At 34.9% G+C, this 57,671-nt stretch carries 41 protein-coding genes (1 of these 41 running past the window's edge); 37 read left to right on the forward strand and 4 right to left on the reverse strand.

Going from position 1 to position 57,671, the window contains the following annotated elements; translation table 11 throughout:
* The coding region (locus BM088_RS14995) for a contractile injection system protein, VgrG/Pvc8 family (protein ID WP_281247166.1) at nucleotides 1–2,084 on the reverse strand (2,084 nt) is incomplete at its 3' end.
* A 260-nt stretch (nucleotides 2,085–2,344) separates the two neighbouring features.
* Between BM088_RS14995 and BM088_RS15000 the strand changes: the two genes are divergently transcribed.
* The 24 genes from BM088_RS15000 (at nucleotide 2,345) to BM088_RS15115 (ending at nucleotide 32,998) form a co-directional block, all read left to right on the forward strand.
* Complete coding sequence (locus BM088_RS15000) at nucleotides 2,345–2,737, forward strand: hypothetical protein (protein WP_143085087.1); 393 nt, start codon at nucleotides 2,345–2,347, stop codon at nucleotides 2,735–2,737.
* Nucleotides 2,738–2,747: 10 nt separating this feature from the next.
* A complete protein-coding gene (gene tssJ / locus BM088_RS15005) occupies nucleotides 2,748–3,215 on the forward strand; it encodes a type VI secretion system lipoprotein TssJ (RefSeq protein WP_091985833.1) in 468 nt (155 codons plus the stop codon).
* Complete coding sequence (tssK, locus tag BM088_RS15010; RefSeq protein WP_091985837.1) at nucleotides 3,215–4,555, forward strand: type VI secretion system baseplate subunit TssK; 1,341 nt, start codon at nucleotides 3,215–3,217, stop codon at nucleotides 4,553–4,555. Before tssJ ends, tssK begins: the two co-directional genes overlap by 1 nt.
* 24 nt (nucleotides 4,556–4,579) lie before the next feature.
* The gene (gene icmH, locus BM088_RS15015; RefSeq protein ID WP_091985842.1) at nucleotides 4,580–5,305 is read left to right on the forward strand and encodes a type IVB secretion system protein IcmH/DotU; all 726 of its coding nucleotides are present in this window, start codon (nucleotides 4,580–4,582) and stop codon (nucleotides 5,303–5,305) included.
* A 16-nt stretch (nucleotides 5,306–5,321) separates the two neighbouring features.
* Complete coding sequence (gene tssM, locus BM088_RS15020; protein ID WP_091985845.1) at nucleotides 5,322–9,014, forward strand: type VI secretion system membrane subunit TssM; 3,693 nt, start codon at nucleotides 5,322–5,324, stop codon at nucleotides 9,012–9,014.
* Nucleotides 9,015–9,025: 11 nt separating this feature from the next.
* Nucleotides 9,026–10,024 (forward strand): type VI secretion system-associated protein TagF, encoded by a 999-nt coding sequence (gene tagF, locus BM088_RS15025; protein ID WP_091985849.1) that lies wholly within the window; start codon nucleotides 9,026–9,028, stop codon nucleotides 10,022–10,024.
* Nucleotides 10,021–11,565, forward strand: coding sequence for a TssA family type VI secretion system protein (locus BM088_RS15030; RefSeq protein ID WP_091985854.1), 1,545 nt, complete (start codon nucleotides 10,021–10,023; stop codon nucleotides 11,563–11,565). The genes tagF and BM088_RS15030 overlap by 4 nt, the downstream gene beginning before the upstream one ends.
* Nucleotides 11,566–11,653: 88 nt before the next feature.
* A complete protein-coding gene (tssB, locus tag BM088_RS15035; protein ID WP_091985858.1) occupies nucleotides 11,654–12,175 on the forward strand; it encodes a type VI secretion system contractile sheath small subunit in 522 nt (173 codons plus the stop codon).
* Nucleotides 12,176–12,186: 11 nt separating this feature from the next.
* Nucleotides 12,187–13,707, forward strand: a complete 1,521-nt coding sequence (gene tssC / locus BM088_RS15040) for a type VI secretion system contractile sheath large subunit (RefSeq protein ID WP_091985861.1) — start codon at nucleotides 12,187–12,189, stop codon at nucleotides 13,705–13,707.
* Between the two features lie 158 nt (nucleotides 13,708–13,865).
* On the forward strand, nucleotides 13,866–14,351 hold the full coding sequence (locus BM088_RS15045) for an Hcp family type VI secretion system effector (RefSeq protein WP_091985864.1): 486 nt from the start codon (nucleotides 13,866–13,868) through the stop codon (nucleotides 14,349–14,351).
* A 111-nt stretch (nucleotides 14,352–14,462) separates the two neighbouring features.
* The gene (gene tssE / locus BM088_RS15050) at nucleotides 14,463–14,861 is read left to right on the forward strand and encodes a type VI secretion system baseplate subunit TssE (protein WP_091985974.1); all 399 of its coding nucleotides are present in this window, start codon (nucleotides 14,463–14,465) and stop codon (nucleotides 14,859–14,861) included.
* A gap of 29 nt (nucleotides 14,862–14,890) precedes the next feature.
* Nucleotides 14,891–16,594, forward strand: coding sequence for a type VI secretion system baseplate subunit TssF (gene tssF / locus BM088_RS15055; protein WP_091985869.1), 1,704 nt, complete (start codon nucleotides 14,891–14,893; stop codon nucleotides 16,592–16,594).
* Nucleotides 16,594–17,568: a type VI secretion system baseplate subunit TssG gene (locus BM088_RS15060; RefSeq protein WP_091985872.1), complete on the forward strand. Its 975-nt coding sequence runs from the start codon at nucleotides 16,594–16,596 to the stop codon at nucleotides 17,566–17,568. The genes tssF and BM088_RS15060 overlap by 1 nt, the downstream gene beginning before the upstream one ends.
* Nucleotides 17,569–17,621: 53 nt before the next feature.
* Complete coding sequence (gene tssH / locus BM088_RS15065) at nucleotides 17,622–20,324, forward strand: type VI secretion system ATPase TssH (protein WP_091985876.1); 2,703 nt, start codon at nucleotides 17,622–17,624, stop codon at nucleotides 20,322–20,324.
* Nucleotides 20,325–20,335: 11 nt separating this feature from the next.
* Nucleotides 20,336–22,366, forward strand: coding sequence for a type VI secretion system Vgr family protein (locus BM088_RS15070; RefSeq protein WP_091985879.1), 2,031 nt, complete (start codon nucleotides 20,336–20,338; stop codon nucleotides 22,364–22,366).
* Between the two features lie 14 nt (nucleotides 22,367–22,380).
* Complete coding sequence (locus BM088_RS15075) at nucleotides 22,381–22,806, forward strand: hypothetical protein (protein WP_143085088.1); 426 nt, start codon at nucleotides 22,381–22,383, stop codon at nucleotides 22,804–22,806.
* 9 nt (nucleotides 22,807–22,815) lie between these two features.
* A complete protein-coding gene (locus BM088_RS15080) occupies nucleotides 22,816–23,976 on the forward strand; it encodes a hypothetical protein (RefSeq protein WP_091985885.1) in 1,161 nt (386 codons plus the stop codon).
* Complete coding sequence (locus BM088_RS15085) at nucleotides 23,966–25,039, forward strand: DUF2169 family type VI secretion system accessory protein (RefSeq protein ID WP_091985888.1); 1,074 nt, start codon at nucleotides 23,966–23,968, stop codon at nucleotides 25,037–25,039. The genes BM088_RS15080 and BM088_RS15085 overlap by 11 nt, the downstream gene beginning before the upstream one ends.
* Nucleotides 25,039–26,097, forward strand: a complete 1,059-nt coding sequence (locus BM088_RS15090; protein WP_091985890.1) for a hypothetical protein — start codon at nucleotides 25,039–25,041, stop codon at nucleotides 26,095–26,097. Before BM088_RS15085 ends, BM088_RS15090 begins: the two co-directional genes overlap by 1 nt.
* Nucleotides 26,090–27,211 carry a DUF4150 domain-containing protein gene (locus tag BM088_RS15095; RefSeq protein ID WP_091985893.1) on the forward strand — a complete coding sequence of 374 codons (1,122 nt, stop codon included), beginning with the start codon at nucleotides 26,090–26,092 and terminating at the stop codon, nucleotides 27,209–27,211. Before BM088_RS15090 ends, BM088_RS15095 begins: the two co-directional genes overlap by 8 nt.
* A 1-nt stretch (nucleotide 27,212) precedes the next feature.
* Nucleotides 27,213–30,290 (forward strand): hypothetical protein, encoded by a 3,078-nt coding sequence (locus BM088_RS15100; RefSeq protein ID WP_091985896.1) that lies wholly within the window; start codon nucleotides 27,213–27,215, stop codon nucleotides 30,288–30,290.
* The gene (locus BM088_RS15105) at nucleotides 30,283–31,344 is read left to right on the forward strand and encodes a hypothetical protein (protein WP_091985899.1); all 1,062 of its coding nucleotides are present in this window, start codon (nucleotides 30,283–30,285) and stop codon (nucleotides 31,342–31,344) included. Before BM088_RS15100 ends, BM088_RS15105 begins: the two co-directional genes overlap by 8 nt.
* Before the next feature lie 224 nt (nucleotides 31,345–31,568).
* Nucleotides 31,569–31,832, forward strand: coding sequence for a hypothetical protein (locus BM088_RS15110; protein ID WP_091985901.1), 264 nt, complete (start codon nucleotides 31,569–31,571; stop codon nucleotides 31,830–31,832).
* A gap of 92 nt (nucleotides 31,833–31,924) precedes the next feature.
* Nucleotides 31,925–32,998, forward strand: coding sequence for a hypothetical protein (locus BM088_RS15115; protein WP_091985904.1), 1,074 nt, complete (start codon nucleotides 31,925–31,927; stop codon nucleotides 32,996–32,998).
* Between the two features lie 170 nt (nucleotides 32,999–33,168).
* On the opposite strand, the gene BM088_RS15120 is transcribed toward BM088_RS15115, so the two are convergent.
* Nucleotides 33,169–33,570, reverse strand: a complete 402-nt coding sequence (locus BM088_RS15120; protein ID WP_091985907.1) for a hypothetical protein — start codon at nucleotides 33,568–33,570, stop codon at nucleotides 33,169–33,171.
* Nucleotides 33,571–34,072: 502 nt separating this feature from the next.
* On the opposite strand from BM088_RS15120, the gene BM088_RS15125 reads away from it, so the two are divergent.
* The 5 genes from BM088_RS15125 to BM088_RS15145 all read left to right on the forward strand — a co-directional run bounded on the left by BM088_RS15125 (nucleotide 34,073) and on the right by BM088_RS15145 (nucleotide 43,982).
* Nucleotides 34,073–36,625 carry a TonB-dependent receptor plug domain-containing protein gene (locus tag BM088_RS15125; protein WP_091985910.1) on the forward strand — a complete coding sequence of 851 codons (2,553 nt, stop codon included), beginning with the start codon at nucleotides 34,073–34,075 and terminating at the stop codon, nucleotides 36,623–36,625.
* A 231-nt stretch (nucleotides 36,626–36,856) separates the two neighbouring features.
* The gene (locus BM088_RS15130; RefSeq protein ID WP_091985915.1) at nucleotides 36,857–38,446 is read left to right on the forward strand and encodes an FAD-binding oxidoreductase; all 1,590 of its coding nucleotides are present in this window, start codon (nucleotides 36,857–36,859) and stop codon (nucleotides 38,444–38,446) included.
* On the forward strand, nucleotides 38,439–40,049 hold the full coding sequence (locus BM088_RS15135) for a glycerol-3-phosphate dehydrogenase/oxidase (protein WP_091985920.1): 1,611 nt from the start codon (nucleotides 38,439–38,441) through the stop codon (nucleotides 40,047–40,049). Before BM088_RS15130 ends, BM088_RS15135 begins: the two co-directional genes overlap by 8 nt.
* On the forward strand, nucleotides 40,036–41,607 hold the full coding sequence (locus tag BM088_RS15140; RefSeq protein ID WP_091985922.1) for an FGGY-family carbohydrate kinase: 1,572 nt from the start codon (nucleotides 40,036–40,038) through the stop codon (nucleotides 41,605–41,607). Before BM088_RS15135 ends, BM088_RS15140 begins: the two co-directional genes overlap by 14 nt.
* Before the next feature lie 23 nt (nucleotides 41,608–41,630).
* Complete coding sequence (locus BM088_RS15145) at nucleotides 41,631–43,982, forward strand: alkaline phosphatase D family protein (RefSeq protein ID WP_091985924.1); 2,352 nt, start codon at nucleotides 41,631–41,633, stop codon at nucleotides 43,980–43,982.
* A gap of 26 nt (nucleotides 43,983–44,008) precedes the next feature.
* On the opposite strand, the gene BM088_RS15150 is transcribed toward BM088_RS15145, so the two are convergent.
* Nucleotides 44,009–45,619, reverse strand: coding sequence for a sensor domain-containing diguanylate cyclase (locus BM088_RS15150; protein WP_091985927.1), 1,611 nt, complete (start codon nucleotides 45,617–45,619; stop codon nucleotides 44,009–44,011).
* Nucleotides 45,620–45,868: 249 nt separating this feature from the next.
* Between BM088_RS15150 and rlmKL the strand changes: the two genes are divergently transcribed.
* From rlmKL to BM088_RS15170, 4 genes are read left to right on the forward strand one after another with little or no spacing between them, the layout of a single operon-like run.
* The gene (rlmKL, locus tag BM088_RS15155) at nucleotides 45,869–47,983 is read left to right on the forward strand and encodes a bifunctional 23S rRNA (guanine(2069)-N(7))-methyltransferase RlmK/23S rRNA (guanine(2445)-N(2))-methyltransferase RlmL (RefSeq protein ID WP_091985929.1); all 2,115 of its coding nucleotides are present in this window, start codon (nucleotides 45,869–45,871) and stop codon (nucleotides 47,981–47,983) included.
* Nucleotides 47,976–48,200 carry a glutaredoxin family protein gene (locus BM088_RS15160; protein WP_091985931.1) on the forward strand — a complete coding sequence of 75 codons (225 nt, stop codon included), beginning with the start codon at nucleotides 47,976–47,978 and terminating at the stop codon, nucleotides 48,198–48,200. Before rlmKL ends, BM088_RS15160 begins: the two co-directional genes overlap by 8 nt.
* Nucleotides 48,200–50,125 carry an ATP-binding cassette ATPase Uup gene (gene uup / locus BM088_RS15165; RefSeq protein ID WP_091985933.1) on the forward strand — a complete coding sequence of 642 codons (1,926 nt, stop codon included), beginning with the start codon at nucleotides 48,200–48,202 and terminating at the stop codon, nucleotides 50,123–50,125. Before BM088_RS15160 ends, uup begins: the two co-directional genes overlap by 1 nt.
* Before the next feature lie 12 nt (nucleotides 50,126–50,137).
* Nucleotides 50,138–51,886, forward strand: a complete 1,749-nt coding sequence (locus BM088_RS15170) for a DUF3466 family protein (RefSeq protein WP_091985935.1) — start codon at nucleotides 50,138–50,140, stop codon at nucleotides 51,884–51,886.
* 100 nt (nucleotides 51,887–51,986) lie between these two features.
* On the opposite strand, the gene BM088_RS15175 is transcribed toward BM088_RS15170, so the two are convergent.
* Nucleotides 51,987–52,493 (reverse strand): DUF2062 domain-containing protein, encoded by a 507-nt coding sequence (locus BM088_RS15175; RefSeq protein ID WP_091985978.1) that lies wholly within the window; start codon nucleotides 52,491–52,493, stop codon nucleotides 51,987–51,989.
* Here BM088_RS15175 and BM088_RS15180 point away from each other — a divergent pair.
* The 4 genes from BM088_RS15180 to BM088_RS15195 all read left to right on the forward strand — a co-directional run.
* Nucleotides 52,473–54,764: a DNA internalization-related competence protein ComEC/Rec2 gene (locus BM088_RS15180; RefSeq protein ID WP_091985937.1), complete on the forward strand. Its 2,292-nt coding sequence runs from the start codon at nucleotides 52,473–52,475 to the stop codon at nucleotides 54,762–54,764. The two genes, BM088_RS15175 and BM088_RS15180, sit on opposite strands and share 21 nt — an antisense overlap.
* Before the next feature lie 96 nt (nucleotides 54,765–54,860).
* Nucleotides 54,861–56,618 (forward strand): lipid A export permease/ATP-binding protein MsbA, encoded by a 1,758-nt coding sequence (gene msbA / locus BM088_RS15185; RefSeq protein WP_091985983.1) that lies wholly within the window; start codon nucleotides 54,861–54,863, stop codon nucleotides 56,616–56,618.
* The gene (gene lpxK, locus BM088_RS15190; RefSeq protein ID WP_091985939.1) at nucleotides 56,615–57,586 is read left to right on the forward strand and encodes a tetraacyldisaccharide 4'-kinase; all 972 of its coding nucleotides are present in this window, start codon (nucleotides 56,615–56,617) and stop codon (nucleotides 57,584–57,586) included. The genes msbA and lpxK overlap by 4 nt, the downstream gene beginning before the upstream one ends.
* A gap of 14 nt (nucleotides 57,587–57,600) precedes the next feature.
* Nucleotides 57,601–57,671 carry the 5' portion of a Trm112 family protein gene (locus BM088_RS15195; RefSeq protein WP_091985941.1) on the forward strand. Its footprint extends 127 nt past the window's final position, so the window shows 71 of its 198 coding nt (coding positions 1–71); its start codon is at nucleotides 57,601–57,603; its stop codon lies off the right edge, out of view.

Genomic DNA, 57,671 nt, shown 5'->3' on the forward strand with positions numbered 1-57,671 from the left:
TGGCTTGAAACATCAAGGTTAGGACTGCGGGCAATAGTGGTTTGATTAAGTACACTTGGTTCACTGGCAGATTCTGGGCTTGTTATGTCATAACTCACAGGCCCATCAAAAGTGGTCATAGCGCCATTAAGGGTTAATACATCGGTTGCGATAATATCAACATCGCCACTGGCACTAAGTTTTATCTGTGCGCCTTTATTGTGAATGATAATATCCCCGCTACCATCACCTTTAATATTTATATTATTATCGGCTTGTATAAAGGTTGAACCTGCGGGCACATTGATATTTATATTGGCGTTATCGCTATTAATTTTTATTTCACTTTGTGCTGTGGCTTTAAGCGTTCTACCAGATAATAATGATGCCTCTTGTTCTGAATTGAGTTGAATAGTATTGCCTTTAGCATCAATACTGCCCGCGCTTTGATATTGAATTGATTGATTATTAGTGGTGACATTATATTTTTTATTAATGTCTATGAACATGTTATTTTTTAAAATGAAACTAATATCCATCGGCTCTGTATTACCGATACTAAGGTTTTTACCCGAATAGAAATTAATCGCACCATAATTTGAAATCCATTTTACAAACTGATCACCTTGCGACGCATTTAGCTCTATATAATGGGCTTGCCCTAAAGTATGTAAAACGACTTTGGCTTTTCTAGGGCTGTCATCCAGTAATAATTCATTGCCCGCTAAAGTTAACAAACGATTGTGGTATGGGTTATTTTCATCAACTACTGAGGTTTGGTTGTCATTTAGGGCAAATCCTAAAATAAAGGCATTGCTCGGGTCGTTATTAATACAGCCTATGAGCACTTTAGCGTCTTTTATTAAAGGGAAGTGCCAACCCGTAGCCTGATTTTGATTAGCACAAGCATATAATGCGAGCTTTTTAAGTGGTGAACTTGCACTTGTTTGTGGCCGCGCTGTGGTATCAAAGGCTAATCTGACATTATATTCACCTTGATCATTTAGCTGAGCTGAACCGGATAAAGATTCTACTGTTGCTGGAAATACCATAGGTTTGTCAAATTGTTCTGGCGCAACCACTTTAAAAGGTGTGCCTCTGGGGATAAATGTAGCAATACAGTGATATTCATTATTACCGTTATGCGTACTTTCATCATTTACCTGAATTAAATGGTGTTTTACTGCAATGCATAAGTAATCCCCGCTACCACTTGCATGGGTTGTATCATCAAGTGAAATAGAACAACCAGCAAATACATCAGGAATATTGCCTGTGAGTATAATCACTTTTTCATTTTGTAAATTTGCTTGAGATTGTATTTGCGAAAAGTTATTTTGTTGCGCTGTATTATTAGCACATGGTTCAAAAAACTGTTGCTCACATTTTTGTTTATTTGCATGAGGAGGATGTGAATGAACATGAGAGTCTGCAGAGCCAAATACAACATTATGAGTCACATTAATGGCGTTAAACCCTACAAATTGGTTAACATACTCTCGGTTCATACCATCGGCATTGATAACTTCTACTAAGCCACGTTCTAAATAAGGACTGTGTAAATTATTATCAGTAAAGACAACTATTTCAGTATTATTTTTAGGTTCACTCCAATAAAACAATCCAAATTGGTGTAATAAACGCTGTAACAATTGAAAATTATTTTCTTGTGCTTGTATAAATTGAGGAATATTGTCAAAAGATTGCGATACTCGCCACTCAATTTGGTCTTTGTTATAGCCTGCCTCAACCATCAAGTTGTTAATAATTTGTTTTACATTGGTATCAATCAAAATTCTAGAATGTTGTTGTTGATTTAAGATTTCTATACGTGGTTTTAAGGTTAAAATATAGCGATATCTGTCACTAAAGCACCCTAAGTTTTGAATGGAAAATAAACAGCTGGTGTGTTCGCGCGTATGACCATCAACAGAAATAAATTGTATTTTTACAGTTTGTGCTAGGCCACTTTTTATCAGATTTTCAGACTCTGTTTCAATTGTGACATTAAATTCAAAATGATTACTGAGATATTCATTGCCGACTAACTTAATAACTTTAAATGTTAAATTATTGTAAGTGATATTGATGATGTTTTTAGACATATCCCTGTGTCAAGTTGCGCAAATAATGTTCGGCATTGTACCCTAATGTCATTCATAAACAAGTAGCATTTACATTTAAAAAAATAATTTTAAAACGATTAATATTTTGAAACATTTATCTTGACGTTAATAAAAATAAATGGCTAGAATAATATAGGAATGAGGTACTTAGCAAAATTAATACTTTAGTATCAGGAACTTAAAACCACCGGATTTTTTACATGGAATGTTACAAAATACAAAAACAAACAGCATATTCTGTGAGTATTGAAGACGAATTATTGCAGTTTGCTTCAGAACAAAGCCTTATTATCAAAAATTTACTTGATCAAATCGGTTTGGCTTACCATCGCGTTTTTAGCCACAATAGTGTTGAGGTTTTTCATCTTTTTTTACAAAAAGATTATATGAATTTACAAGACAATTCTTCATTTTTGGTAGTGGAACTCAGTGCATATTTGAATGAGTTGTCACAATTAAATCACAAACTTATCTATTTGATGGATGAACTTGTATTAGAAACATTAAAAGAAAAACCAGCTCAAAATATATTCAATCGTATTTTGAATAGACCGAATGAATTGACACATAATGCAAACAAAAGATTTAACCAAATAATTACCCCTGTTATTGAAAATGTTTTTTTAAAATGAGACCTGAAAAATGCTAAATTTGAGTAAAAAAATAGTCTTAATTGGCTTTGGATTTTTGTTGTTTGGTTGTATGACGACCAAAGTGAATTTAAAAGTAGAGGCAACCGACAACCTGAACCTAAATCAATTTGAAGAAGCTTTACCCGTGGTATTAAAAATTTACCAGTTATCAGATATCCAGGCATTTAAAAATGCAAGTTTTGAACAATTATGGAAATCAGATAAATCAGTTCTGGCAAATTCACTATTGACGGTAGAGGAGCGTACCGTAAACCCATCTGAAAAACTAAATATTGAATTTGAACAAGATGAAAATGCCCGTTTTGTCGCTTTGGTTGCCCTTTTCAGAGACCGTTCTGATAATAAATGGCGCACCTTTCATGACTTAAATTCAGGTTCGGTAAAATTATCAACTTCCCTAGAAGTGCTTATTTCAAGTAATTCTGTTCAGTTACCTGGTGTGGAAGTTACACAATAATGAAAACGTTGGAAACTAAAAAACCAGTTTGGGCTGAAGGCGTATTATTAGGCCAGCAGCACTTCCAAGCATTTGATAAATACAATGAATCATTGCATGTGAAACGTGCTGATTTAACCCAAGCTTATAATTTTGGTTTTCAAAATATAGAGATAGACCCTATTGCGCTTGCATCGGGTATTTTAAATATTAATCGTTTAACAGCTATATTAGAGAATGGTCGATTTATTGAATTTAATCGCTCTCATAATAATGAATTAAAGTTAGAGTTACCAATAGATCAAAATGAAACATCAATATATTTAGCGATTGCTTCAAATGATAGTGTTGAAAATATTGAAGGTTATCAAGTTACTGGGCAACTGAGTGCTTTTAGATCTGATTATGAAAACGTTCCTGATCAGCATGATCAATCTCGGATCAGAGAGGTGATGTTTGCACAACCGAACCTCTTTTTATTAAAAGATTCTGACATTAAAACGCATTTTGATGTTATCAATATGGTATCACTCACACGTGGAGTGAATGGATATTTTGAAATCAATAAAGCTTATATACCTCCTTTGTTAAATATTAAAGCCAACGCGTTTTTAGTTGAATTGTTAAGTCGTACAGCAACACTCATGACTGCTAAAGTAAATGTATTACTCAGCAGAAGGCAAAGCGCGGGCGCTATGGTTGAACTGGGGCCAAATGAAATGAACACATTTTTATTATTGAATTCATTACTACCTGTTGCAAAAAAATTAGAACATATTAATAAAATGCCTCTAATTCACCCTGAGCGTTTGTATTGCGAACTTCTTGATTTAGTAAGTAAAGCATCATTATTCGAACATAGTGATTTGATTGATAAATTACCCGTTTATGATCACATCAATTTATTTAGTGTTTTTCAACAATTTGAATCCTTGATAAAAGAATTACTTGAAGGTGTTGTGCCTAAGCAATCTGCAGGTCTTAAATTAGTTAAAAACTCACCTGCAATTTATGAAGTTTCAACAATAGAGCCCTGTATTCTTGAAAGTTCTGACCTATATATTGCAGTTGACTTCAATGCTGATAATACCAAATGGATTGAAACTTTTTCTGAGCAAGTAAAAGTAGGTTCAACCCAGCATATTGAAATGATAGTTGGCTCTGCACTTGATGGTGTTCAAGTCATCCATAATCAAAGACCGCCTAACAAGCTTGTTATAAAAAGTGGATATGAATATTTTAAAGTAGTACCAAGTGGTTACTTCTGGAAGCAAGTATTAGAAGAACTCAGTTTAAGTATCTTTTTGCCCTTTAGTTTACAAGCCGCAAATTTAGAAATTGTTTCAGTAGAACGTTACTAATTTATTGATATAAAGAAATTAATTATGACAACTAAAAATGATAATACGTCTCATAGGTCTTTGCTTTCAAGTATATCTCCTGTGATCAGTGAACTAGTAGCACTGAAATTAGGTAAAAATAAAGACATTACGTGTGAAGCATTTCGTTCTGAAATCATTTCATGCTTTGATAGTTATGAAAGAGATTGTTATGAAAATCAAATAACGACCTCATATATGCAAGAAGCTAAATTTGCGCTTGCAGCCTTAGTGGACGAAATGGTCATGAGCTCTGGTCATGCAATTAGAATGCAGTGGATGTCTCGGCCATTACAATTAGAGTTTTTTGGTAATAATCGGGCCGGGGAAGAATTTTTTGAACGCCTAGACAACTTACAAAAAGCCGGAGAATCAAAAGCTTCAGTGCTTGAGGTATATTATTTATGTTTGCAGCTGGGTTTTGAGGGGGCCTATAAAGTCAAAGGGCTAGAGCAGCTTAAAGCGCTTATTATTGACATTAGATCTCAACTTGAAGACGCCAATGGTGCACCAGATATTCGTCTTTCATCTAACGGTATACCCACTGAAGATTTTGTTATGAAAGTTGGTAGAAATATTCCTTATTGGGTCATTTTTAGCGTTATTTTAAGCATGATTGTGATGCAGTTTGTCGGTTTTCATTTTTTGATCAGTGATCAAGCAAACAGCAGTAAACAGCATATCGATAAACAAATTGAAGTCGTGTCTCAGTTAGACAAAGCAAATTTATAAGTGTGGATTTAAGATTATGCAATCTCGTGTAAATACCAGTGGAATGGTTCATTTTTTATTTGGCTTAATGTCATCTCGTGCAACAGGGCAAGTGATTGGTTTATTAGCTGTTTTAACAATCGTTTGGTTTGCAGGTCAATTAATTGGACTTGATTCGTCACAAAAGAAATTCATCGCTATGGGTGTTGTTTTTTCAGGTTTTTTATTATTTATCTTTATTCGTTGGTTATGGACAAAACGTTCGGGCGATAAGTTAGTCTCAGAACTTGCAAGCCATAACGGTGGTTCTGCGTCAGAAGTCGCTGAAATACAAGAAAAAATGCAAGAAGCACTTAGTTCGTTAAAAGCGTCTCATCTAGGTGCTGGTTATCGTGGAAATACAGCGTTATATGCGCTTCCTTGGTATATGATAATCGGGCCATCTGCAACGGGTAAAAGTACTATATTTGCAAATTCTGGACTGCATTTTCCCTATGCCAATGCCAACGATATGCATATACAAGGCTTTGGAGGCACACGCAATTGTGATTGGTGGTTTTCAGATCAGGCTGTATTGATTGATACCGCTGGGCGTTACACTACTGAAGCGTCTGAAAACGAAGAGTGGTTAAGTTTTTTATCTTTACTTAAAAAATACAGACCTAAACTCCCTATTAATGGCGTAATGGTAGCTATTAGCATTTCTGATATTTTAACATCCGACAGTGAAGCGATCTGCCAGCATGTTAAGTTGATCCGAGAGCGTATCGAAGAGCTTATTGCAAAATTAGGAGTGATATTTCCGGTATATATTACATTTACTAAAACTGATTTGATCAGTGGTTTTGAACCTTTTTTCAACGATTTAAGTGATGAAGAACGTCAACAAGTCTGGGGTGCATATCTATTAGATGAAAGTGAAGATCAATCTATAGACTCTGCTCAGTTATTTGAACAACGTATGCAAGAGTTATATCAGCGTTTATCTGATCAAAGGTTGAGTAAAATTGCCCGAGAAAGAAATCTACATCGCAAGCAGTTGATTTTTGATTTTCCAAACCAGTTTAAAGCTGCGTCTCATAAATTAACAGAATTTATTAATTTACTGTTTAAACAAAACCCATATCAGGAAGTACCTTGGTTTGCTGGGGTATATTTTACTTCAGGAACACAAGAGGGTACACCGATAGAAAGGATCATGGCAGGGGTGCGTGAAGAATTTAACAGCGTTTCTATCGAACAAAAACAAGAAACAATCACAAAAAGTTATTTTATTAAATCTTTGTTTAATGATGTTTTATTCAAACTGCAAGATTTAACACGCGGTAATCGTAAACAACGTTTGGTGCAACGTTGGTTTAAAGGGATCAGTATTTCAGCTGGCTTAGCATCAATCGCTGGAATATTCGCTTTATTAATGACCTCGTATACAAGTAACCAAATTTTATTTTCTCAAGGAGATAACTTAGTTAATAAACTTGTAGAAAACCAGGTTGCTGGTGTGAGCTATGAACAAAAAGTAAGTGATTTAGTCCAACTTCATGAACACTTTGAAAAATTAACTGCGTATGAAGAATCTTTACCTTGGTATTTCATTTTTGGCATTTATGAGGGCGATGAAACACTTAATGTAATAGAGTCTATGTTAATTACCTCTTTGCGTAGTGTATTTACCAAGCCATTTGAAGCTCAAGTATCTGAAAAATTACAGACTTTATCTGTTAAATGGCAAGCAACAAATGAGATTGAGAGCAAAAATAAACTTCGCCAAGAATATTATATGCTTTTAAAATTACATTTAATGTTAGCCAAAAATCCAGAGCAAATAGAAGGTGAATTTGTTAATTCAATACTGTTGAATTTCTGGACTCAAAAACTGCAAGTAGATGTGAAAGATCCAGAATTAAGTCAATATATTACATCTTTAAAGTCTATTGTTTCATTTTATACTTCGCGATTTGGTGAACAGTTAAATATTCCAGGGAAAATTGATTTTTGGCAGCAAAACCCTGAGTTAATTGAAATTGCCCGTAATGACTTAGCCACACAACCTGAGCCTGAACCTTTATATCAACAAATAATGACCAGTAAAGCGGCTAAGAAAAAATCTTTAAAACTGAAAAGTTTATTAACAGCAAAAAATAGAAAAATAATGAAAGCGTCTGAAACAGTGCCTTATGTTTATACAAAGCAAGGGTGGCGTGAATTTGTATTTCCAGAAATTCAACGTATATCTGCACTTGCAAGTTCTGGCGACTGGGTAATGGGCAGTGAGAATGATAAAGGTGAAAGCAAGGTAGATCAAAATAAAGCCATCGCATTGGCAAGATCGATACGCTCACTGTATTTTAAAGAGTATGCTGAACATTGGTTTAATTTTATATTATCAATAGAAGTTGCTGATTTTAATCATTTAAATGAAGCAAGCTTATCTCTAGCTAAATTGTCGTCTGTACAAGGGCCATTTGCACAGTTAATGAAGGGAATAAACGTTAATTTACAGTTAGCAGATAAACCTCAATATAGTAATGCAAATGTGTCTGATAGCGTCAGTAAATTAGTTGCTGATAATACGCAAGGTCTAGCACTCTCAACATTAAATATCAAAAAAGTGCCTGAATTAGAGTCTCGATTTGCTGATTTACGCCGATTTACTCAAGTACCGGTGCAGGGTGATAGTGAGATCTCTGACTTTTTAAAACAATATTTAAGTTCATTAAGTGCGTTTCATTCAGATCTCAAGTCAATAGCAGGTAACAGTGATGCAAATAGTAAAGCCATGGACTTTGCACAAAGTTTACTCGTAGGCGATGACTCAAACTCTGCATTACAAGCATCATGGATAGTTGTTGAAAGTCAAATTCGTGCACTAGAACCTGAAACTAAAAAAGCACTTGAAGGACTACTCAAAAGCCCGCTGAAGGCGGGTGTTAAAAGCATTATGACAGTGGCAAAAGAGCAATTAAATGAAGACTGGAGTAATCAGGTATATGCATTTTATAACACAGGTATAAGAGGGAAATATCCTTTTAGTATGTCGGGGCCTGATGCTGCGGTGTCTGATGTATCTGAGTTTTTAAATAATCAGTCAGGTTTATTGTGGGTCTTTGTTGATGAGCAATTGAAACCTTTCATGAAACTTAAAAAATCTAAATGGATTGAAAGGCAATGGAATGGCATTGGCATAGGTTTTAAACCTGACGTACTTAAAGGAATAAATCGTGCTTATCGAGTATCAAAATCTTTATTCAGCCGTGGCTCTGATACCGCAGGATTTGAATTTCAAATGATGCCAGTGCCACAAAGAGGGATCCGAGAAACATATTTAGGGTTTAGCGATCAAGGATATCGTTATAGAAATGAACCTGAAGAGTGGCGTAAGTTTTCTTGGCCGGGTCAAAGCAATACTGAAAAAGCTAATTTATATGCTGTAAATAGTTCTGGAGAGCGATTATCTCAAGAAAAAAATGGACCATGGGCATTACTCAAAATATTAAATACAGCAAAGTTCAACTGGGTTAAAGGTACACAATATAGTGCTACTTGGGATCTGGCTGCACAAAATAAAGATGGGTCAAGTAAAAAACCCGTTGGTGTTAAATTCAAGCTTAAATCGAGTAGAAACAATGGCATTTTTAATCGTTATACATTAACTAGTTTTTCTTTACCTGAGCATTTATTTGATACTGGGCAAGTTTCTGTATCCACTTTAACAAAAGAAAAGCTTTAATAGAGGCCGCTATGTTTGGATTATTTAAACGCAAAGAAGAAAACCAAATTAAACAGCATAAATTCGATTTTGGTTTTTTAGGCAAAACTAAATTAAGGCCTGACTTTATTAAACTTAATGTTAATTTTAGAGAGGCGGTGGCTTTAGACCATTGGGTACAGGAAGGGTTTGCACATGTTTCTCGCGATCAACTTAGTCTAAATAAATCACAAATTAATTTATCTGCCAGTTTATTTTTTATGTCAGGTAATGAAGACGATAGTGCACTACTTGGGGTTATTCAGCCAAGTGAAGACAGTAGCGGCCGAAAATATCCATTTAGTAGTTTTGTTACTTGTGGTCAAACAGTTTACAAAGCACACCCAGCTTGCCTATTTTTAAGTGCAAGTCAGGCGATTGAACATTTTTTAGCAACAACATATCAGGTTTTTTCTGGCGTAAATGTAAAAGAAATGGAGCAAAACGCAACAGCTTTAAATCAAGTTGCGACAGCACTTAAAGTACCAGTTGAACCGCATTTTCTGATTGAAAGTTTTAGAAAAATTCCCATGTCTGAGTTTTGGCAAGCAATTGGTTTATCGGATATTCAAGCACGTGCCAGTTTAATTGAAGAGTCATCTTTATTATTGAAATCTATGGCAAATAGGGGCTGTTTAAGAACGCAGTTTGGTTTAAAACTGCCAATGCCATTTTTTAGTCATGAAGGGGTCGTTATTGGCGCGTTTTGGTTGCATTTAATCACTATGATAGTTGCTGATCATAATTGGCAACCTTGGTTTTTTTATAATTTAGGTGACGAACAATCAGCACCATCAATAACAATATTCACTCGTCCTGTGCCAGCGTCATATTTTTCATCCATCTGGTTATCTAATAGTAAGATCAGTGGTGTAATTGATTTGCAAAATTTAATCGCAACAAAAACAGCTTCTGAGCAATCAGTGGCCCTAGCTGAACTTGATAATATGAGTATGTTTGATGCATTACGCAAATGGTGTAAGCCAATATGAACCAAACACACCATACACATAAAGATTGGAATGAATGGCTAATACAGTTAACAAGTCCTTTAACAGGTTCAGCTTGTGGTGAAGATCAGCTTTATGAAGAGTCATTTAAATATTTAAAAGCTTCGTCATCAGGTGTTGCAGATGTTGATTATAAATATATGTTTGAAGTTGCGACTGAACTTTTAGCTGAAAAATCGAAAGACTTAAGAGTTGCCAGCTATTTGTGTTTAGCCAGTGCACATGAATATGGTGCGACTGGGTTACAGCATGCACTTTTAGTTTTTAATAAATTATTAGCCGATTTTAGTGATGTTTACCCTGTAAAAAATAGGGCGAAAAAGTCTGTTCACAAATGGTTTATACAGCAACAAGATAAACTTAAAGCCTTGGTAGAATTAAGCCAAGATGCGTCTCCTGAACAATGGCTCAGCTTAAATGAAGAAGTAATTTCTTATAATCAAATTAGTGCTATAAAGCTCGATTGTGACGCGGGCCCCTTATCAAAAATAAATGACTGGCTTGATTTAACAATAAAGCAAAACCCAGTGGTGGCAGTGCCTGTTGAAAAAACACTTGAAAAAGTTGTTCAGAAAATCGCTGAGCCACTTAAGCCTGAAGTGCCAGCAGCATCAGCAATTCAAACTCAGGTTACAAGCCAATCGCCATCTATAAATACGGCAGTAGATTCTGATGCGGGTTTTATGGAAAGTGCACGTGCTTTGATTTCTTTTGATAAAGAAAAAGAAAATTATGCACGCATGATAACACTTGCAAGAGCAATACGCTGGGGTAGTGTTTTGATTCCACCTAATGAAGCAGGTAAAACTCGATTGCCAGAACCGAGAGATGCAGCATTTGCTCCAATTAAAAATGCTTTAGCAAATGAACACTATATTGAGGCATTTTTAAAATCAGAAGCCTTATTTATGGAAGGTGCGATGCATTTTAATTTAGATTTACAGTTTCTATCATTAAAAGCACTTAAAGGTATGGGGCAAAATAAATTAGTTAATAACTTAACATTGCAGATATGTTTGCATGTTGAAGCTAATCCGCAATTAATTAATTTGAAATATGACTCAGGTAAACCTTTTTGCAGCCAGGGTAATAAAGAAACGCTAGAGAAATTTAAAAATACGAATGTAAGCTCAGATGAACACAGTGCAGCTGATCCATGGCAAGAGATTGAATCTGAAATTTTTGATTTGTGTGAAGCAGATAAATTGACTCAAGCAATGGAAATGATCAATACCTTGCCTGCTAATCACGCATTAGATCGCGCTAAAACACAATTATTACAAGCAAGAACATTATTAAAATGTGAGCAAGCAGAATTTGCAAAGGCATTATTAATTCAGCTCTTACAAACAGTTGAAACACAAAGGTTAGCAGTTTGGCAACCTGAGCTCGCATTACAAGTTTGGCGTTATGCCGTGCAATGTTTTAGCAGTTTAGGTGATGAGAGTCATCTCGATGAAATATATACATTAAAGCAAAAAATGTTAGTACTTGATCCAGCTAAAGCAATAGCTTGGTGTTAGTGAATTTACCCCAAGCAAGAGTTAGGGGTTTTAATCTGAACTATTGCATGTGTTAAGTCAGTGCAATTATTAAATTTAAGGGACAAATATGGCAGATACATTTCAAAAAGAGATCCCACGCTCTCGAATAAATATTGCACTTGAACTTGAAACAAATGGTGCATCACAAAAAAGTGAATTACCGCTAAAAATGTTGGTTGTGGGCGATTATTCTAACGGCCAAAATGATGAAGATTTGGCTGAAAGAGAACGTATTTTGATCAGTAAAAATAATATTGATCAAGTCTTAAAAAATATGACGCCAAAAGCACAGTTTCAAATAGATAATCAAATTGACAATAAAGGTCATATTGACGTTAGTCTTGAATTTGATTCGTTTAAGGCTTTTAACCCTGAAAATGTAGCAGCGCAAGTACCTGAATTGAATAAATTAATGTCGATGCGCAATTTATTAAAAGATTTGAAATCAAATTTACTGGATAACTCAACATTAAGAAAAGAGCTTGAGCGTGTGCTACAAAATCAGCCTGAACTTGATGAATTAAAAAGTAGGTTAGACGAACTGGCACCTTTAATGTCTGAACAAAACGAAGCTGCGATACAAGAGTAAGGAAACAGAATATGTCAATGCAAGAACAACTGAATGTTGCAGCAAAAACAGAGCAACTGGCTTCACTATCGACTTATGAGAGCTTATGTCAATTAGTTGATATTCAACCAGTAGATGAAAAAATAAGTTTAGATAATTTTAAAGATGCTAATAATTTAGCTGATACAAGCTCAGAAGAACGTTTAACTGCAGCGATTAATGTCTTTTTAGATATGGCGAAAGACAGAGACGTTAAACGAATTGATAAAAACTTGCTTGATAGTTACATAGGTCAAATAGATCAAGTAATATCATCACAGCTTGACAGTATTTTACACCATGAAGAATTCCAAAAAATTGAATCAGCTTGGACATCATTACGTTACTTAATTAATCGTACGCCTAATAATGCCAATATTAAAATTGAGTTATTAGATGTAGATAAAGAAACTTTACGTGAAGACTTTGAAGAAGCACCGGATACAACACAATCAGCCTTATATAAACATATTTATACGGCTGAATATGATACTCCAGGTGGAGAGCCAATTTCTAATGTTGTGTCTAATTTTGAATTTGATTGTACCGCACCGGATATTTCACTTTTACAAGAAATATCACGCGTATCTGCAGCGGCACATTGTCCATTTTTAGGCAGTGTTGGACCTAAGTTTTTCTTGAAGGAGTCTTTGGAAGAAGTGGCTCAAATTCAAGATATGGGTTCATATATGGAACGAGCTGAATTTTTACGTTGGAAAAATTTCCGAGAGTCTGAAGACTCCCGCTATATAGGCTTAGCTTTCCCTAGATTTTTATTACGCTTACCATATGGTGAGAATAATCCTTTAAGAAACTTTAATTACCAAGAAGATATTAGCGATCAGAATCATGATAAATATCTTTGGGGTAATGCCACATTTGCTTTTGCTGCCAACATTATGAAAAGCTTTAATGAAAATGGTTGGGCGGTAAACATTCGTGGCCCACAATCGGGCGGTAAAGTTGAAAATTTACCTTTGCATACTTTTGAAGCGGGTAAAGGCTTTGAAACTAAAATTCCTACAGAAGTTTTAATATCTGAAACTAAAGAGCTTGCTTTTGCAAATCAAGGGTTTATACCTTTAAGTTATTATAAAAATTCTGATTTTGCATGTTTCTTCTCAGCAAATAGTACGCAAAAACCACAAGTATTAGAAACACATGAAGCAACGGCGAATGCACGTATTAATTCACGTTTACCTTATATCTTTTTAGTATCGCGCATTGCGCATTATATGAAGGTATTACAGCGTGAAAACATTGGTTCGAGTAAACCGCGTCATGAACTAGAGCAACAGTTGAATGACTGGTTAGGATCATTAGTTACTAAAATGAATAATCCTGATGAAAAACTTATAGCAACACATCCGTTAAAAGATGCACTTGTTGATGTTTCTGAAATACCAGGAAATCCAGGTTATTACCGTGTTAGCACATTTATTGTGCCACATTTCCAGGTGGAAGGAATAGATGTGAGATTAGCACTCGTTGGTCAAATGCCTGGCGAAAAATAGCAGTAACAAAAGAAAGAATTGCCCCAGGCTGGTTACAGCCAACCTGGGACATGTTTCCCCAGCGGCATAAAGCGGACGGCTTTTTGGGGTACCTGATCTCTCAGGTATATGCCACTTTTAAAGAAACATTATATTCATAATATAAGGAGAATGAATAAATGGCAATTCCAGCGTACATGTGGTTAAAAGATGATCAAGGTAGTGATATCAAAGGATCAGTAACAGTAGCAGATCGTGAAGGTTCAATCGAAATTTTACATTTTGATCATGAACTACGCATTCCGACAGATAACGACACTGGCGAACTAACAGGTACTCGTAAACATGAACCATTTGTGATCACAAAATCTGTTGATGCTTCAACCCCTTATCTTTATAAAGCGTGTTCTAATGGTCAAACACTTAAGCAATTAGAGCTTAAATGGTATCGCATTGATGATACAGGTACTGAAAAAGAGTACTTTAGCCATAAATTAGAAGGTGTAAAAATTGTTTCAATTTCACCGACTATGCATAACGTAAAAGATTTGGATAAAGAGCGTTACCCGCATCTTGAAACTGTTTGTATGCGTTATCAACGCATTACTTGGACTTATCTAGACGGTAATATCGAATTTTCTGACTCTTGGACAGAAGGTAGATAATTCCTAATTAGGTATTGTTAATCGAGATGGGAGAATTCTCTCCCATCTTTTACGCATTTACTTTTTAGTTGTTAACGTTTTATTCGTTAAAAAGGATGAATGGTTTATCAGATGGCGCTTTTTGATTTATTAGCAACCGAGTTTTCAAATAAAATTGATAATGACGCTTTGAAAAAAGAAGTACATAGTGTGTGTCGCCATTTAAATCAGTTATTGAATTCAAGACGCGGTGTTTTACAACACCTAAATGATTACGGTTTACCTGATGTAGAAGATATGTACGAAGCATTACCTTATTCGCAACATAAATTAGCGAAAGAAGTTGAAAAAACAATAGAAAAATATGAGCCAAGAGTACGAGATGTACGCGTTCAACCTGTAGACATTAACCAAGATAATTGCGTGATTAAATTGAATGTGCGTGCTTATTTAGCCAGTGGCTATTGCATTGATTTTGACACTCGTTTTTCTTCATTTGGCAAAGCCAAAATTGAACAAAAAACAAGATAAACGAATAGTAACTAGGAAGTATTTTCAATATGCACCAGTATTTTGACGCACAAATGCGACTTTTAACACAAGCGGGAAAGCAGTTTGCAAAAAGCTATCCTGAGCATGCAGGCATGTTGAATTTAGACTCTTTAAAAGACAGAGACCCCCATATAGAAAGATTACTTGAAGGTGTTGCTTATCTCACTGCGCATGTACAACAAAGGTTAGATAACGCGATCCCTGAAGTGGCTCAGCAGATCTTGCGTCAACTGTGTCCCCTATTATTGAACTATTATCCTTCAACATCCGTATTACAGTTCACACCAAAAGTAGCCATGCAATCAAGCCAAGAAATCTCCAAAGGCATGCAAGTGAGTAATGAAAAGTTGCACGGTAAAAATATGTGTCATTTTCAAACAACTCAAAATATAAAAGTAAACCCCTTTAGTGTTAGTCATGTTACCTATAAAGATACTCAGCAAGGTGCGCAAGTGAGAGTGGGGTTAAAATGGGTATGTAGCGGTGAGAAACATGCTTATGATTTATCAAATTTAAGCTTTTATCTATGTGGTGATACGCCATTAACAAGTACATTATTTCATTTATTAACAAATACGAATCAAGCAATTGAATTAGAGTTTAAAGCACCACAAACAGAATTAATCAAAGTGCTTCCTGTTAACAGTTGCCAGGGATTATATCATGATGAAAATGGTGCAATTTTACCAAATGCAAAACAAAGTCATCCAAGTTATGCCATGCTGCTGGATTATTTTAATGCTAAAGACCGATTTTGTTTTGTTAATGTAACAGGTATGCAAAATATCACATTTGATGAAAACTGTGATGGTTTTGAATTAGTTTTCAAATCAAATATTAAATTACCTTTAGGAAATCAACTAAGCGCACAAAATATGTTGATTAACTGCGTTCCAGCGGTGAATCTATTTTCACATAGTGCAGAGCCCATCAACTTAGATAACAAACAATCTGAGTATTTGGTTATCGCAGATAACGACCATCAAGAGAGTATTTATACCTACAGTGTAGAGTCTGTACAGGGTCGAGATACAAGCACAAACGATATGATTGAATTTACTTCTCGTTATACGAGTGTTTTTGATGATGAAAAGTATCAATATACTTTATCGATGAAAGATATAGGCACTGCTGTACCTGTGCATTATTTACAAGTATCACAAGATATAATAAAACAAACACTCTCTGTAGATATTAATGCATTTAATGCGGGTTTACCTAGGCATTTAATTCAAGAGCATGAGTTGGTTAAAGCTGGCAGAGATATGCCTAAAGTTGTGTCTGTAAGTAATGTGACACGGCCATCAAACTTTTATAAAAATCCTGAACAATCAAAACAATGGCAACTAATAAGTTTATTAAACTTAAAATTTTCGCAGCTTACACAGACTAATGAGCTCAAGCGAATACTTAATTTATTTGATTGGTCAGAACGCTCTGAAAACAGGCATAGAATTGAAAGCATTCAATCGATAACAACTAAGCCAATTAGTTTGATAAAACGCGGTATTTTTATTAAAGGCATTGAGCTGACTCTTAATATTGACGAAAAAAAGTTTGTATGTAGCTCAGATGTTTATCATTTTTGTAACATGCTACATCATTTCTTTTTAATGTACGCACCTATCAATGAAAGTGTGCAAACAAAAGTTGTATGTGTACCAAGTTATAACGAATTAATTTGGCAAGTAGCTGCAGGAACGACCCGTTAATGAGTGATCATTTGCAAGCGCAGCCTATCTGGTCAAAGTTACCAGAGCCAATAGAAGCATTGATCGCTAAACCTTGGTGTTTTAGTTTATTTAATGCCATGTATGCAATAGAAAAAAACTGGGCTATGCCACTTGAAATGTGCTCAGGATTAAGCGAACGCATTATGGTTTCACCAAATCATGCTTTAAATTTTAATGCATCTGAAGTGAAATCATGTGATTTACATAATACAGACAGAGGCGTGTTATCACTTAAAAGTAACTTTTTAGGTTTATATGGTGCAGATTCACCCATGCCACATTATGTTCTAGAACAATGTGACCAAAATACGCCAGCTGGAAAACGTACCCGTGCTTTTTTAGATATTTTTAATCATATCTTTTATTGCCAAATGTATCAGGCGTGGAAAAAAAACCAATTATGTATTCAAGGCATAGGCGCAAAACAATACGATGAAGTACTAAATGCTATTTTATCAGGTAATGATGAACGTATTTACAATACGGGAGTGGCCAGTGTTAAACAAACCAGTGCGTCTGGTTTGGCGCAAATGCTACGAATTGAAATGCATGAACCCAGTATTAAAGTTGAAGATTTAGGCACAAGTTGGATGGCACTTGATGAAATTTCTATATTAGGAAATGATGAATCAAATATTTTGGGTCTAACAGCTATTTTAGGCGAGCAAGTCCTAGTGAGTGGCGCTGATATTCAATTACATATAGGCCCGATCACACAGACTGAATCAAAACATTTTTCACCTTTTGAAGTGAAAAGTAAAAAACTTGCTACCTTAATGAAAAGCCATTTACCACAAGGAATTGCTTGGCAGTGTTTAGTGAAAATAAAACAACCAGAACACAGTGAGAAACGAATTGGTCAAGATGAAATCCGCTTAGGCTACAACAGTAATTTAGGCTTTAGCCAATCGCGTATTGAAAAATTGAGCTTTGATCACGCGCAGTACAAATAATACAAAATACTTTAAATAATTTATATAAACGACAGTATAACCAAGGATTAAAAATGGATTTACAAGGTATAAAACAACTGATTGATAAACTTAATACCCATACAGCAGTCGCCCTTGAAGCCGCAGCTGGTTTTGCTGCAAGCAGAAGCCATTTTGAAGTATTACCTGAGCATTTATTAATTAAATTGATGGAAGAAGGTGAAAATGGTGATATTGAACAAATTTTCCATTTTTTTCAGATTGATCAAGATGCAGTATGGCATCAAGTACTTGACTATTTGAATAAACAACCTTCAGGAAGTCAAAGTAAACCTGTGTTTTCAAGACGTTTATATGAATGGTTAGAAAAATCTTGGCTTTGTGCCAATATGCATCACCAAGGAGATTGGATCACAGGTGCTGCACTTGTTGATTCATTGCAAGAGTTATTGCCTTTTAGTCAGGCTCTTGGGCTCGCAGGATTATTTGATAAATTAGATGTCAATTTTTTAAGACAAAACCTAAACAAAATTTGTGCTAAATCTTGCGAACGTCACAGTGTTAAACAGACACAAGTAAACGCAAATACAACATCTGAAACGACTCAGACAAGTCAAGCCCTGAGAGATTATTGTGAAGACTTAACAAACAAAGCGCAGCAAGGGGAAATAGATCCTGTTTTAGGCCGAAATGACGAAATTAGAATGATGATAGATGTTTTGTGTCGCCGCAGAAAGAATAACCCTATTTTAGTCGGCGATCCGGGGGTGGGTAAAACTGCAGTTGTCGAAGGTTTGGCACAACGTATTATTGATGCTCAGGTACCTGATGAGCTAAAAGGCGTAAAATTACTGACTTTAGATATGGGCCTATTACAAGCTGGAGCAGGGGTTAAAGGTGAGTTTGAACGTCGGTTAAAGCAAGTCATTGATGAAATTAAGTCATCTGCTACGCCAATCATCATGTTTATTGATGAAGCACATACATTAATTGGTGCTGGCGGTGATGCGGGCATGAGTGATGCCGCTAATTTATTAAAGCCTGCATTAGCCCGAGGGGAATTAAGAACGGTTGCGGCGACGACTTGGAGTGAATATAAAAAATATTTTGAAAGAGATGCCGCACTAGAGCGTCGCTTTCAATTAATTAAAATAGATGAACCAAGTGAGCAAGCTGCAAAGTTAATGTTAACTGGGCTTAAAGCTAAATATCAGCAACATCATAATATTCAAATCACAGATGCGGCAATAGAAGCTGCTGTGACATTATCGTCTCGTTATATCACTGGAAGACAACTCCCCGATAAAGCAATTGATGTACTCGATACTGCCGCGGCGAGAGTAAGAATGTCAAGTGCGACTATTCCTGCCGCTATTGAAAGTGAAATAGAACATATCGCCTATTTAACAAAAAGATTAGAAAACTTAAGTCAAGAAAAAAGCGAAGGCTTGGCGATTGAGCAAGACATTATAAATACAATGCAAATTGAATTAAACGAAGCAAAAGCAAGACGGGATAAAATGCAATTGGGCAGGGAAACTCAGCTTGCTACTTTAACTGAGATTAACGCATTAAAACAAAACCCAAGTGAAAATAATCAGGCATTACTAGAAAAAAGAACCCTGCTAAAACAACAAAATGAAGAGGGCAATAGTTTATTTTCAGAAGTCGATGCTGATTCAGTTGCCGTGATCATTGCGCAATGGACAGGTATTCCTGTTGGTTCTATGGTCAAAGACGAAATCACAACTTTGATTAACTTAGAAAATGCTTTAACTGATAAAGTAATAGGTCAAAATGAAGGCATAAACAAAATTGCACAATCCCTGCGAGTAGCAAAAGCAGGAGTCAGTACAAATGAAGGACCTTTAGGCGTATTTTTATTGGCAGGTCCATCTGGTGTTGGTAAAACGCAAACTGCAAGAGAGTTGGCAAAAGCTTTGTTTGGTGGCGATAAATTTTTAACAACCATCAATATGAGTGAATATCAAGAGTCTCATACTGTGTCACAGTTAAAAGGCTCTCCTCCAGGTTATGTCGGTTTTGGTGAAGGAGGCGTATTAACTGAAGCTGTAAGACAAAGGCCTTATAGCGTTGTTTTATTAGATGAAGTTGAAAAAGCTCACCCTGATGTGATGAATGTGTTTTATCAGGTATTTGAACGTGGTTTTATGCGCGATGGTGAAGGGCGTGAAATAGACTTTAGAAATACTGTGATTGTTATGACTTCAAACCTAGGTTCGCAAACACTCATTGACTCATGCATGAAACCGATGGCATCTGAAGTAACATTAGATGAAGACAATGGAGAGTTTTCTCAGCAAATTGAACAGCTCAATACATCTGATGAAACACAGTGGCAACGTCCTAAATTATCTGAGTTATTAGAAACAATTAAACCTGAGTTGTTAGCTTATTTTGCGCCCGCATTATTAGCGCGTATGCAAACAATTGCATTTGTGCCGCTAGATAAAGATGCATTAACAAATATTGTATCGTTAAAGTTAGAAGCCATCGCCACACGTTTAAACTGTAATCACAATATGGCAATGCGAGTTGATGCCAGTGTTATTTCACACTTGGCCGATAAATGTCAGTTATCTGATAGTGGGGCAAGAATGGTCAATAGCATTATAGAGCAACAAATATTACCGGGGATCGCAAAGTCAGTGCTTGAATTTATGGCGCAAGAAGACTTACCTGATATGCTCACTTTGTGTCTTGATGATGATAACGAAATTCAAGCTGTGTTTGCCGATTTAGCTAAAAGTGAGTAGGGGAGAATAAAATGTCTGCGGATGATTATTTAGCAATGCATAAAGCCAATTCAAGTCACTTTTCTCTTGATATATCGGGTATACCGGACGGTTTGTTAAATGTTATTGGTTTTAATTCTCAAAATGATAATTTATGTGATGATTATCAATTTGAAATTAATATCGTAAGTAGTGCTCAGATTGAGCCTGAAATGGTGCTCAATAAAGCAATGAGTCTCAATTTAGCCTGGTCTATGAGCAATCGAAAAATATCGGGCTTAGTATCGGGTTATACCGCAAGAGGGCAAGATAGTAACGGTTATCATTATATTTTAATGTTAAATTCATATTTTTGGCGTTTAAAAAAATATCGTTCAAACCGTGTTTTTACCAATCAAAGTGCATCACAAATTATCAATGCTGTATTTAATAATGCGCAATACCCGATGGCAAAGTTATCACTGAGCATTGCAGATTTCAACATAGATATGATAGTGCAATATGATGAAACTGATTATGAATTTATTACCCGTTTTATGCGTAAATACGGTTTTGTTTATGGCTATATTGAAAATGATTTAGAACCTGAAGTTCTGCATATTTGTGATTCTAGTGAAACTTTAGCAGGTAAATCTGAACAGGTATCATTGGGATATAAAGCGCCTACAGGCAATGTTAGAAATAGTGAGTCTATTTTTGCATTCAGTCGACAAGCAGTCTTAACAACAAATGACTTTGTATATGATGACTATAACTATGAGTCAGTGCAAAACTTACACAGCGAAACAAATAATCTAGCCCAACAAATAGGTTTTGGCACAAGTAACCATTGGGGAGAAAACTATAAAGATACAGATCAGGGGGAGGAACTTGCATTAATACGACAGCAATCACATGATTGTGCACGTGATATTATTATTATCGACACTGATTGTCGGGCAATACGCCCAGGCATGACGATTAATGTAACTGATCATACTGATTATGACGGAAAATATCTGGTTATTAAGGTTCATCATTTAGCTAATCAAGGGCAAGGTGTTGAATATGGCATGGCCGTTAAAGGATTGACTTATAAAAATCAGGTGACCCTATTGCCTGCTAGCATCACCTATAAAGCCCCACTACTCAAAAACAAACGTGTTTTTGCCACATTTAATGCCACAATAGCACAAGGTGTTGATGATAAAGGTGAATATCAAGTGAACTTGCCTTTTAACCAAAATGGTTTAGGAGAGCCCAGCAAGCAAACGCGACTTTTACAACCTTATGGTGGTGCTGGGCATGGCATGCATTTTCCCTATGAAGCAGGCACTGAGGTTTTGGTTTGTGGTGAAAATGGAGACTTGGACAGGCCTGTTATTTTAGGTGCTTTATATAATGCTAATGCACCAAGTCCTGTTAATGCTAATAATGCGCATGAAAACAAGTTAGTGACCCGTTCCGGCAATACTTTGCTTATGGATGATAAACAAGGTGAAGAAAAAATATCTTTAGGCACTCTTGATGATAACAATGCGCTTATTTTAGATGCCACTCACAACCAACACAGTGCAACATTGCAGTCTGTTGAGGGTGAAATGTTTATTTCAGCTAAAAATGCAATACAACTGGTATCACAAAAAGATGTCAATATTACTGCCAAAGGCGATTTAAATACTTTGGCGGAAAACAGCATTAATGTACAAACCACAGAAGGAGATATTAGTTTTACTTCGGCAAGTGACTTACATGCAAATGCACAAAGTAATATTCGTTTACAAGCATTAGACGGAAGCACAGAAATACAGGCGGTTGATGCAATAAAACTTCAAGCTGGACAAGATGTGTCTTTATATGTTGAGCAAGGCAATTTAGAAATGCAAGCACCTGAAGGTGATATTAATATACAAGCAAATGCAAATCTGACAATAAAAGGCAATGGCAATGGTGCCATTGAGATCAGCCAGTCTGGAGCCTCAATTGTATTAGATGCAGGTGGCAATTTAACGATAGATGCAAATAATATCTCACTCAGTGCAGGGAATATTGTTATTAAAGGCAATGCAATCAGTAATAATTAATTATGGAACATAAAATGACAGATTCAGTAACGCAATTAATCCCTCAAACAAATGCTAAATTTTCAACTGTCGCTGCAGTGAATGAGTTGGGTATGATCACACATGTATATTGGCCTGATATTAATAATCAAGTAGCGATATATGGACAGTCAAACGCGATTAGTCGTTGCCAGCCAGGAGATGAAGTTTTATTACAACATACTAGCTCTGGTTTTATTGTGAGTGCTGTTTTAATTAAACAAAATCAGGTTCCCGCTGCTGATATTCGCGATAATAATGGTCATATTGAATTAACTGCACAGCAAAGTATTACGTTAAAAACAGCAAAAGGCACGATAGAAGTGGATGCGCAAGGAAGCATTACGCTTGAAGGACAAGAGATCAATGCACACAGTAAACAAGATTTTAATTTAGCAGGTTGGCCCATTAGGCTCAATTAAGGAATTAATGTGAAGGTTGCAAAGTTATCTCTACATCAAAAAAGAATCAAAACATTAACTAAAAATTATCGTAATTTACACAGCGAAGGTGTATTTGAAAGCAATAGATTACAGGTATTAGAGCAGCAATTATTGAATCATTTATATGCATTAAGTGATATAAAAATTGATATTGAAACTGATATTGAAGGTAACGATTTATTGCCTGAAAATGCACTAATAGCAGCAATATATAATGTGGCTGAGCCTTGGGATTATGTATTAACCTTGCTAGAAAGTGATAAAACGACTGCCGACACATTAATGCCTTTTGTTAGCATGTTTTTAGCTGATAAACCGGTACAATTACTGGAGAACCTAGAATATGTACGCTTTAAACCTTGTGAGCGAATACAATTAGTACAACATTGTTTGAATACACAAATGCAATGTGATTTAAAAGCATTCAGACAAAGTGCACTGGTTGGAAACTTTAAACCAGATGCAGCAACCGCAAGCATATTATTTGGTCAGGCTAATTTAGGCCAAAGCGAGCTACAAAATGGGTATGCCCATAGTGATATTAATATTGCAAAAGCAGCATTGGTAATGGGATTTGTAAAACAAGTTCAAGGTTGGCAAAAAGGCTTTTTTCAACGTTTTGTTAAATGCGATAAAGCAGACGATAAAGCAGAGTTATTGTGCCTTGCAGGATTGTCTTATAATCCTGACTGGCATGAAGCCTGTAAAACTTTTTGTATCAATCATCCGCAGTATTGCACTTATGTTTTAAGTCATTATCAAGATAAACAACAGCTCAAGTTGATAATTGAATTAATGGCGCAAGAAACAACAGCAAAATATGCATATCAAGCTTGGTTAAATATTACGGCTAAAACCTTATATATGACTAAAGCATCATTACCTAATTGTAATCAAGCTGAATTATTTAGACGAGAGTTATTACAACAAGCAGGTTCTCATATGATATTTGGCAGAACATATTTAGCACACAGTGCTGCCAGACAACTAGTTGGTTTAGCGGGTGTATTTGTACAAAGAGCACAAATTATTTCAAGGCCAATAGAATTTGCAGTTAGATTATTTAATTTATCTTTTAGTGATAAGCAATGGCAAATAATAAACAAAAAAATAAAAATTGAACAAGAGAATATAAACCGTGTTGCATAATACTTCATCTTGGCAAGCAGATTTTACGACTGGATTTTCAAAAACGGCTGATGAAATAATTAGCATCATAGTTAAACAAAGTTTTGAGTTTGATGATCAAGGCAATGTATTTGAAAAACAGCCTTGTGACGCTATTATCTCGAGTGATGAACATCATGGAGATCCCCATAAAACGAGTTTAAAAGCAGCGAATGAATTAGTGCCATTTAAAAGAGGATTTGAATTTTATGGTAATTTTAGTGCTTATCCACCTAAAGGCATTTCGGCAAGAGTGGTCGAAGTAACTTGTAAATTGATAACGCACAATCAAAAAAAACCTGAAATTGAAAAAATACTACGAATTACAGGCCAGAGAAATTGGAAAAAAAGTTTATTAGGCACGGTGGCATCTGATCCACAAATATTATCAAATACACAAATAAATTACGAAAATGCATTTGGTGGTATAAATCAGTTAAAGCCTGAGCAAGTATATGGCAGTAATCCGGTTGGGCGGGGTTATAAATTAAAATCAAAAAATGCAAAATTGCAACAATTACCCACAATTGAACTTGCCAGTTATTTTATCAAACGCCCTGGAAAAGAAGTCCCAACAGGTGGTTTTGGTGCCATTCCCTTATTTTGGTCACCTAGATCAGATAATATTCCTGATATAGCTCAACCCCAATTAATGGCTGGAAAGTTTCCTTATAAAACACCTCTTCCAGATGATTTTTATAATACGGCACCGCAAGATCAACAAACGGATATTCTCTTTAGTGAAGGTTGCTTTTTTACTATGAGTGGCTTGTTGCCCAATCTTGACTATCGCCAAGAAGTGAAGATTTTACTGCCATTTGACAAACCTGTTTTAAAGCATATCAAAGAAGAAGGCATGAGAGAAAAACTTGATATGCAATGCGATACCTTAGTGATCGAGGGGGATGAGCAAAGTTTTAGTTTGATTTGGCGCGCACAGATTAAAAAAAGTGACTGCGGGTTAGCACCACAATTTAGTATTGAAAAAAGGCCAAAAAATAAAGTAGTTAAAACTAAAGTGCTGCAAACAAAGGATATAACATAATGGAATTACAACCTTTGGGCTTTATAAATGCCACAGGGCAAAGCGGTAAAGCATTTTATGCTGCGGTTGAAAATAACATGCTGTTTTCGCGTATTGAAACTATGCCTATTTATGGAGATAGTACGCTCAGTAGTGAATATTTAACTGTTAGGCTGCCAGAGCTTGAAAATATGCCAACACAGCAAGCAATGTCACTAATGTTACATAAGTTTTTACAGCAGACTGATATTAAGCGCCTTAATATAAAAAAATTAATTTTATGTTATCCAGAGTCTATTTTTAATAATGATGATATTGCATTATTACAAAGCATAGTGAATGAAAATTTGCAGCAAGAGTCTGAATATAAACAGAGTATTCAACAAGTGCACCTGAAACACAATATTAGTGTAGAATTCATGGGTGATCTATCATTTAAAAATATGGCCTTGCTAGAAGTGCCGACCTTAGTGATAGCCTTTGACAGTTTAGTGTCTTATCAAAGGGCCAGTAAACTTAATAAAACAATGAGTGTACAATTAAAAGACGGACCTTTAGGCGTGATCCCAGGAGAAGGCATTGCTGCAGTTATTATTAATAATGAAGCCAATAAAAATAACCATATCAATCATGATAAAAGCCAAAACCCAAATAATATTACAATCACAGAATTTGAGGGGGCACTGTCACAACAAATCATTGCTGCCAATATTACCAGCGAAGATACTGTATTAGATGCAGGCATTAATTCAATTGAGTGGCAAAAAGAGTGGTATCAAAATAGTCAAAGTATTTATAAAAGTAAATCAAATCAAGCCTTACTGCTTTGCCCACAAATATCTACTGTTGTTGGCTACCTAGGGAGAGCTCAATTGTTAACCACTTTAAATCTTGCTCTGGCGTATTTACAACAACCTTTAAAACCTATGAAATCGGTTTTCGTAATACTACATAATGTCGAAGATAATATAGAAATCAGGTCAGAAGAGAATATAAAAAGTAATACTGTACATAACACTAAGCAGATGAAAATAAACAGCAAGTTATTAAAAATTACAAGGACGTTAAATAATGCCTAATTATATAAATGGACAAGCGGCAAAACAAAGCCCAGCAGTGCATTATGACATTGATACTTTAACAGCCGACATTCGTTCAAGCGGTAGTCAAACATGGCGACATAATAACCCGTGTTTATTACCTTTTAATATGGCAGCAAGAAAAAATAACGCTTTAGGCATGGCTTATAATATTGCGGTATTTCCAGATAAACAAAGTGGAGAAAATGCCTTTAAAGCCCATATTGGACGACCAAAATATGTGAGTGCGACTTTAGGTGAAATGATTGCAGAATTTATACCTGATTATTTTACGGCACCGCCAGAATATGATGAAGAAAAAAATCAAGCCATATTACCTTGGCTTGAAGAACAAACCCAAATGGATATGAACAAACCTATTACGAATGGTGATGCATTTTTACAATTGGTGTCTGATCATTTAGGCTGGGAAGAAGGCATGATTGAGCCGTTAATAAAAGACAGTGAATCACAAGCACCCAATGTTGCAACCGTTTCAGGAAATAACGTATTAATTAATGGTAAAACCGCCGTTCACAGTGACAGTGGCGGTAGCTTACAAACGGTAGATGTGTGTTTAACTACGATTGGTACATCGGTTGTGCCAATTCCCTATTCTAATGTAGCACGCTCAAGCGATGCTGCCAGTACTGCCAGTTCAGTTAAAATAAATGGTAACCCCGCCTGTAATCTGAGCAGTAATTTTTCAAAAAGCACCGGCGATCAGGGGGGCGATAAAAAAGGTGTCGCCAGTGGCACAATTGAAGGAAAGGCGGAGTTTATTCTGGGATCATTTAACGTTTTAATTGAAGGCAAACCTGCGGTTCGCCAAGGCGATTTAATGATCTCGAACAACAAAAATACGCCACCCGCGCCCTTAAATCAACCCGGTGGGCCAGCCCCACAAGGGTTAGAGGTAGAACAAAGAGAGGCGCTTAATGAACAAGGCTCTGATGCAGAGGTAAGCTTAGCAATTGCGAATATTAGTTCCGTTAATGTGTCTGTCGGACATGTCATAACAAAAAAAGGAGCCGCAACTCAAAAAATAAACCTAGCAAATAAAACTGAGGGTAATGATTCTTCTGCCCGCATTAGTTTTATAACGGGAGAATAATATGGGGTTTCAGTCAATAGAATATAAGCTAAAGTGTACAGCGGGTGATGAAATTCTCATTCCAATGGGTCAACTAGAAAGTTATGCAAAAGATCAAAGAAAATCTGAATCTGAGATAACCCAATATATCGGAGTAATGCCAAAGGTATTTACAGAACCAAGTTTAGATAAAAATAAAGCATCAGCCCCATATTTACATTCATTTGAGAATTTATCTAAATACGATAAAAATATAAATGGTTTTTATTATATTTTTGTAAATGGTTTTTTATGGCGTGAAGTTGTTGCTGTATCAGATGGTTTATTAGCTGAAATAGATTTAGCCAAAGAGTATGGTAAGAATAGACGGCTCCATACTTCAGTTGCTTTTCAAGACTTAGTATTACCCCACAAAACCATAGGTTTAAATTGTGATTCTACATCGTTAGAAACTGTAAGTGTTCAAGTGGCTTACTCTATCGTGCAATGGTCGTGGCAATATATAACATCTTTAGGTGGTCTATATAAAAATGATGTGCGCCATTTATGTACAAAATCCCCCACGTATTGTCAAAATAAAGGCTTAGCTAAAAAGTTATTAAATGAGCGATGTCAGCTTATTGATATGGAGCAGGCAAAAAGTGAAGCGCAAATAGTGTTGCACGATGCGGTGGGTATTGCTTTATCTTTGGCAGCCCAGTGCGAACATAATATTTTACTCGCTAAACATGAAATAGATTTAATACAAGAAAAAACGCATTATCAAAGCGCGTCTTTAACATATCAAAGTATGTTTAATAAAAAGTTGCACCAAAAAATAATAAAAGAGAAATATTTTTTTGCATCTAAACATTCAATCGAGCCTATAACAATTAAAAGTGAGCAACATACAAATAATAGTGCTAGTGATAAGTTTTTACGAAGTGGTGCTGAAAATATTGATAAAGACTATTTAATTGATTATTTGTCGAGTGATATCCTAGATGAAAATTTAAACGCATTTCCAAAAAACAAACAAATACTATTTAGCTTTTTAGCAGATAAATATAAAGAGCAGATACTCAATACAATTCAAGATGACTACATTCCACTGGGTAATGTTATGCGTGACTTTTCCTCGCTTGAACAGCTCGATTACATTTTGGGTTTTCAGTTGGTTAATCAATTTTTAATGTTAATGGCAGTCGATGATAAAAGTATTGGTGCTTTTCGGCCTTGGTTAGATGAAACAGCACAAGAAAAACAACGGTTAGTAGATGAAAAAAAAGCAGATAGTCTTGCAGGTAAGTTCTTAAAAGATGCGCTAACAGCACCTCATTGGTTAACCGATTATTTCACTGCACCTGCAAATTTATACGATGTCACTGTGCAAAGCTATACACCAAAAACAGAGTCAGCCAAAAATGATGGCAGTGGTTTATTTCGTTATCAGGCATTTGCGTTAGTACATAAATTAATTTCTGACAATAAAAAAGAAGACGAACGTACTTTTTTTAATCACCATTTTAAAGCTGTATTAGGCGCTTATAAATCTATTATGGGTGATATCAGTGGAAACTGGCTGCGCCTGGCTGATCGTTATAAAAAATCAGAATTAAAAGCGGATACTATAAAAGTACGCGATATGATCATAAGGCTTAATAAAGCAACGGGTTTACCTGAGATGGGCACTTTGCATGTGATAAAAGCTGCAAATGTGGGTGATGATGTTGTGGCGATTATGAACTATCAACGTATTCATAAAAATAGAAAACAAAGACGCGATTTAATAAAACAAAAAACAAAAAATGCGGGGCAAAATCCTGTCACTTTTTATGACAGTGACGGTAATACTATTGCCTCTCAAGACCCCAAACAATTTGGCAGTAATAAAGGGGTTTTTAATGAAGCCAATTGGGTTGAACATAATAAGCTAATTGGACAATTTGCCTCATTAGATGGTGAGCTTGTTGTAGTACCTAAAGGCCATCAATATGCAAAACATATGGCCGACCCTGAATTTAAACTAGCGCCAATAGACAGCATTAAATTAAAAGGCATTATGATTTTAGATAAGGGTTTACCGTCATTGATGCTGGCATTTGAATTATATAATTGTAATCGCATGATTGATAAGTTTAACCAAGGAGAGAAGTTTGATTTTAATAAGTTTACAGCTGAGCTCGTTGTTTCAACTTATAGCTTAGCTGCTAGTGGTATAGAGGTGGCTTATGTATTTTCAACACATATAGAAGGGGGTGTAAAAGTACAAGGAATAAAAGCTTTAAAGGCAAATGTTAAATTTCTTGCTAATAAACGTTTATTTAGTGTTACACGTATGACGGTTATTGGTATGGTCGGGGTTGGTTTAGGGGTATTGTTAAGTTTAAGTGATGCCTGGCAAATGGCATCATACAATGATATGGATGCTGCGTATGCCCATTTAACCGCTGCGGCGCTGAGCATAGCGGGTTTTGCCTATTTAGGTTTTGCTTTATTAACCACTCCCTTAGGTTGGGCAATAATTATCGCGGGTGCTTTAGTAACTATACTGGCGCTAACTTTAACCGATAATGCTTTAGAGAAATGGGCTATCAATGGGCCATTTTCAAAAGATGCAGCAAATAGATGTACAGATAAGTTTGAAAGCTGGTTAACCAATGGTAATGAGTGTTATCAAGCTCTAGCTAACGAGTTGTTAAAACCTCAGATGTCATTATCGATACAAAAGCTCAGCGGAGCCTCGCACTTTTTAAAAGTGGATGTAAATTTGGTCGGTTTTACTTTAGGCCAGTCAGAATTATTAATTGAAGTGCAGCAAACAGAAGACAGCCCAAATGATGGAATATGGTTTGGCGGTAGGGAACATAGAGTAAATAATAATAACTTACGAGTTACGCAAAAAATGACGAAAGATAATAGTATTATTGGTTTTACTTATGATTTTCCATTTTTAGCGATGTGGTCAAAAGCGACAGATGTGAGTTGGCAAGTGAAATTACAATATCGCTTAAGTAAAGATATTGTATTGCCTCATATCAGTGCACAAGAACAATCAACATTAGATAAAGATGATTTATCTGAAAAAGCTTACATTATTAAGGAAATTGATTTTGCCTAATTCACCAAGTAATAATAAAAGCGCTAATTGCCAGCCATATTCAGAAACAGCCTACAAAGGTAAACAAGACCCTATTTACCGGAATATGGCACAACCTGAAGAGAGAAAAGGGCAGAGCATGTTAGCCCGCGACCAATGTAAAAGAGATGTATTTCCAAGGGGATATATTTATGGCATTTGTTGGGACTTTTCACAAAGAGTACCATCGAGAACAGAAGATTTATCTGATTTAAAACATGCCAATATTAAAGAGCGTGAATTACGTTTACCTTTAGCTTCAACAGGTAATGCAACAGTGTGGGATGCTATTTTATTGATGTGGCAGTTTTTTACTTTTATAAGCTTCCTAATTGTACCTGGTTTTTACATTATTGTAGTGGCTTTAGTCTTTATAACTAGAGGTTTCTTGGACGCATTAGATACGATTGTTGAGGGGCTACCTTTTATTAGTTATTGGATATTTGGCTTAATAATATTGAAATTATTATATTTATTTATTTATTTATTTATCCCTAAACCGATTTATAAATGTGCAATGTTTAACCGCTCCACCGGTAATATTGAGTTTCCTACAGCAGACAAACAGAGTTTTATTGCATTACCATTCGAACAATTTAATGCCCATCATCGCACTGTGCATACCGCAAATGGTGTGCCGCAATATGGTTTTACATTGCTACATTATCAGCAAGGAATTATGTATCAAAACATCAGTGGTTCAGATGTATATACTATCCATCATTGGGAGATGATTCAAAATTTTATGGATATTACACAACCTTTAGCGGATATTCCCAATTTTGAATATTACAGAATTTTTGATAAAACGACATGTGAGTTTGATAAACAGCACAATCGACCAAGAGATTTTTGGTATAGAGTCACTAAAAAACAATTTAAGAATGTTTTTACTAATAATGAAGATAGGAATGATGAACGTATTACTTATCCTTGGAAGTTTTTAAGTAAAGAGTTATCAGAAATACCCATTAAAAGAAAGGGAGATAACTTTATCATGCGTCACTTACCCTTGTTACTCCCAATCCATCATTAAATAATTAATGGTTTGTTTTAACGTTATAAAAAGTACAATTTTATTTTAAATATCGATAAGTAATGCATTAATTTTTAATTTTGAGTTGTTTTTAATTATTACTCTCGCTCTTTAACAATTTGAACATTATAAATAAGTCACTTTATGTGCATGATGTAGTAAGTATGTGTATTGGGTGACTAAATTTATTTAATCATTTTTTACGTTTTTATCAGGTAAGGCATTTGCTTGTTTACGATAAAGCTCAGCGGCTAGAGCCAACGCTTAAAGAGGCCATTCAAGACAAAAATACAGGTAACGTTAGTGGATTTAGGTATTGGTTTAAGCTGCCAGAGCAAGGCAGATTAATTGTAAAAGTACAAGAAAACTCTTTGTGGGAAGGAAAGGACGGTACTCATGCGCTACCGTTGCCAGCCCGAAAATACAGCTCAGGTAAGCTGGTTTCCAATAAAGACGATGATTATTGGGTAATAGCCAAAAGTCAATGATGCAGTACACAAAATAGACCGTTAGTTTTGCTTAATTTTATAAGTAGACTTTAAACATTTATATAGAAAACCAAAAAATAAAAGAAACTATTATGGAAATATTTAACGAAGTAAAACGTTTATCGAAGAAGCCTGTTTTACATAAAGTGGAAATGATCAAGGTGTATGGTGGCGCGGGCGTGAGCATGCTTAATTCCTCAAAATTTGCACAACTACCTAATTTAAAGGGCATAAAATATTTGTATTTACAACAGAATGATAAACCTCTCGTTAATATTTTAAATTTGTTTCGCTTATTTAATTTTTTAGTCATAACATTATTTTTTATTTTATCAGTCTCTTATAAGTTCGAAGATGATTTTTTTAACTATCCATTATATTTTGGTTGTTTTTTGAATTATTTCTTAGCTATGTTTAGCTATTTCCTTATAAAAAAAACAGGAGAGACCTCCGTTTATTTGGATCGAAACAAACAGCAAGTATGGGTTTTTAGCGGTAAGAAAAAAAAATATATAGCTTATTCTTATCAAGATTTTTCATGTCACATAGAAAAAGGTTATCGCAATCACGGCGTAATAACCTACTCAGTTCGTTTAATTATTAAAGATAAAAATATATTGCTTAGTTTTGGTGGTGATGATGCAATTTCTGTTGGTAATTTATTTACAGAATGGGAACTTATCCAGCGTATTATGGATAGACTCCATCCTTTGCCAGATGTTCCAGACTTAGAGGCATACCGTGAGTTTGATCCTGTTACTTGTGAGTACGATAAAAAAAATAATCGCCCAAAAGCCTTTTGGCGCAAGATGAAAAAGCAAAAACTTAAAAAGGTAGTAAGTGAGTTTGAAGAATTAAGTCGAAGTTATAAATTTGATCAACATTTACAACCTAAAGATAATGAAGCCAATGGCTGGCAGCGGCCTGAGTGGCTTGAAAAGCCTTGGTTACATTTTAGTAAAGAAGATTTAATGACTAAAGCTGAGGCACAAACAGAGTATGAAAACGAAATACATGTTCCTTGGTACTCAGTAATCATATCTCCAGATATTATGTTGTTAACCCGCAATATCACCCCAAACTACCTCAACTATTACGATGATGAGAATGAATCAGACATAACAGTCTCATCAGATAATAAGGTTGTCCCAATAAAAGATAATTAACCGATAATGCGCTTGAGAAAAGGACATTTTTTATTACGGAAAGCGGCCCATTTTCAAAAGATGCAGCAAATAGATGTACAGGTAAGTTTTCAAGCTGGTTAACCAATGGCAATGAGTGTTATCAAGCATTAGCTAACAAATAACTTTAAACCGTGCCATTATTTTATTTCTTAAATTCTGAAAATAGTATTAAAGCTATTTGTTATATATTCAATTGCTTCAGATAAGTGATTAAATTCCTTACAGGGTAAACCTATTGAGCAGCAGGCTTTTTTAAAAAGTTCGATTTCAAGCGCATTTCCACTGACCAGACCGATAAATATACACCCTTTATTAACAATATCTTCTAAGTGTAAGGTTAATAGTTCATATGCATCTAACGTTGCTAGTGTTTGCATGTCAGTAAAATATTCAATTCTTGCCCATCGAGAGTAATTGTGAGTGGCAATGCTATCATTAATCAATTGATGAAAACGTTGAGCACCTTCAAAATTTATACTCCCGCTTGGCTTGCATATTAAAATATTACCCAGCCAATTAAGTTCGATATCCCCATGACAATTGTATTTCATGCTAACTTACTTTTTAACAAAACTATACTTTGAGTATAATTTATTAAAACCATACTGCTAATTCTTCAAATACCAAAGTTAAGGTTACAGCCTATCAGGTTTTAGACTGCATCAATTATAAATTGATATTAATTTCATTCTTTTTTGGTAATTAAAACTTCAGCTAAAACTGGTACTTTAAATAAGAGACATGACCTTTTAATTTTGGTTTTAAATTCGTATTTTTAAATATTATTCAAAATATCACTAGTGGATTTTTCTGTGTGAATTGTTTAGTTATTTAAGCATCTAGCGTTACAAAATAATTACATGAATAAAAATATATTGTAAGCGTATTGTAAACTTTACTTTCAGTGTATTGAAAAATAGAGATATAAGTTCATAAAGCGTATGTAGTTGCCACTTTCATCTAATTGGCTATTTCATTAATTCAGCATACAGGGTGCTAAATGAGTCAATTAACATAATCAACTTAAAATATTTAGTAAGGAAACAGCATCAAATGAATCATTCAAAAGTAAGTGCCGCAATTATTTCTATTTTACTGGGTAGTGCAACACATTCCGTTATTGCAGCTGATGAACAAGTCGCAGACGAAAACATAGAAAAAATTGCGATTGTGGGTAGCCGAGTAGCAGGTCGTTCTGCTGAAGATTTACCTGTTCCTGTTGATATATTATCAGCCGAAGCACTCGCCAATACTGGTCAAACTGAAGTTGGTAGAATGTTGCAGTCAATCGCACCTTCATTCAACTTTTCAAGTTCTGCTGTCAGTGATGGCACAGATGCGCTTCGTCCCGCAACTTTAAGGGGCTTAGGTCCAGATCAAACGTTAGTATTGATCAATGGTAAACGTCGTCATCAAGCAAGTCTGATACATATAAATACTTCAGTCGGTCGTGGTACTGCAGGTACAGATATGAATGCAATTCCGGCTGCTGCAATTAAACGCATTGAAGTTTTACGAGATGGTGCTGCTGCACAGTATGGTTCAGATGCGATTGCAGGGGTTATTAATATTGTTTTAAAAGATGCATCAGAAGGGGGCAAAGCGGCTGTATCTTATGGTGAATATAGTGAAGGTGATGGTGAAAGCGTAAATGTTGATTTATCAAAAGGCTTTGCTTTAGGAGATAATGGCTATTTAAATACCACGTTAAATATACGTGATCGCAGCCCAACAAACCGTGCTGGTTTACATGGTTCTTGTCAATATTCTGGTTGTACTGAGTTATCTGATGGCAGCTATTTAGCGGGTGATTCGCGTGAAGTGACAGCAGATCGTTCTACCTTTAGAATTGGCGACGCCGACTCACAACAAATGGGACTCGCAATAAATACGGGTTATGAACTAGGTGATGGTGAGTTATATGGCTTTATTACCTATTCAAGTCGAGATAATGAATCAGCCGCATTTTTTAGACATAATGCCAATGCTGGTGGTAATGCCCAATTACAAGATGGTGATGCCACTATCCCAGAAGGTTTTTTACCAAAAATTAATACTGAAATTAAAGACATTTCATATAACTTTGGTTACAAAACAGAGTTTGATAATGATTCATCATTAGACTTGTCATACACTTACGGTAAAAATAATATAGATTATACTACGAGTAATACAATTAACTCGTCTTATGCCAATTCATTGCAATATACGAGTACGTTATCTGCAGATGAAATTAGAGCGTCAGTTCCCCGTGATGCTTTTGCGTACGGTTTGGAGTTATCATTACAAACAATCAATCTGGACTTTACGCAAGATTTTGATTTATTTTCACTGGCGATGGGTACTGAAATTCGCACAGATGAATTTAAAGTATTAGCAGGTGAAGAGTATTCTTATCGCGATTATGATACTGATGAATTAGGTAATAGTTTATTTGCTACAGACCGCTCTGCGGGTACACAGGGGTTTGGTGGTACTGCGCCAATGCAGTCTGTTGATGAGTCACGAAGTGTCATTTCATTTTATTTAGACGTTGAAACTGAAATAACTGAAGACTTAATCGTAAGTGGTGCGCTACGTTATGATGATTATGACGGCTTTGGTGACAGTACAAATTTTAAACTTGCAGGTAATTGGGCTATCACTGAAGATATCGCAATTCGTGGTGCTATGAGTACAGGTTTTAGAGCGCCTTCTATGCAGCAACTGTATACCGATAATATCAGTACACAATTTATCAGTGATCCAAATGGAGGAGATCAAATTGCAGTGCAAATTGGTACATTCCGTAATGACAGTGACTTAGCAAAAGCCATTGGTATTCCAGAGTTAAAAGAAGAAAAGTCAAAGAACTATAGCTTAGGGTCAATTATTCATTTAACAGATGATATCACTTTAACACTTGATTTATATTCTATTGAAATTGACGATCGTATTGTGCTGAGTAACTCTTTAGGTCAGGGTTTATCTTCTGCATTAGATAATGCATTAACGGCATCTGGTGCTGGTGCAGGACAGTTTTTCTTAAATGGTGCCGATACTGAAACAAAAGGTGCCGATATTATTGCAACTTGGAATACAGATGCTTTTGGTGGCGATTTAGATTTAACCTTCGCAGCTAATTTTACTGAAACAGATGTGGTTGATACTTTTACACCACCAAATAGTGCTTTAGGTTCAATTTCACCAGATTTAATCTTTTCTGAGCAAGCTATTTCTATTATTGAAGAGTGGCAACCTCAAGACCGTATTAACTTAAGTGCGCTGTATACGATAGGCGATGTTAAAGTGAATCTTGCGTTTAACCGTTTTGGTGAATATACCGTACTTGATGGCGAAAGACAGACTTATAGTGCTGAAATTTTGACTGATCTGCGTATAAATTATCAGGCAACAGAACATTTATCTTTCAACATAGGTGCTAATAATTTATTTGATGTCTATCCAGATAAAAATGAAATTGGTAATTCACGCTCAGGTACTATCGTTGATGGTAATGGTAATACAATCGTAAGCAGTACAGGCGTATTTACTTACTCACGCCGCTCAGCTCCATTTGGTTTTAATGGTGCTTATTATTACTTAGGTGCTGAATATACTTTTTAATACATAAATTTAAAGAGTGATCAAATGTTTGATCACTCTTTAGCTTTTAGATTGTCAAAAACAACCCCACAGCCCCTGTAAATATGTGCCCTCCATTAAATTTATATACACCATTCCTGATATAAATGTCCTCTTTTGACCCTCTTACTGTCTTTTTAGGACATTTAAAACTACTTTACACAGTATTAACCTAAGACATATAAAAATTAATAATGTATTTAGGTCTAAGCAATGAGACGTTGGAATGGTTGGGGTGATGAAAGTAATAGTATGGATTTACCAGCATCTGCAGGTGAATTTTTACAAAACGTCATTGGAAAGGGGGTTGTTTTAGCCGATGCGAGTCTTGCGTCTGTCATTGCAAGTGTCCCAAAATCAAGGGCACCAATTCATAAACTGATAAATACTAATGAAGAAATTCGTGTTCGTCATGCCAAAGGCCAATCTCTACCTGATTATTTAGCGACCCGAAGTGGTCATTTTGGGCTATTTCCAGATGGGGTATGTTACCCCGAGAATAATCAGGATATTAAAGATATTTTATTACTGGCTAAAGAATACAATTTAGATCTGATCCCATATGGTGGTGGCACAAGTGTTGCCGGTCATATCAATATAAAACAATCTGAACGTGCGGTTATTACTGTTGACATGTCACATATGAATAGACTGATCTCATTAGACACAGACAGTAATATTGCAACTTTTGGTGCTGGCACTCCAGGGCCCATGGTAGAAGCACAACTTAGAGCTAAAGGCTATACATTAGGGCATTTTCCGCAATCATTTGAATTGTCGACAATAGGAGGCTGGGTGGCAAGTCGCTCTAGTGGTCAGCAATCATTACGATACGGCAGGATTGAACAAATGTTTGCGGGTGGTAGCTTTGAAACCTTTGAAGGTACGCTTGATTTACCGACATTTCCAGCATCTTCTGCTGGTCCTGATATAAGAGAAATAATATTAGGTAGTGAAGGGCGGTTTGGCATTATCACTGAAGTTAAGGTGCGCGTAACTAAGTTGGCAGAACAAGAAAAGTTTTCTGTTATTTTTTTCCCAGATTGGCAAATGGCCACCAAATTTTGTAAAGCGGCTGCTCAAAATAAAATCTCGCTTTCAATGTTGAGGGTCAGTAATGCAGTTGAAACCCAAACTCAGTTAAAACTGGCCGGGCACGAAAAATCTATTTCTTATCTTGAAAAGTATTTGAGCTTACGTAACTGTAAAAGTCAAAAATGTATGCTGACCTTTGGTATTACAGGAAGTAAACAACAAACAAAAGCCACACAAACACAAATAAAACCTTTTATAAAACAATATCAAGGCATATCGACAGGTTCTATGTTAGGGAATCGTTGGGCACAGAATCGTTTTAAATTTCCTTATTTAAGAGATGCCCTTTGGCAACAAGGTTATGTTGTTGATACGCTGGAAACAGCAACAGATTGGCATAATGTAGATAATTTACTTAATAAAGTTGAAACAAGTTTAAAGCAAGGAATTGAAAATAAAAATGTGCATGTTTTTACACATTTATCCCATGTATATGGACAAGGTTGTAGCCTATATACCACTTATGTTTTCAGTTGTGAAAAAGATTATAAAAGTACCTTAGCCTGCTGGAAAACTTTAAAGCATGAAGCCAGTTCTACAATTATTAATAACGGTGGCACTATCAGTCATCAACATGGTGTAGGAAAAGACCATGCCCCTTATTTGGAAGTTGAAAAAGGTATTTTGGGCATAAAACTATTAGAAAATATATGTCAGCATTTTGATCCTAATAAACAGCTAAACCCAGGAACATTATTAAATGACTGATAACTTTAAACTGTCTCGCAATGAAAGAATAGCTCTAATAAAAAAACAAACGCAATGGGATATTGTGATTGTGGGCGGAGGAATAACTGGCGCTGGAATTTTAAAACTAGCAAGTCAGCTTGGGTTAAGTGTTCTTTTACTTGAAAAAAATGATTTTGCCTGGGGGAGCTCAAGTCGTTCTTCAAAAATGGTTCATGGAGGTTTACGCTATATTGCAGATGGTCATGTTGCATTAACTGTTGAGTCTGTTAAGGAACGAGAACATTTGACATCTCATTCCCAAGGTTTAGTTTTTAATCAGAGCTTTATAATGAGCCATTTTAAATATCAGTTTCCACAACCTTGGATTTTTAATAGTTTACTCTCTGTTTATGACTTTATTGCTGGTGTAAAGCAACATCACTATGTGCCGCAACAAGAGTTTAAATTTTTAGCTCCTAACTCAAAGTTAGATAAAGCCAATGGTGGCAGCCAATTTGTTGATGCGATGACAGATGATGCCAGATTAGTACTGCGGTTATTACAAGAGTCGCAAAGTAAACAATCAAACGTATTAGCGATTAATTATTTAGGTGTAGATGAATTAACAAAAGAGAATGGTCAAGTGACCGGCGTTGTGGTAAAGCTAGAAGATGAAAATACACCTTTAAATATTAAAGCCAAGTTTGTGATCAATGCAACAGGAGCTTGGACTAATCAATTTAATCAAACAACGCCTAAGGTCAAAATCCGGCCTTTACGTGGTAGTCATATTTTAGTGCCTAATTGGTGCTTACCTGTCGCCAGTGCAATGTCTGTTCTTCACCCTTTAGATAAACGTCCGGTTCAAATTTACCCATGGGAAAATGTAACAGTCATAGGGACGACTGATGTAGAGCATATTGATAACTTAAAACTTGAACCAAAAATAGACAAAGGCGAATTTAGTTATTTGATGCAATGCATCAAACATCAATTCCCCAAAATTAAATTAACAGAAAAAGATATTATTTCTACGTTTTCAGGTATACGTCCAGTCGTAACCAATGGCCGAACAACAAAACCTTCAAAGGAAAAAAGAGACCATACAATTTGGTATGACAAAGGGCTGATAAATATTGCAGGTGGTAAATTAACCACCTTTAGAGTGATTGCCAAGCAAGTTTTAGACATTGTTTATAGCAAGTTAAATCGACCTATTAACAAATGGCATTTTTGTGCATTCGAACAGAATATTACAATTGTTAATACAGATTACTCTAATGCAGTTTTAACGCGATTAAGGGGAAACTTTGGTGCATTAAGTAATGAAGTATTACTGCAAAGTGAATTAATGCGGCCCATTTCTTATAGCAATACTTTATGGGCAGAAGTTTTATGGTCAATAAAAAATGAGCAAGTTAAACATTTAGATGACTTATTACTTAGGCGTACACGTTTAGGTAATGTACTTCCCAATGGCGCATTTGAGCATTTAGATAACATTAAACCTTGGGTTATGCGTTATTTAAAATGGGATCAAAACAAATGGGAAAGTGAAGTATCTCGATATCAAAAAATATGGCAAACATGTTATAGCAATATCGCATTTAATAATAAAGAGGCCATAAATGAAAGCGTGTAGCGATGGACTCATTCTAACAATAGATAATGGTACACAAAGTATCAGAGCTTTGATTTTTGATCTGAAGGGAAATTTGCTTGCTAAAAGTAAAATTGAGTTAGAAGCCTACTATTCAAAAAAGCCCGGTTGGGCTGAACAAGATGTTAAATATTTTTGGACTCATTTAGCGCAATGTTGCCAAAACTTGTGGCAACAAGATGATGTCATTAAAAACGGCTATCAAAATAAAATATCCGTTGTGTCGCTGACTACGCAGCGTGGTACCGTGATCAATTTAGACAAAAATGCGCAGCCACTTAGGCCAAGTATATTATGGTTAGATCAAAGGTTAGCCAAGGTAAATAGAAAAATGCCATGGTACTGGGGCTTGGCGTTTAAATGTTTGGGGCAATCACAAGTTATTGATTATTTTAGACAAAAAGCACAAGTTAATTGGTTAAGCCAAAATCAACCTGAAATATGGCAAAAAACGGATAAGTTTTTACTTTTGTCGGGTTATTTAACTTATCAACTTATTGGTGAGTTTAAAGACTCTATTGGTTGTACCGTTGGTTATTTACCTTTTGATTACAAAAAACAGCAATGGGCGCATAAAAATGACTGGAAGTGGCATGCATTAGATATCAAAAAATCTATGTTGCCAGAATTAGTTAAACCGGGTGATTTGTTAGGATATATTACAGAGTCGGCAGCTAAATTAACGGGTATTAACCAAGGTACACAATTAATTGCAGCTGCATCAGATAAAGCCTGTGAAGTATTAGGCTCTGGTTGTTATGAACCCAGTACTGCCAGCCTCAGCTATGGCACTACCGCAACAATTAATACTAATAATGAAAAATATATCGAACCACAAGCATTTATACCACCTTATCCCTCAGCAATTCCAAATCACTATAATACTGAATTCATGATTTATCGTGGTTTTTGGATGGTGAACTGGTTTAAAAAAGAGTTTGGTCAAAGTGAAATGCTCAAAGCAAAAAAACTAAGTGTTTCAGTCGAAAGCCTTTTTGATGATTTAGTTAAAGAAGTACCTCCGGGTTCTCTGGGATTAATGTTGCAACCTTATTGGTCTCCAGGAATTAAAAACTTGGAAGCAAAGGGCGCCATTTTAGGTTTTGGTGACGTACATACAAGAGCACATATTTACCGCTCGATTCTTGAAGGGCTTGCGTATGCCTTAAAAGAAGGCAAAGAAACACTACAAAAACGTCAAAGAAAAAAAATTACAAGACTCATTGTTTCAGGAGGAGGTTCACAATCTGATGCTGCGATGCAATTAAGTGCTGATATCTTTAATTTACCAGCTCATAGACCACATACATATGAAACATCTGGCTTAGGTGCAGCCATCAATGCAGCTGTGGGAGCCGGATATTTTGTAAGTTATGAAAAAGCAACTGAGCAAATGACGCATATCGTTGAGACGTTTTTACCTATAAAAGAAAATGTAGTTTTATACGATAAATTGTATAACACCGTTTATCTCAAAATGTACAAACAATTAAAGCCAATCTATCAACAGATAAAAAAAATAACGGGCTATCCGCAATAAATAATAAAAAGAAGGAAAGTATAATGGAATTCACAAGACGTAAATTTATAAAAACAATGGTGATCAGTGCCTCAACATTGGTAACAAGTAGTATATTAGGCTGTGGTAGTTCGAATGATAAAACCCAGCTGCCTGAAGTTGTGACTCCAGAACCGAGTTTTTTAGATGGTAGCCAGTTTTTTCCACAATCTGTGGTATCAGGGGATCCAAAACCAAGTTCGGTGATATTATGGACGCGAGTTGATAATTTATCCGGTATTGATACTGATATCATGCTTCAAGTATCAACTGATGAGGCATTTTCGCAACTTTTGGTAGAACAGACTTTAACTGCAAGCACTGAGTCTGATCACTGTATAAAAATAAGACTAACAGAGCTTAATTCCGCAACTTATTATTATTTTAGATTTATATATCAAGTTGATGAACAAAATTATACCAGCCATATAGGGCGTACTAAAACGGCACCATCAAAAGAAAGTGATGTAGCAGTTAAATTTGCTTATGTTTCATGTCAGGATTATATCGGGCGCTATTACAATAACTATATGTCATTATTAGCCCAAGATGATTTAGATTTTGTGATACATTTAGGCGATTATATTTACGAAACTACGGGCGACCCATTATTTCAAGCAACCGATCATGAAAGAAAAATTCAATTTAATGACCAAGAAGGTGCTTTGAATGTAGGCGTAGGTGATAATGCTTACCAAGCTGCAAATAGCATAGATAATTATCGCCAATTATATAAAACCTATCGTAGCGATGAATTATTACAAAAAGTACATGAAAGGTTTCCTATGATAGCGATATGGGATGACCATGAATTTTCAGATGATAGCTGGGCCGATAAAGCAACCTACTCAGATGGTGCTGAAAACGAAAAGCAAACTAACAGAAAACGAAATTCAGAAATTGCATATTTTGATTACATGCCAATAGATCATGAACAGCCGCATGTGAATGATACTTTAGACGCTGGTGAATTAAAAATTGAAGAAATGCACTTATTTCCCAATACAAAAATTTATAGAGACTTCCATTTTGGGAAACATTGCCATATTGCAATGACGGACTTTAGAACAAACAGACCTGATCACATCATTCAGGAGGATGCATTTCCAGCAAAAGTAGAACTAAATCAAACCCAGCTATTCGGTTTTTTACAAGCCAGAGGTATGCCAGTTGAACATGTCTCAGGGGTAATTGCACAAATGTCACCCTATGTAAATATTGATGACGCCATGTTTACACCATATAAATCGGCATTTGTTGAAATATTTACGGGCTTATATGCTCAAGAGCTCATGTCTCGTATTGAAATGCCAGAACAAAATGCACTTTTACAAGGTCAACAAAGAGCTGTAGAAGTCATTAAAGGTAATTTAGCAACAAGTTATTTAAACCAGGTATTAGCAGGAGCTAAAGCCTCTTTACCAGCTGAACATCCATTGCAACAGTTACCTTCATTACCTGAACAAGGCGTAGAGCAAGGTTTGGCCTTTTATACTATGGGTAAAACATCTTTATTTAATTATTTAGGCAGTCGATATTTTATTATTAAAGATACTTATGACCTTTATGCTGGCTATAAAGAATATATGGCCCAATTACAAAACTCTTCTGTACAAGGCGGTTTTGATGAAATGCAAACACATTGGCTTAAAGAAACTTTTACGGCATCAACAAGTACTTGGAAACTTTTAGGCAGTTCAGTTTCATTCTCACCGCTTATTTTTGATTTATCAGCAAATCGAGCAGACTCTGGTTTTGAAGTTTTAGAAGCCGCGATTGACTCAGATGCAGTACCTGCAGCATTTAAACAAAGGTTTTACCTTGAAGCAGATCAATGGGATGGTTTTCCACAATTTAAAGCAAGACTAATAGAAGATGTATTAAGTGCTAATTCTGTTATTACACTTGGTGGTGATGTACATAGTAGTTATGTGACAGAACACAAAGCAAACTCAATTACAGGAACAAAATCGTTTAACTTTACCACTTCATCTGTTTCATCATCTACTTTTGGTACGTTTTTAGATGCTGGAATGAATCAATTATTATCTCAACTTGGAGATGTATCACCGGCGGTAAAAGAGCTGCCTGTATTTTTTGATACTTTAGCAATAACAGCCACGAAAAGAGCTGATATCTCTGATAATTTAGCTTTTTCTAAAATGTGGGAGCATGGTGTTGCGATTGTTGAAGTTAATAAAGATAAAATGGATGTCACTTTTCATAATGTCGCAACTAATTATAAAGGTATTAATACATCACAAGTTAGCTTTTACGATAAGCAGGAAGCTTATTTGGGTATGGTGAAAAAACATAAGTTTAGAGTAAGTGATGGCAATTTACAAAGATTGGGTTAATCGTTAAAGGCCCAATATATATAAAATTAAGGACTAAAATCATTTATCGTTGAGCTAAGACATAATTGATTTCGTCCTTTTTCTTTTGCTTTATATAATGCATTATCAGCCTTATTAAACAGCGCTTCATAATTTTTATGATGTGATTTATCGAATGTATGTATTCCTATGCTAATCGTTACTACGTCGGATATATCTGACATATGATGCACAATATTTAAGTCACGGACAGCTTGTAATAAGTTATTTGCAACAGAAACGGCCTGATGTTCACTTGTTTCATTTAATATAATGACAAATTCTTCACCGCCATATCTTGCAACAAAATCAGTATTACTATGTAAATTATTAACTAGGCACTGTGCTATTTGTTTTAAGGTATTATCACCTAAAGCATGACCATAAAAATCATTATATCTTTTAAAAAAATCTACATCACATACAATTAAAGACACTTGGCTTGATGTTGAATTAAAAGTTAAAAGTTGGTGCATATACTCATCAAAAGAACGCCGATTAGCAATATTAGTGAGGCTATCTGTGGTGCTTAATTTTTGTAATCTGACATTATGCGACTGTAACTCTTGCTCTTTTGAATAAACATCTTCTAACAATCTATCTATTAAGTTAAAAAGGGTTCCTAATTCGTCCTTACGTGATGTTGAAAATTTTATTTTTTTATCATGTTTAATTACTTTTTCAACCATGTGATCTGCACGTAGAATAGGTGAAATAACCACTTTATGTATCAATATAAAAACAAATATTAAGGTAAGTGAAAAAAAGAAAGATGTTGTCATGGTAGAGCTGTTGAACCAATTAACGCTAAATAACCGAGTTGGTGCTTTATATGTAAAATGGATTCTACTGTTTTGTGAAACTAAGGGGTATTGATCAGATATGAGTTGATTTTTATTACGATAAGAGCCTTTAATATAGGTGTTTTTAGAAATTTTTTTAGCTGTATTTTTAAGTACATTTTTAACTATTTCAATATCAAATTTTATACCCGCACGATTTTGTAAATCTATAAGCACATCGTTATTCACAACTCGCCAAAAAACCATAGTACCGTTTGATGTACCTGTTAAGTTCGCTTTAAAGATACTTGTTGCAGCAAACATGACTAATTTATTATTTAAAACGGTATATCCACTATGTGTAATCGGTTTATTATCATTTGCTTTAACTTGTTCGGAATTTATTAAAATGTGTGTTTCTACAAACTCATTTGGAGAATCAAAAGGTTCAAAATAAGTTTTTTGCCATAGAGTTCTGTCAAATGATTTACCCCAAACGAGTACTCCTTGTATATCATACAAATGAATACCATTTAAATTAATTCTTTTAAATGCATCTAATACATAATTATTTTTAATAAAATTGGCATTACGATTATTAATATAATTATATGTATCATTCCAAGCTGCATTATCGTAATTAACAACTTCTAGCTCATGAAGCTTAGAGTTAAATGCTGTTTTAATACGTTCTATATCTTTTTTATCTGATGCCGCTTCTAATAAATATAACTGAGGAAGTTTAAAAAAAGTTAAGCGAGTGAGTTCCAATAAAAATATCATTGTGAGCATAGCTGCAAACATCAAAATAAGTTTTGATTTTAATGAATGGTTCAATTTTATCCCCGTGAGATAAAAATATATTCATAATCATAGTCGTGCCCATGATATTTGGCCATTTTACATATGTATAGATATTGTACTGATTTTAAAAAATTATGTTGGATAACTTATATATTCAAGGCGCTCATAATATATTTTAACTATTAGCAAATTTATAATTAAGTGCTTTTAAGTAAATTTTGTTATACTGCGCACCAAATTTATATTCAGATCTTTTATTCGCTCTTTTATTAAGGAATAACTTTGCAATTTATCGCGTTAACATCAATTGGTATTGAAACTCTTTTAGCTGAAGAATTACAGCAGCTAGGTGCTCAAGTAGGCAAACAAAGTGTTGGTTCTGTCGTATTCTCGGCTGAGCTACCGCTTGCACAAAAAATATGTCTATCAACACGTTTTGCTACCAGAGTTTTGATGAAGATTGCAGAAAAAGAAGACGTTAAAAATAAAACTGATTTATATAATTTAGCCCGTTATCAAACATGGGGTGAATGGTTAACGCCTGATACGACCTTTGCAGTTGACTTTAGTGGTACAAATACAGAGTTAAAAAATACACAGTTCTCTGGATTAGTGATAAAAGATGCCATTGTTGATTATTTTCAGGATTTATATGAAGCACGCCCAAATGTTGATAAACAAGATGCACAGGTCAGAGTTGCAGCGCGTTATCATCAAAATAAACTTGATTTATATATAGACTATTCAGGAACGGGGTTATCTCAACGCGGATATCGTACTGGCCAAGGTCGCGCGCCAATAAAAGAACATTTGGCGGCTGCGCTTATTTATCGAAGTGGTTGGCTAAAAGATGTATCGCAACCATTATTTGACCCATGTTGTGGTTCAGGAACTTTATTAATCGAAGCTGCTAGCATGGCAAATAATGAAGCGCCAGGATTGCGTCACAAGCAGTTTGCATTTGAACGTTTACCTAGCTTTGTTGAATCTGAATACCAAGAAATAAGACAGCAATTAATAGATCAAGAAGACCCTAAAAAATTATATTTAATTGGTCAAGATATCGATGGTTTTGTATTATCAAAAGCACAAAATAATGCCCGAGCAGCGGGTGTTGAACAATATATAAAATTTAGTAAAGGTGATGCTTCTAATTTAAAACCCGTTTCTAAACGCTCTGGTGTTGTGCTTTCTAATTTACCTTATGGTGAACGTATGGGGGGGACAGCTGAGCTTATTAATTTGTATCGAAACATGGGCATGTCATTTAAAAAGCATTATGCAAATTGGCATTTAGCATTACTCAGCTCAGATGAGGCCTTATCAAAGTTATTAAAAATAGTACGTCATAAGCGTTATAAGTTTAAAAATGGCCCAATAGATTGTGTATTAAACACTTATATTCTTGATGAAAAACAAGTTGTGACCTCTGAGCATACAACAGAGTTAAATTATGCTGACTCAACTGCTTTTGCTAATCGTTTAAAGAAAAATAAACAAGGCTTAAAAAATTGGTTAAAACAACATGCTATTGGCGCATATCGTTTATATGATGCTGATATTCCACAATATAATGTTGCAGTTGATATTTATAATGACCATGCTGTTATTTATGAATATGCAGCACCAAAAGACGTAAATGAAGAGGTATCAAATAAACGTCTTCAAGATATTGTTTATTTGACTTCAAAACAACTTGATATTCCTGCCGAAAAAATTGTTGTTAAAGTGCGTAAAAAACAAAAAGGAGACGCGCAATACCGTACAATTTCACAACAAGAACAGTCTATGGTTGTGTCTGAATATGGTGCGAAATTTAAAGTAAACTTATTTGATTACTTAGATACAGGTTTGTTTCTAGATCATCGTCTAGCACGTCAATTTATTCAGCAAAACTCACAAGATAAACGCTTCTTAAATTTATTTGCCTATACTGGAACTGCATCTGTTCAAGCTGCTATCGGTGGGGCTAAATCAATTACAACAGTTGATATGTCTAAAACTTATATTAATTGGGGACGTGAAAACTTTGAACTCAATAATATTCAAAACCCAAGATACCGCTTTTTTCAAGCCGACTGTTTAGCTTGGTTAGACCAAGCACAAGGTGAGTACGATTTAATTTTCTTAGATCCACCTACATTTTCAAATTCAAAACGCATGACTGATGCGTTTGATGTACAAAGAGACCATATTAAATTATTCGATACTGTTAAAAAGATTTTAAGTGAAGATGGTGTATTATTTTTCTCTAATAATAAACGCGGTTTCAAAATGGATGAAGCGGCTTTGTTGGAACTTGGTTTACAAGCTACAAATATTTCTGACAAAACGATTTCTCCTGATTTCAAACGTAATAAAAACATTCATAACAGCTGGTTGATCACACGTGTCTAAAGTTACTTTGTATCATACTCAAGGCTGTCATTTATGTGATCAAGCGCTTGAATTATTAAAAATGGTTTTTGATGAGTCAGATATCCAATTGCAAGACATTGTTGATGATGAAAAATTAATGTCCTTGTATCAAACATCAATTCCAGTAGTAGAACAAAATCACAATGGCAATAAATTATATTGGCCATTTAATGAACAAGAAATAAAAGGTTTGTAATGGATCTAATAAGAATCACAGGGGCCAGACTTGCATTTGGTACTCACTGCTTACTTGATAATGCAGAAGCTATAATTGAAACGGGCGAACGTGTTTGTATTGTTGGCCGAAACGGTGCAGGTAAATCAACTTTATTAAAAATATTAGATGGTGAAATATTATTAGATGACGGTAATATTAATCGTGTTAATGACTTAAAAGTATCTAGATTAGAGCAAGATCCACCTAAAGGTGCACAAGGGACCGTTTTTGATTTTGTTGCGCAAGGTTTGCCTGGTATGGCTCAACTATTAATAGATTACCATCATGTAAGCACTCAATTGCAAACTGAATGTACTGATCAGCTTTTAAAACAGTTAGAACGTTTATCTGATCAATTAGAAGCCAGAGATGGTTGGCGATTTGATTCACAAATTAATTTGGTTTTGAGTCAATTAAAAATAAACCCAGAAGCAAAGCTTGAGTCTCTTTCTGGTGGTTGGCTAAGAAAAGTAGCACTTGCAAAAGCTTTAGTGTGTGACCCTGATTTATTATTGCTCGATGAACCTACTAACCATTTAGATATGGCAAGTGTGCTTTGGCTTGAGAAATTTTTAAAAGACTTTAAAGGGGCTATTGTATTTATATCCCATGACCGTGCCTTTATTCGTTCTTTAGCAACACGTATTTTAGACCTTGACCGCAGTAAACTTGTTTCTTACCCAGGGGATTATGCGCTATATCTAGAGCAAAAAGAGCATGATTTAAAAGTTGAAGAAACACAAAATGCATTGTTTGATAAAAAGTTAGCTGAAGAAGAAACTTGGATAAGACAAGGTGTTAAAGCGCGTCGTACAAGAAATGAAGGTCGAGTACGTTCACTACAAGCACTTAGAAATGAGCGCAAACAGCGAATTGAAAAACTAGGAAAAGCTGATTTTAATGTTGAAATTGCACAAAGGTCTGGCAAACTTGTTTTTGAGTCTGAAAGTTTAACGCATTCATTCAAAGATTTAAAAATTGTTGACGATTTTTCAACACTTGTGATCCGTGGTGATAAAATAGGCCTTGTTGGTCCAAATGGTATTGGAAAAACAACTTTACTTAAATTGCTTTTTGGTCATTTAGAAGCAAATAGCGGTACTGTAAAACAAGGTACTAATTTAGATGTTGCCTATTTTGATCAATATCGTGCAATTTTAGATGAAGAGGCAACTGTACAGGATAATGTTGCAGAAGGTAAACAAGAAGTATTGGTTGGCGGACGTCACCGTCATGTACTTGGTTATTTACAAGATTTCTTATTTCCACCTGCACGTGCTAGAACCCCAGTAAAAGCCTTATCTGGTGGTGAAAAAAACCGTTTACTGCTAGCTAAATTATTTTTAAAACCTTCAAATGTACTAGTACTTGATGAACCTACAAATGATTTAGATGTTGAAACACTTGAATTATTAGAAGAAATCGTAGATAAATATGATGGTACCGTTTTAGTCGTAAGTCATGACCGTGAATTTATTGATAATACCTGTGGTAGTATTTGGGGATTTGAAGGCGATGGTAAAATAACCGAAGTTGTTGGCGGTTATACTGATTATCAGGAATATAAACAGTATAAAGCAGATCAAGATAAAGAGTTACAGCATAAAGCAGAATCTCAAAAACAAATTAAAACAAAGCCGTTACAAAGTAATACAAAGTCAACTTTAGATGTTAAACCTAAAAAGTTATCATATAAATTACAATTAGAGCTTGAACAGTTACCTGCACTATTAGAAACACTAGAAAATAAAGTCGATGAATTACAAGCACAAGTTAGCTCTGCTGATTTTTATAAACAAGAAAATGATGTCACAAAAGTTAAATTGAACGAATTAGCCCAAGCCGAGTCCAAACTCGAAGTTGCGTTTGAGCGCTGGGAAGAACTAGAAGAATTAAAAGGTTAGTAGTAGGTCAAAATGAAATATAAATTAATCGCAATTGCGATAACAACAATTTTAAGTCCACAAATAAATGCTGCCACTTACAAAGTCGTTGAATTAGGTAATGCAGATACAGCAAAACACAGTTATGTTACTGATTTTAACGACTCTGGAACTGCAATTGGTGTAATACGTGGCAACTATAATTTGCCAATAGATGTCAGTGCTATTGATTTTGAAGATAACACGCTTGAAAATGCTTGGGATAATCAAAAAACATATGAAGAGTCAATAGACAAAACGATTACTTTTACTTTGGCTGATATTCAAGCTGGCACTATTAATGCTGATGCGCTTAGTTTTATGAAAACTTTTTTAGCCGGCAAGTCTGGTGATGCAAATTGGCAAAAAATGAGTGATCCAATCGCGGTATCTTTTTCACCTTTACCTGAAGAACAATTGTTTTTTGATCAGGATTTATCCAATCAAGATGTACCATATGACTATACTGGATTAAGTCGTTCGGTAAATAACAATTTCACGGCCATTTCTGAAAACGGTGTCAAAGTTGGCTGGGGGAGTGCCCCTTATACTAAAGAAATGTTTACACCTGGTGGTGAAACAGAAGCTGAGTTATTTTACTCTCGTGAATTTGAAAATCGTGCAAGGGTTATAAAGCCTGATGGGACTTTTTTTGATATTGTACCTGAGTATAATCAATACGGTGGTATTAGTATCGTTACTGATATATCACAACAAGCTGATGGCGGATATGTTTTAGTGGGAGAAGTATCAACGGGTATTCCTGTTGATCGTCAAGAAAACTTAGATGATAACTGTTTAGGCGAAGATGACGATGAAGAGCCTACTTCAGTATGTGTTTGGAAATATAAAATTCAGCCAACTCAATTATTTGACCGTCGCGCTGTAAAATGGTCTTTAGATGCTGATTTTAATATTACCAATACTGAAATTTTAGGATTAGCACTGACGATTCAAGATGACGAAGAGTTTGCATTTAAAAGTACCGCTTTAACTGTAAATAGCGAAGGAGTATCGGCAGGCTATTCACATGCTCGCTGGAAAGATACAGATACAATAGTAACTATGCCAGCCTATTATAAAGATGGTGAAGTAAAAACATTTATAAATCAGGAAGATGATTGGCGCGGTGGTCAGGTTGCTGATATAAATGATAATAATATCCTTACTGGTTACTCAACTAAACCAATTAGTGGTACAACTCGAGCTAAGTTTTTCTATCATGATATTAATACAGGACAAACGACTTTCCCAATAGATTACTTTGAAAGTTCAGCTTCTTTGGCACGTGATATAAATAATAACGGCATCATAGTTGGAGAAGGGGAAATTGAAACGAATACTTCATCTAATCGTAGAAAAGAAGCATTTATGTATGATATAAACGCAGAAAAATTTACAAATATAAATGATTTATTACCGTGTTACGACACTGATGGTGAAACACGTTTTCCTTATGTTATTGCTGAAGCAACAGGCATCAATGAGCAAAATGAAATTATTGGTTCTGCCACTAAAACTGTTGTTAAAAAAGATTCAAAAGGTGATACGGTTACAGATACTAGTGGTGAAATTGAATACGAGAGTATAGTCGTTGCTGTTAAACTTGTACCAATTAGTGGCGAAGTTGAAAGTTGTCCAACTCAGGCTGCTGAAACATATAAAAGAAAAGCTGGGAACTTTGGTTTTCTAAGCTTACTTTTATTACCACTTGTTGCTTTGCGTCGTAAGTTTCTAAAATGATCTAGTTGTACGCTGCTCGTACTCTAATAAAAAAGCCATTACTTCTAAGTAATGGCTTTTTTATTATAAAGCTGTACGCATTATTAAAATGAGCTAACCTTTATTTATGTCGATTCTTCCATGCTTTAACAACAGAAAGTCGCCATAGAATATCAATACCAAAATATCCAATGATTGCAGCAACTGTTGCACAAACAAGACTTCCTAACATAAATGCAGGACCAATGGTTGAAAGACTGTTAATCAACCATTGTATTGTTGGTTCAAATGAAAATGCTTGCCCGTGTTGACCAAGAATAGTTGCGCCAACTAAATATGAACCATAAAAAATAGGTGGCATAGTAAGAGGATTCGTGATCCATACTAATGCAACAGAAAGCGGCAAGTTAACTCGTAATGGAATTGCAAATGCTGCTGCAAGTATCATTTGAAAAGGGACAGGGATGAAAGCAAAAAATAACCCAATTGCAAATGCTCCACGAGCTGAACGACGGTTTAAATGCCATAGATTTGCATCATGTAATAATGAACCAAATATCTTTAGCGATTTATTATTTTTTATTTTTTCGTGATCAGGTAAAAATCGTTGAATAATTTTTTTTGCCATGGCGCTAAAATATTTCCTTTTAGTCAAATCAGTTTGGGATTTGTCTTTGGTTGCATATTGTCGCTTTTTCTATTCAATACACCAGTCTTTTTTGTTATTTTTTCTAGTATTTTATTAATAAGTTTGTTTTTTAAACATGTTCGCATCTTTACTTGCAGCTTTGTATTTGCAATTGTCTACCTTGTCGTCTATTACCACCTTTTTTATAGTTGGGAACTTCCACAATATCAACGTGGCATCAGTTATCAAATTAAAGGAGAGGTTATAAAAGTTTGGAAACAAAACTCATCAAATAATGATTCTAACTCCCCTATATATTTTAAATTTAGACTTGATGAACTTAATAATAAAAAAGTAAGTCAAAGTGCTTACATTAATCTAAGTTGGTATCACAGTACTTTTAAAATTAACAAGGGAGATAAACTAAGGGCTAACGCAAAATTAAAACCCTATCGAAGTTTACAAAATATTGGCAATAGGAATTCAGAATTATGGTCATTTTATGCAAAGGTTAAAGCAAAAGGGTATATAGATAATAAATATCCAATTGCGCTTTATAAAACAAAGAACCAGTCATTATATGATAAAACCTACTTATATATCTCTACAATTTTTTATGAAACTGAACACTCTTGGTTTTATAAGACATTGTTGTTAGGAGATAAGTCAGATATACCAGATAATATAAGAGCTCAATTTAAATTTGCTGGGATCAGCCACCTACTTGCTATATCCGGATTACATATAGGGATGATTTTTGGCATTGGATTTTACCTCTTAAAATTGTCAATTTATTTACTTCCTATTCACATTAAACAAGAAATTAACTTAAATATTTACTCTTCTATATTTGGCTTACTAATAGCTGCGATATACACAGGAATAAGTGGTTGCGCCATTTCTGCCATTAGAGCGCTTATCATGTTATGTACATTTATTTTTTTGTATATTAAAGGCAAACAATATCTGAGTATCACAGCATTACAATATGCATTACTAATATCATTAATTCTTAATCCCTTTCAATTATTAAATCCTGGCATTTATTTCTCTTATACGGCAGTAATTATAATTATTTATGCTTATAAAAAAATAAACTTACCAATCAGTAACTTTGTTTTTAAGTTTCTTTGGTTGGTATTAATGCAATGCATTTTAACGCTTGGGCTTTTACCTCTTGTTTGGTTTTTTTTTGATGGCATCAGTTTTATTGGCATAGTGATAAATTTAATTGCAATACCTTTAATGGCAATTTACATATTACCCACAATCTTGCTTATTTTATTTGTTTCCTTATTTTTAGACCCTACTATATTGTTAGTATTTTTTGATCAAAGTTTAAGTTATATCTTTAACTTCATATCTCAACTTAACGTATCATTTTTTTGGATATTATTGGGTAACTTATCTTGGCAATCTCTTATTTTAATTTATTTAAGCTTATTATTTTTAATCACTCAATTAAGGGGTTTTGTTTACTTACCGATCATTATTATATTTTTGAATAAATTAACAGATATTGAGCCTGTATGGATGATTGATATTTTAGATGTGGGCCATGGCTTAAGTATTTTGATTTCCCAAAACAGACAAAGTTACATTTATGACTTAGGGGCAAAGTATTTATCAGGAACGAGTATTGCCAATAAGCATATTAAGCCCTTTATTGAAGGAGAAAACTTAAGAATTATACATACAATGATAAGCCATAAAGATGCTGACCACGCTGGCGGGTTAGAGGACTGGATCAAACTAGGCTATAAAAATACATTACTAATTGACCTAGATGATAAACTTCAGGTTAAAAAGTGCACTTTGGGGGAAATGCAATTTGGCTCTTTAAGTGTTAACAATATTTGGCCATACAATGATAGTGGTGTATCAAATAACAATTCATGCGTGGTTAAAATTTCGGATGATCATTTTTCTGTATTAATACCAGGAGATATTCATAAAGATGTTGAACATAAGTTAATTAAATTAGGAATAAATCTTAAATCAACGATTTTGATAAGTCCGCATCATGGCAGTAAAACATCATCAAGTTCTGAATTTATAGAGGCCGTCTCACCTGATTGGGTTATTCATTCGAGCGCATTTTATGGTCGCTGGTTAATGCCTCATCCAGAAGTTATAAGCAGATATGAACATAAGAAAGTACAACAATTAACCACCGGAATATCAGGTCACATTCGAATAAAAGTATTTAAAGATCAATATACAATCGAAACCGCAAGAAAAAGACACAGTTATTGGTTTTTAGTTAAATAAAAGGAATATTAAGTAATTCAATTTGGGTTTTTGCAATTGCAAGGATACAATAACAAACTTGAATTGTTTATCAGTTTATTTAACAGAGAGTATTTAATGGGTTCAACCTCATCTTCGCATTTTAAACGTTTATTAGCTTACATTAAAAAATTCAAAACAGTCGCGATCTTTTCTGTTGTAGGCATGTTAGGTTATTCAGCTATGGATGCCTTATTTATTCAATTAATGCAGCCATTTATTGATTTAGGATTGAGCGGTGATAACGATACAATAAAATCAGAAACTTTATTATATGCGCCTATAATTGTTATGGTACTCGTTTTTTTTAGAGGCTTTTTTAATTTCATTTCAAGCTATTGTTTAAGTTATGTCGGTTCTCAAGTCGTAAAAACATTACGACAAGAACTATTTGAACATATGCTTCATTTACCTGTTACTTTTCATGATAAACATTCATCAGGCAGTTTGATTTCTAAAATCACTTTTGATACTGAACAGGTACAGCAAGCGATTACAAAAGGTATGCTAATTTTGGTACGCGAAGGTGCATTTGTACTCTTTTTACTTACAGGTATGTTTTATATTAGTTGGCAATTATCTTTGATATTTTTGTTTATTATGCCATTAGTTGCGCTTATTGTAAGTATCGTTTCAAAACGTTTTAGAAAAATATCTACTAATATTCAAACAGCTATGGGTGATGTAACACGTTGTTCTGAGCAAATGTTAAAAGGCCACAAGGTCATACATAATTTTGCGGGGCAAAAAATAGAAATTGAAAGTTTTGCACAAGTGAATAATAAAAACAGGCAACAAAGAGTCAAAATGGATGCGACTAAAGCTTTGAGTGTTTCCATCATTCAACTTTTAGCTGCAAGTTCTATGGCCATTATTTTATACTTAATGGCACAGCCGTCTATGATCAATTCTATTACTGCAGGCTCCTTTACAGCATTATTAACCTCTATGATGATGATGTTAAGACCTTTGAAACAATTGGCTAATGTTAATAGTGACTTTCAACGCGGTTTGTCTGCAGCTCAAAGTATCTTTGAAATTTTAGACCTTGCAATTGAAAAAGATACAGGTACAAAAAAAATAGACAAAGCAAAAGGTCTCATTGAAATAAAAAACTTAACTTTCAATTACCCTACAAAAGAGGCTCCGGTATTAAATCAACTTAATTTAACCATACAGCCAGGGGAAAACATTGCTTTAGTAGGGCGCTCAGGTTCAGGTAAATCGACAATTTCGAATTTATTACCGCGTTTTTACGATGTTGATTTATCTAATAGTATATTACTCGATAGCATGCCTTTAACTGATTATAAACTCAAAGATTTAAGAGCGCAGTTTTCAGTTGTTTCTCAACAAGTGGTTTTATTTAACGATACCATTAAAAATAATATTTGTTATGGGCTTCAAGGCGATATGCCAGAACAAACACTTATTGAAATATGTAAAAAAGCCCATGTTTGGGAGTTTGTAAAAGATTTACCTCAAGGCCTAGATACAATGGCGGGTGAAGATGGTGTTACACTTTCAGGAGGGCAAAGACAGCGAATTGCAATTGCCCGCGCTTTGGTAAAAGATGCACCTATATTAATTTTAGATGAAGCGACCTCTGCATTAGATACTGAGTCTGAGAAACTAATACAACAAGCCTTAACTGAGTTAATGCAAGATAAAACATCCATTGTAATTGCCCACCGATTGTCAACAATTGAAAGTTCAGATCAAATTTATGTAATAGATGCTGGTAAAGTGATTGAAAATGGTACTCATAGTGAATTATTAAGCCAAGATGGTGCATATGCGGCATTGAGTAAGATTCAGTCTGGTGATAAAAAATGAGCCGAATTGAAACAAGCTGGTATCAAAAATATTGGTATTTCAATATATTAACTTGGCTCTTATTACCTTTCTCTGCCTTATTTTGGTTATTATCAAGTTTTCGCAAGTTATTATTCAAATTAGGTATTAAAAAATCATATAAAGCAGAGGTGCCTATTATAGTCGTTGGCAATATTAGTGTTGGCGGTAATGGTAAAACACCTATGGTGATTTGGCTGTGTGAGCATTTTAGCAATTTAGAAAAAAAAATTGTTGTGATCAGCCGGGGTTATGGTGGTAAAAGTAATATATACCCATTAGATGTTAACTCATATTCCAGCCCATACAAGTGTGGTGATGAACCGGTATTAATCGCAAAAAGAACGGGGTTTCCTGTAATTGTTGGTCCAAGTAGAGTTGATAATATTAAACTCGCTGTCCAAAAATATAACCCAGATATCATTATTTCTGATGATGGTATGCAACATTATAAAATGGCGCGAGATATTGAACTTTGCATTGTGGATAGCAAACGTCAATTTGGAAATGGTTTGCTAATGCCAGCTGGCCCATTAAGAGAATCGCAAAGGCGTTTGGAATCAATTGATTTGGTAATAGAAAATGGGGGGGATGCAAAATACCATTATTTATTAGAGTCGGTTGGACTATTTCATGTACACAACGATAAACCGGCTAAAATAAATAAGTTAACTGGTATTGCTGTTTCTGCCATTGGTAACCCAGCGCGATTTGAAAATTCACTTGAACAAGAAAAAATTATAATCACGGATAAAAAACATTTCAGAGATCATCATAAATTTACACTTGCTGATTTTGATCAAAATGAAGATATTAATGTTTTTATGACAGAAAAAGATGCGGTAAAATGTAAATCATTCGCAAAGAGTAATTGGTATTATCTAAAAGTTAATGCCAACCTGAATAAGCATACCCAAGAAACTTTAACAACATTGCTTAATAAATTATAAATAAAGAGATAAATATGGCTTTTGATAAAAAATTATTAGAGATATTAGCTTGCCCAGTAACCAAAGGGAAATTGATTTATGATAA

It is taken from the genome of Pseudoalteromonas denitrificans DSM 6059, assembly GCF_900112265.1.
Lineage (GTDB): Bacteria > Pseudomonadota > Gammaproteobacteria > Enterobacterales > Alteromonadaceae > Pseudoalteromonas > Pseudoalteromonas denitrificans.

What these genes read in the sequence shown, in the direction of transcription:
- tssJ (WP_091985833.1), top strand. Translation starts at nt 2,748, where the DNA reads ATGCTAAATTTGAGTAAAAAAATAGTCTTAATTGGCTTTGGATTTTTG.
- tssK (WP_091985837.1), top strand. Translation starts at nt 3,215, where the DNA reads ATGAAAACGTTGGAAACTAAAAAACCAGTTTGGGCTGAAGGCGTATTA.
- icmH (WP_091985842.1), top strand. Translation starts at nt 4,580, where the DNA reads ATGACAACTAAAAATGATAATACGTCTCATAGGTCTTTGCTTTCAAGT.
- tssM (WP_091985845.1), top strand. Translation starts at nt 5,322, where the DNA reads ATGCAATCTCGTGTAAATACCAGTGGAATGGTTCATTTTTTATTTGGC.
- tagF (WP_091985849.1), top strand. Translation starts at nt 9,026, where the DNA reads ATGTTTGGATTATTTAAACGCAAAGAAGAAAACCAAATTAAACAGCAT.
- BM088_RS15030 (WP_091985854.1), top strand. Translation starts at nt 10,021, where the DNA reads ATGAACCAAACACACCATACACATAAAGATTGGAATGAATGGCTAATA.
- tssB (WP_091985858.1), top strand. Translation starts at nt 11,654, where the DNA reads ATGGCAGATACATTTCAAAAAGAGATCCCACGCTCTCGAATAAATATT.
- tssC (WP_091985861.1), top strand. Translation starts at nt 12,187, where the DNA reads ATGTCAATGCAAGAACAACTGAATGTTGCAGCAAAAACAGAGCAACTG.
- BM088_RS15045 (WP_091985864.1), top strand. Translation starts at nt 13,866, where the DNA reads ATGGCAATTCCAGCGTACATGTGGTTAAAAGATGATCAAGGTAGTGAT.
- tssE (WP_091985974.1), top strand. Translation starts at nt 14,463, where the DNA reads ATGGCGCTTTTTGATTTATTAGCAACCGAGTTTTCAAATAAAATTGAT.
- tssF (WP_091985869.1), top strand. Translation starts at nt 14,891, where the DNA reads ATGCACCAGTATTTTGACGCACAAATGCGACTTTTAACACAAGCGGGA.
- BM088_RS15060 (WP_091985872.1), top strand. Translation starts at nt 16,594, where the DNA reads ATGAGTGATCATTTGCAAGCGCAGCCTATCTGGTCAAAGTTACCAGAG.
- tssH (WP_091985876.1), top strand. Translation starts at nt 17,622, where the DNA reads ATGGATTTACAAGGTATAAAACAACTGATTGATAAACTTAATACCCAT.
- BM088_RS15070 (WP_091985879.1), top strand. Translation starts at nt 20,336, where the DNA reads ATGTCTGCGGATGATTATTTAGCAATGCATAAAGCCAATTCAAGTCAC.
- BM088_RS15075 (WP_143085088.1), top strand. Translation starts at nt 22,381, where the DNA reads ATGACAGATTCAGTAACGCAATTAATCCCTCAAACAAATGCTAAATTT.
- BM088_RS15090 (WP_091985890.1), top strand. Translation starts at nt 25,039, where the DNA reads ATGGAATTACAACCTTTGGGCTTTATAAATGCCACAGGGCAAAGCGGT.
- BM088_RS15095 (WP_091985893.1), top strand. Translation starts at nt 26,090, where the DNA reads ATGCCTAATTATATAAATGGACAAGCGGCAAAACAAAGCCCAGCAGTG.
- BM088_RS15100 (WP_091985896.1), top strand. Translation starts at nt 27,213, where the DNA reads ATGGGGTTTCAGTCAATAGAATATAAGCTAAAGTGTACAGCGGGTGAT.
- BM088_RS15115 (WP_091985904.1), top strand. Translation starts at nt 31,925, where the DNA reads ATGGAAATATTTAACGAAGTAAAACGTTTATCGAAGAAGCCTGTTTTA.
- BM088_RS15120 (WP_091985907.1), bottom strand. Translation starts at nt 33,570, where the DNA reads ATGAAATACAATTGTCATGGGGATATCGAACTTAATTGGCTGGGTAAT.
- BM088_RS15125 (WP_091985910.1), top strand. Translation starts at nt 34,073, where the DNA reads ATGAATCATTCAAAAGTAAGTGCCGCAATTATTTCTATTTTACTGGGT.
- BM088_RS15130 (WP_091985915.1), top strand. Translation starts at nt 36,857, where the DNA reads ATGAGACGTTGGAATGGTTGGGGTGATGAAAGTAATAGTATGGATTTA.
- BM088_RS15135 (WP_091985920.1), top strand. Translation starts at nt 38,439, where the DNA reads ATGACTGATAACTTTAAACTGTCTCGCAATGAAAGAATAGCTCTAATA.
- BM088_RS15140 (WP_091985922.1), top strand. Translation starts at nt 40,036, where the DNA reads ATGAAAGCGTGTAGCGATGGACTCATTCTAACAATAGATAATGGTACA.
- BM088_RS15145 (WP_091985924.1), top strand. Translation starts at nt 41,631, where the DNA reads ATGGAATTCACAAGACGTAAATTTATAAAAACAATGGTGATCAGTGCC.
- uup (WP_091985933.1), top strand. Translation starts at nt 48,200, where the DNA reads ATGGATCTAATAAGAATCACAGGGGCCAGACTTGCATTTGGTACTCAC.
- BM088_RS15170 (WP_091985935.1), top strand. Translation starts at nt 50,138, where the DNA reads ATGAAATATAAATTAATCGCAATTGCGATAACAACAATTTTAAGTCCA.
- BM088_RS15175 (WP_091985978.1), bottom strand. Translation starts at nt 52,493, where the DNA reads ATGGCAAAAAAAATTATTCAACGATTTTTACCTGATCACGAAAAAATA.
- msbA (WP_091985983.1), top strand. Translation starts at nt 54,861, where the DNA reads ATGGGTTCAACCTCATCTTCGCATTTTAAACGTTTATTAGCTTACATT.
- lpxK (WP_091985939.1), top strand. Translation starts at nt 56,615, where the DNA reads ATGAGCCGAATTGAAACAAGCTGGTATCAAAAATATTGGTATTTCAAT.